This window comes from Brevundimonas aurantiaca (assembly GCF_904830995.1).
Lineage (GTDB): Bacteria > Pseudomonadota > Alphaproteobacteria > Caulobacterales > Caulobacteraceae > Brevundimonas > Brevundimonas aurantiaca.
Genome location: NZ_CAJGVD010000001.1, coordinates 274,469 through 328,958 on the forward strand (window position 1 = coordinate 274,469; position 54,490 = coordinate 328,958).

The 54,490-nt window shown below is 66.2% G+C and carries 59 protein-coding genes and 4 tRNA genes (2 of these 63 cut by a window edge); 46 read left to right on the forward strand and 17 right to left on the reverse strand.

What is annotated here, in order from left to right:
* On the forward strand, positions 1 to 600 hold the 3' portion of the coding sequence (locus tag JMT67_RS01425; RefSeq protein ID WP_201462497.1) for a prepilin peptidase. Its footprint begins 165 nt before the window's first position; only the last 600 of its 765 coding nucleotides appear in the window; its start codon lies beyond the left edge, outside the window; the stop codon is at positions 598 to 600.
* Here JMT67_RS01425 and JMT67_RS01430 read toward each other — a convergent pair.
* The 3 genes from JMT67_RS01430 to JMT67_RS01440 form a co-directional block, all read right to left on the reverse strand.
* Entirely contained in the window at positions 597 to 1,223 is a 627-nt protein-coding gene (locus tag JMT67_RS01430) for a TetR/AcrR family transcriptional regulator (protein ID WP_201462498.1), read from the reverse strand. The genes JMT67_RS01425 and JMT67_RS01430 overlap by 4 nt on opposite strands.
* Positions 1,224 to 1,363: 140 nt before the next feature.
* Positions 1,364 to 1,582, reverse strand: coding sequence for a hypothetical protein (locus tag JMT67_RS01435; protein ID WP_054765493.1), 219 nt, complete (start codon positions 1,580 to 1,582; stop codon positions 1,364 to 1,366).
* Positions 1,583 to 1,723: 141 nt separating this feature from the next.
* Positions 1,724 to 1,966 carry a DUF378 domain-containing protein gene (locus tag JMT67_RS01440; RefSeq protein WP_201462499.1) on the reverse strand — a complete coding sequence of 81 codons (243 nt, stop codon included), beginning with the start codon at positions 1,964 to 1,966 and terminating at the stop codon, positions 1,724 to 1,726.
* A gap of 203 nt (positions 1,967 to 2,169) precedes the next feature.
* On the opposite strand from JMT67_RS01440, the gene JMT67_RS16380 reads away from it, so the two are divergent.
* On the forward strand, positions 2,170 to 2,298 hold the full coding sequence (locus JMT67_RS16380) for a hypothetical protein (protein WP_257720131.1): 129 nt from the start codon (positions 2,170 to 2,172) through the stop codon (positions 2,296 to 2,298).
* Here JMT67_RS16380 and JMT67_RS01445 read toward each other — a convergent pair.
* A complete protein-coding gene (locus JMT67_RS01445; protein ID WP_201462500.1) occupies positions 2,295 to 2,543 on the reverse strand; it encodes a DUF6894 family protein in 249 nt (82 codons plus the stop codon). The genes JMT67_RS16380 and JMT67_RS01445 overlap by 4 nt on opposite strands.
* Positions 2,544 to 2,596: 53 nt before the next feature.
* On the opposite strand from JMT67_RS01445, the gene JMT67_RS01450 reads away from it, so the two are divergent.
* On the forward strand, positions 2,597 to 3,316 hold the full coding sequence (locus tag JMT67_RS01450) for a Crp/Fnr family transcriptional regulator (protein ID WP_201462501.1): 720 nt from the start codon (positions 2,597 to 2,599) through the stop codon (positions 3,314 to 3,316).
* A gap of 3 nt (positions 3,317 to 3,319) precedes the next feature.
* Here JMT67_RS01450 and JMT67_RS01455 read toward each other — a convergent pair whose 3' ends face one another.
* Positions 3,320 to 4,126 (reverse strand): SDR family NAD(P)-dependent oxidoreductase, encoded by an 807-nt coding sequence (locus JMT67_RS01455; protein ID WP_152949979.1) that lies wholly within the window; start codon positions 4,124 to 4,126, stop codon positions 3,320 to 3,322.
* Positions 4,127 to 4,248: 122 nt separating this feature from the next.
* Here JMT67_RS01455 and JMT67_RS01460 point away from each other — a divergent pair, with 122 nt between their 5' ends.
* Positions 4,249 to 4,818, forward strand: coding sequence for an SRPBCC family protein (locus JMT67_RS01460; RefSeq protein WP_201462502.1), 570 nt, complete (start codon positions 4,249 to 4,251; stop codon positions 4,816 to 4,818).
* 28 nt (positions 4,819 to 4,846) lie between these two features.
* The gene (locus JMT67_RS01465; protein WP_183215816.1) at positions 4,847 to 6,022 is read left to right on the forward strand and encodes a zinc-dependent alcohol dehydrogenase; all 1,176 of its coding nucleotides are present in this window, start codon (positions 4,847 to 4,849) and stop codon (positions 6,020 to 6,022) included.
* Between the two features lie 4 nt (positions 6,023 to 6,026).
* On the opposite strand, the gene JMT67_RS01470 is transcribed toward JMT67_RS01465, so the two are convergent.
* Complete coding sequence (locus JMT67_RS01470) at positions 6,027 to 6,719, reverse strand: Crp/Fnr family transcriptional regulator (protein ID WP_201462503.1); 693 nt, start codon at positions 6,717 to 6,719, stop codon at positions 6,027 to 6,029.
* Between the two features lie 287 nt (positions 6,720 to 7,006).
* On the opposite strand from JMT67_RS01470, the gene JMT67_RS01475 reads away from it, so the two are divergent.
* From JMT67_RS01475 to JMT67_RS01495, 5 genes are all read left to right on the forward strand, one after another.
* Entirely contained in the window at positions 7,007 to 7,264 is a 258-nt protein-coding gene (locus JMT67_RS01475) for a hypothetical protein (RefSeq protein WP_233455752.1), read from the forward strand.
* Between the two features lie 215 nt (positions 7,265 to 7,479).
* Positions 7,480 to 8,121 (forward strand): helix-turn-helix domain-containing protein, encoded by a 642-nt coding sequence (locus tag JMT67_RS01480; RefSeq protein ID WP_201462504.1) that lies wholly within the window; start codon positions 7,480 to 7,482, stop codon positions 8,119 to 8,121.
* A gap of 63 nt (positions 8,122 to 8,184) precedes the next feature.
* A complete protein-coding gene (locus JMT67_RS01485; protein ID WP_054765502.1) occupies positions 8,185 to 8,526 on the forward strand; it encodes a hypothetical protein in 342 nt (113 codons plus the stop codon).
* A 48-nt stretch (positions 8,527 to 8,574) separates the two neighbouring features.
* Complete coding sequence (locus JMT67_RS01490) at positions 8,575 to 9,021, forward strand: hypothetical protein (RefSeq protein ID WP_201462505.1); 447 nt, start codon at positions 8,575 to 8,577, stop codon at positions 9,019 to 9,021.
* On the forward strand, positions 8,987 to 9,244 hold the full coding sequence (locus tag JMT67_RS01495) for a helix-turn-helix domain-containing protein (RefSeq protein WP_201462506.1): 258 nt from the start codon (positions 8,987 to 8,989) through the stop codon (positions 9,242 to 9,244). The genes JMT67_RS01490 and JMT67_RS01495 overlap by 35 nt, the downstream gene beginning before the upstream one ends.
* 36 nt (positions 9,245 to 9,280) lie before the next feature.
* Here the strand turns inward: JMT67_RS01495 and JMT67_RS01500 are convergent.
* Positions 9,281 to 9,356: transfer RNA gene (locus JMT67_RS01500), tRNA-Lys, on the reverse strand.
* Between the two features lie 156 nt (positions 9,357 to 9,512).
* Here JMT67_RS01500 and JMT67_RS01505 point away from each other — a divergent pair.
* Entirely contained in the window at positions 9,513 to 10,925 is a 1,413-nt protein-coding gene (locus tag JMT67_RS01505; protein ID WP_201462507.1) for an amino acid permease, read from the forward strand.
* Entirely contained in the window at positions 10,925 to 11,278 is a 354-nt protein-coding gene (locus tag JMT67_RS01510; protein WP_201462508.1) for an Hpt domain-containing protein, read from the forward strand. The genes JMT67_RS01505 and JMT67_RS01510 overlap by 1 nt, the downstream gene beginning before the upstream one ends.
* On the opposite strand, the gene JMT67_RS01515 is transcribed toward JMT67_RS01510, so the two are convergent.
* Positions 11,275 to 11,607 carry a chorismate mutase gene (locus JMT67_RS01515; protein ID WP_152950036.1) on the reverse strand — a complete coding sequence of 111 codons (333 nt, stop codon included), beginning with the start codon at positions 11,605 to 11,607 and terminating at the stop codon, positions 11,275 to 11,277. The two genes, JMT67_RS01510 and JMT67_RS01515, sit on opposite strands and share 4 nt — an antisense overlap.
* A gap of 40 nt (positions 11,608 to 11,647) precedes the next feature.
* Positions 11,648 to 12,463, reverse strand: a complete 816-nt coding sequence (locus tag JMT67_RS01520; protein WP_182713816.1) for a ferredoxin--NADP reductase — start codon at positions 12,461 to 12,463, stop codon at positions 11,648 to 11,650.
* A 109-nt stretch (positions 12,464 to 12,572) separates the two neighbouring features.
* Here JMT67_RS01520 and JMT67_RS01525 point away from each other — a divergent pair, with 109 nt between their 5' ends.
* From JMT67_RS01525 to egtB, 6 genes are all read left to right on the forward strand, one after another.
* Positions 12,573 to 14,822 (forward strand): S9 family peptidase, encoded by a 2,250-nt coding sequence (locus tag JMT67_RS01525; protein WP_201462509.1) that lies wholly within the window; start codon positions 12,573 to 12,575, stop codon positions 14,820 to 14,822.
* Between the two features lie 182 nt (positions 14,823 to 15,004).
* The gene (locus tag JMT67_RS01530; RefSeq protein ID WP_407645741.1) at positions 15,005 to 16,318 is read left to right on the forward strand and encodes an amidase; all 1,314 of its coding nucleotides are present in this window, start codon (positions 15,005 to 15,007) and stop codon (positions 16,316 to 16,318) included.
* 32 nt (positions 16,319 to 16,350) lie between these two features.
* A complete protein-coding gene (locus JMT67_RS01535; protein ID WP_201462510.1) occupies positions 16,351 to 16,629 on the forward strand; it encodes a SemiSWEET family sugar transporter in 279 nt (92 codons plus the stop codon).
* A gap of 274 nt (positions 16,630 to 16,903) precedes the next feature.
* Entirely contained in the window at positions 16,904 to 17,209 is a 306-nt protein-coding gene (locus tag JMT67_RS01540; RefSeq protein ID WP_152950044.1) for an SCP2 sterol-binding domain-containing protein, read from the forward strand.
* A gap of 106 nt (positions 17,210 to 17,315) precedes the next feature.
* Entirely contained in the window at positions 17,316 to 18,542 is a 1,227-nt protein-coding gene (locus JMT67_RS01545) for an acyl-CoA dehydrogenase family protein (protein ID WP_201462511.1), read from the forward strand.
* A 114-nt stretch (positions 18,543 to 18,656) separates the two neighbouring features.
* Positions 18,657 to 20,816, forward strand: coding sequence for an ergothioneine biosynthesis protein EgtB (egtB, locus tag JMT67_RS01550; protein ID WP_201462512.1), 2,160 nt, complete (start codon positions 18,657 to 18,659; stop codon positions 20,814 to 20,816).
* Between the two features lie 220 nt (positions 20,817 to 21,036).
* Here the strand turns inward: egtB and JMT67_RS01555 are convergent, their stop codons facing one another.
* Positions 21,037 to 21,258, reverse strand: coding sequence for a con-10 family general stress protein (locus tag JMT67_RS01555; RefSeq protein WP_152950050.1), 222 nt, complete (start codon positions 21,256 to 21,258; stop codon positions 21,037 to 21,039).
* A 117-nt stretch (positions 21,259 to 21,375) separates the two neighbouring features.
* Positions 21,376 to 21,540 (reverse strand): hypothetical protein, encoded by a 165-nt coding sequence (locus JMT67_RS01560; RefSeq protein ID WP_182713809.1) that lies wholly within the window; start codon positions 21,538 to 21,540, stop codon positions 21,376 to 21,378.
* Between the two features lie 119 nt (positions 21,541 to 21,659).
* Here JMT67_RS01560 and JMT67_RS01565 point away from each other — a divergent pair, with 119 nt between their 5' ends.
* Both JMT67_RS01565 and JMT67_RS01570 read left to right on the forward strand, forming a co-directional pair.
* The gene (locus tag JMT67_RS01565) at positions 21,660 to 21,953 is read left to right on the forward strand and encodes a hypothetical protein (RefSeq protein WP_152950052.1); all 294 of its coding nucleotides are present in this window, start codon (positions 21,660 to 21,662) and stop codon (positions 21,951 to 21,953) included.
* Positions 21,954 to 22,169: 216 nt separating this feature from the next.
* A complete protein-coding gene (locus JMT67_RS01570) occupies positions 22,170 to 23,114 on the forward strand; it encodes a LysR substrate-binding domain-containing protein (protein ID WP_201462513.1) in 945 nt (314 codons plus the stop codon).
* Here the strand turns inward: JMT67_RS01570 and JMT67_RS01575 are convergent.
* Positions 23,111 to 23,812, reverse strand: a complete 702-nt coding sequence (locus tag JMT67_RS01575) for an MBL fold metallo-hydrolase (RefSeq protein ID WP_325100291.1) — start codon at positions 23,810 to 23,812, stop codon at positions 23,111 to 23,113. The genes JMT67_RS01570 and JMT67_RS01575 overlap by 4 nt on opposite strands.
* Positions 23,813 to 24,004: 192 nt before the next feature.
* On the opposite strand from JMT67_RS01575, the gene tig reads away from it, so the two are divergent.
* From tig to JMT67_RS01590, 3 genes are all read left to right on the forward strand, one after another.
* Positions 24,005 to 25,348: a trigger factor gene (gene tig, locus JMT67_RS01580; protein WP_201462514.1), complete on the forward strand. Its 1,344-nt coding sequence runs from the start codon at positions 24,005 to 24,007 to the stop codon at positions 25,346 to 25,348.
* A gap of 160 nt (positions 25,349 to 25,508) precedes the next feature.
* Positions 25,509 to 26,156: an ATP-dependent Clp protease proteolytic subunit gene (locus tag JMT67_RS01585; protein ID WP_054765520.1), complete on the forward strand. Its 648-nt coding sequence runs from the start codon at positions 25,509 to 25,511 to the stop codon at positions 26,154 to 26,156.
* 73 nt (positions 26,157 to 26,229) lie between these two features.
* Positions 26,230 to 26,550 carry a hypothetical protein gene (locus tag JMT67_RS01590; RefSeq protein WP_054765521.1) on the forward strand — a complete coding sequence of 107 codons (321 nt, stop codon included), beginning with the start codon at positions 26,230 to 26,232 and terminating at the stop codon, positions 26,548 to 26,550.
* Positions 26,551 to 26,556: 6 nt separating this feature from the next.
* On the opposite strand, the gene JMT67_RS01595 is transcribed toward JMT67_RS01590, so the two are convergent.
* Positions 26,557 to 27,207, reverse strand: a complete 651-nt coding sequence (locus tag JMT67_RS01595) for an HAD-IB family hydrolase (RefSeq protein WP_201462515.1) — start codon at positions 27,205 to 27,207, stop codon at positions 26,557 to 26,559.
* Positions 27,208 to 27,401: 194 nt separating this feature from the next.
* Here JMT67_RS01595 and clpX point away from each other — a divergent pair, with 194 nt between their 5' ends.
* From clpX to JMT67_RS01615, 4 genes are all read left to right on the forward strand, one after another.
* On the forward strand, positions 27,402 to 28,670 hold the full coding sequence (gene clpX, locus JMT67_RS01600; RefSeq protein ID WP_054765523.1) for an ATP-dependent Clp protease ATP-binding subunit ClpX: 1,269 nt from the start codon (positions 27,402 to 27,404) through the stop codon (positions 28,668 to 28,670).
* Between the two features lie 515 nt (positions 28,671 to 29,185).
* Positions 29,186 to 31,582: an endopeptidase La gene (gene lon, locus JMT67_RS01605; RefSeq protein ID WP_183215790.1), complete on the forward strand. Its 2,397-nt coding sequence runs from the start codon at positions 29,186 to 29,188 to the stop codon at positions 31,580 to 31,582.
* A 109-nt stretch (positions 31,583 to 31,691) separates the two neighbouring features.
* Complete coding sequence (locus JMT67_RS01610) at positions 31,692 to 31,967, forward strand: HU family DNA-binding protein (RefSeq protein ID WP_054766918.1); 276 nt, start codon at positions 31,692 to 31,694, stop codon at positions 31,965 to 31,967.
* A 34-nt stretch (positions 31,968 to 32,001) separates the two neighbouring features.
* Positions 32,002 to 32,077: transfer RNA gene (locus tag JMT67_RS01615), tRNA-Val, on the forward strand.
* 57 nt (positions 32,078 to 32,134) lie between these two features.
* Here JMT67_RS01615 and JMT67_RS01620 read toward each other — a convergent pair.
* The gene (locus JMT67_RS01620; protein ID WP_201462516.1) at positions 32,135 to 35,434 is read right to left on the reverse strand and encodes an autotransporter domain-containing protein; all 3,300 of its coding nucleotides are present in this window, start codon (positions 35,432 to 35,434) and stop codon (positions 32,135 to 32,137) included.
* 326 nt (positions 35,435 to 35,760) lie between these two features.
* On the opposite strand from JMT67_RS01620, the gene JMT67_RS01625 reads away from it, so the two are divergent.
* The gene (locus JMT67_RS01625) at positions 35,761 to 37,011 is read left to right on the forward strand and encodes a glycosyltransferase (RefSeq protein ID WP_183215786.1); all 1,251 of its coding nucleotides are present in this window, start codon (positions 35,761 to 35,763) and stop codon (positions 37,009 to 37,011) included.
* Between the two features lie 141 nt (positions 37,012 to 37,152).
* Here JMT67_RS01625 and JMT67_RS01630 read toward each other — a convergent pair.
* From JMT67_RS01630 to JMT67_RS01640, 3 genes are all read right to left on the reverse strand, one after another.
* Positions 37,153 to 37,229 (reverse strand) — tRNA-Asp (locus JMT67_RS01630).
* Between the two features lie 82 nt (positions 37,230 to 37,311).
* Positions 37,312 to 37,388, reverse strand: a tRNA-Asp gene (locus JMT67_RS01635).
* 95 nt (positions 37,389 to 37,483) lie between these two features.
* Positions 37,484 to 39,115 carry an AbgT family transporter gene (locus JMT67_RS01640; RefSeq protein WP_054765526.1) on the reverse strand — a complete coding sequence of 544 codons (1,632 nt, stop codon included), beginning with the start codon at positions 39,113 to 39,115 and terminating at the stop codon, positions 37,484 to 37,486.
* Positions 39,116 to 39,319: 204 nt separating this feature from the next.
* On the opposite strand from JMT67_RS01640, the gene JMT67_RS01645 reads away from it, so the two are divergent.
* The 18 genes from JMT67_RS01645 to nuoN all read left to right on the forward strand — a co-directional run.
* Positions 39,320 to 39,697 (forward strand): NADH-quinone oxidoreductase subunit A, encoded by a 378-nt coding sequence (locus JMT67_RS01645; protein WP_054765527.1) that lies wholly within the window; start codon positions 39,320 to 39,322, stop codon positions 39,695 to 39,697.
* Entirely contained in the window at positions 39,667 to 40,278 is a 612-nt protein-coding gene (locus tag JMT67_RS01650) for a NuoB/complex I 20 kDa subunit family protein (protein WP_152950061.1), read from the forward strand. Before JMT67_RS01645 ends, JMT67_RS01650 begins: the two co-directional genes overlap by 31 nt.
* A complete protein-coding gene (locus JMT67_RS01655) occupies positions 40,275 to 40,919 on the forward strand; it encodes an NADH-quinone oxidoreductase subunit C (protein WP_182713804.1) in 645 nt (214 codons plus the stop codon). Before JMT67_RS01650 ends, JMT67_RS01655 begins: the two co-directional genes overlap by 4 nt.
* Positions 40,920 to 40,984: 65 nt before the next feature.
* Complete coding sequence (locus tag JMT67_RS01660; RefSeq protein WP_054766920.1) at positions 40,985 to 42,199, forward strand: NADH-quinone oxidoreductase subunit D; 1,215 nt, start codon at positions 40,985 to 40,987, stop codon at positions 42,197 to 42,199.
* Positions 42,196 to 42,873 (forward strand): NADH-quinone oxidoreductase subunit NuoE, encoded by a 678-nt coding sequence (gene nuoE, locus JMT67_RS01665; RefSeq protein WP_201462517.1) that lies wholly within the window; start codon positions 42,196 to 42,198, stop codon positions 42,871 to 42,873. Before JMT67_RS01660 ends, nuoE begins: the two co-directional genes overlap by 4 nt.
* Positions 42,873 to 43,154: a hypothetical protein gene (locus JMT67_RS01670; RefSeq protein WP_183215779.1), complete on the forward strand. Its 282-nt coding sequence runs from the start codon at positions 42,873 to 42,875 to the stop codon at positions 43,152 to 43,154. The genes nuoE and JMT67_RS01670 overlap by 1 nt, the downstream gene beginning before the upstream one ends.
* Before the next feature lie 393 nt (positions 43,155 to 43,547).
* Complete coding sequence (nuoF, locus tag JMT67_RS01675; protein WP_054765532.1) at positions 43,548 to 44,861, forward strand: NADH-quinone oxidoreductase subunit NuoF; 1,314 nt, start codon at positions 43,548 to 43,550, stop codon at positions 44,859 to 44,861.
* A 2-nt stretch (positions 44,862 to 44,863) separates the two neighbouring features.
* Complete coding sequence (locus JMT67_RS01680; protein ID WP_152950063.1) at positions 44,864 to 45,355, forward strand: hypothetical protein; 492 nt, start codon at positions 44,864 to 44,866, stop codon at positions 45,353 to 45,355.
* Positions 45,355 to 47,400, forward strand: coding sequence for an NADH-quinone oxidoreductase subunit NuoG (gene nuoG / locus JMT67_RS01685; protein WP_201462518.1), 2,046 nt, complete (start codon positions 45,355 to 45,357; stop codon positions 47,398 to 47,400). Before JMT67_RS01680 ends, nuoG begins: the two co-directional genes overlap by 1 nt.
* A 3-nt stretch (positions 47,401 to 47,403) precedes the next feature.
* Positions 47,404 to 48,483: an NADH-quinone oxidoreductase subunit NuoH gene (gene nuoH / locus JMT67_RS01690; RefSeq protein ID WP_054765535.1), complete on the forward strand. Its 1,080-nt coding sequence runs from the start codon at positions 47,404 to 47,406 to the stop codon at positions 48,481 to 48,483.
* A complete protein-coding gene (locus tag JMT67_RS01695) occupies positions 48,484 to 48,717 on the forward strand; it encodes a hypothetical protein (RefSeq protein WP_183215773.1) in 234 nt (77 codons plus the stop codon).
* Entirely contained in the window at positions 48,714 to 48,947 is a 234-nt protein-coding gene (locus JMT67_RS01700; protein ID WP_183215770.1) for a hypothetical protein, read from the forward strand. Before JMT67_RS01695 ends, JMT67_RS01700 begins: the two co-directional genes overlap by 4 nt.
* Complete coding sequence (gene nuoI / locus JMT67_RS01705; protein ID WP_054765538.1) at positions 48,947 to 49,438, forward strand: NADH-quinone oxidoreductase subunit NuoI; 492 nt, start codon at positions 48,947 to 48,949, stop codon at positions 49,436 to 49,438. The genes JMT67_RS01700 and nuoI overlap by 1 nt, the downstream gene beginning before the upstream one ends.
* A 71-nt stretch (positions 49,439 to 49,509) precedes the next feature.
* Entirely contained in the window at positions 49,510 to 50,136 is a 627-nt protein-coding gene (locus JMT67_RS01710; protein ID WP_183215768.1) for an NADH-quinone oxidoreductase subunit J, read from the forward strand.
* The gene (gene nuoK / locus JMT67_RS01715) at positions 50,136 to 50,444 is read left to right on the forward strand and encodes an NADH-quinone oxidoreductase subunit NuoK (RefSeq protein WP_201462519.1); all 309 of its coding nucleotides are present in this window, start codon (positions 50,136 to 50,138) and stop codon (positions 50,442 to 50,444) included. Before JMT67_RS01710 ends, nuoK begins: the two co-directional genes overlap by 1 nt.
* Before the next feature lie 2 nt (positions 50,445 to 50,446).
* A complete protein-coding gene (nuoL, locus tag JMT67_RS01720) occupies positions 50,447 to 52,549 on the forward strand; it encodes an NADH-quinone oxidoreductase subunit L (protein ID WP_201462520.1) in 2,103 nt (700 codons plus the stop codon).
* Positions 52,550 to 52,553: 4 nt separating this feature from the next.
* Positions 52,554 to 54,038 (forward strand): NADH-quinone oxidoreductase subunit M, encoded by a 1,485-nt coding sequence (locus JMT67_RS01725; RefSeq protein WP_201462521.1) that lies wholly within the window; start codon positions 52,554 to 52,556, stop codon positions 54,036 to 54,038.
* 8 nt (positions 54,039 to 54,046) lie between these two features.
* Positions 54,047 to 54,490: the beginning of an NADH-quinone oxidoreductase subunit NuoN gene (nuoN, locus tag JMT67_RS01730; protein ID WP_201462522.1), read on the forward strand. The gene runs 999 nt beyond the window's last position; 444 of the gene's 1,443 nt are visible here — the first part of the coding sequence; the start codon lies at positions 54,047 to 54,049; its stop codon lies off the right edge, out of view.

Genomic DNA, 54,490 nt, shown 5'->3' on the forward strand with positions numbered 1-54,490 from the left:
CTGTTCAGTTGGGTCGTGTTGCGCGCCCGCTGCGCCCGGTGCGCCGCGCCCATTTCTCCACGGTATCCTTTGATCGAGCTGGCGGCGGCCGCAATCGGCGTCTGGACGGGTCTCTGGGCCGGCCTCAACGGCGGATCGATCCTGATGACGGCGGCGACCGCGATCCTGGGATGGCAGCTGCTGCTGATCGCGATCGTCGACGGCGAGAATTTCTGGCTTCCCGACGTCCTGACCGGACCGCTGGCGGCGACGGGACTGATCGCGGCGGCGCTGTCGGGGTGGAACCAGGCGATCGCCCATCTGATCGGCGCGATCGTCGGGTTCGGCGGGCTGTGGCTGGTCGCCTGGCTGTACAAGCGGGGCCGGGGCCGAGATGGGCTGGGGGGCGGCGATCCCTTCCTCTTTGCGGGCGCCGGGGCCTGGGTCGGATGGATCGGCCTGCCCAGCGTTCTTCTCTGGGCCTCGGCGGCGGGCCTCAGCCTGGTGTTCGGCCTGCTGGTGGTGCGCCGCTCGGTCAGCGCGACGGACAAGCTGCCGTTCGGCGTCTTTCTGGCCGTCGGCATCTGGCTGACCTGGCTCTATGGGCCGCTTGGGCTTTAGCGCCCGGTGGTCAGTTTGACGATGATGATCGCCGCCGTGTCCAGAATGGCCTCGGGCGTGTCGGCGCGGCGCAGCAGGTCGAAGCTGGCGGCGGTGGATTCGGCGATGGAGGCGATCTGGTAGGAGGCCAGTCGGGGATTGTAGTCCTTGGGATGGAGGCCCGCTGCATGGGCCTGGGCCACCCGCCGTTCGATCGCCAGATGCAGGCGGCGCAGGCGGCGCACGCGGCTTTCGACAAAGGCCGCCTCGCCGTTGTCGGCCAGCATGTGCTCGACCCTCAAAACCTGTCCGTGATCGCGCCAGACCGCCATCACGTCCAGAATGAAGGCGCGGCCGATGGCGAAGGCCCTGTCGCCGGGCCAGTCCGTCTGGAAATGCGCGGCCAAACCCTGGAAATCGGCCGCCGCCGCTTCACACAGCGCCAGAACCGGTTCCTCGACCGACTTGAAATAGGTGTAGAAATTCGAAGGCGAGACGCCGGCGACCGAAGCCACGTCCGCCACGCGAATCTCGCCGTAGTGACGCGCGTTGAGCAGCGTCCGCGTGGCGTCCAACAGGGCCTGGCGGGTCCGGCCGCCCCGCGCGCCGATCTTGTGCCCCAGCTTGTTGGTCGTGTCGCCCATATCCCCAATGGTCGAAAAGAGGTGCTATGCGGCGGCGGCCCGAAGGGCGGCGCCGACCGTGACGACACGGCCCGCATAATCGATACGGCGCAGCCTAGCCGACCGACTCGCAAAAGGCCAATGCCGGGAAGGTTTCGACCTCAGTCAAACGGCAGGATGAAGACGCCGTCGTATCCGGCGCCGGCGTCCTGGCGGGGCAGGGCCACAAATTCCCGCCCGGCGCTGGACAGCACCTCCCGCACCAGTTGATCGAAGGCGGCGGCGTCATCCCGTTCGGACTTCAAGATGGCGAAGCCCTCTTCAGTCGGTTCGACCCGGTACCCCGCGCCCTGCTTCAACTCTGTGAGCGACAAACCCATCGAACGCGCGGCTCCTCTATCCAGGATGCCTTCGCACAACCCTGATGTGTCGTAAACAACATGGGTTGGTTCGATACGGAAGAAGGGCCGTCCGACGGACGGCCCTTCGATGATCCAGGACAGAGATCCTTGAAGCGTGGATCAGCTGCGGATGGGCGCGCGCACGCCGGCTTCCGCTCGGGCCTCATCGGTCTTCAAGGCGGCCAGGAAGGGCATGATCTGCCAAAGGGCGGACAGGCCGACCAGCACATAGACGATGCGGGACAGGGCCGAGCCGTCGCCGAAGAGGGCGGCGACCAGATCGAAGTCGAAGGCGCCGACCAGACCCCAGTTGAGGCCGCCGACGATGACGAGGAGGAGGGTGACGAGGTTGAGGATTTTCATGAGCTTTCTCCGTGATTGTAAGGAAAGAAGCTTCGACCGGTCAGGCCGTTCCATCCTCGCCTTGTCCGCGTCGTCTCTGGCGGAAACCGGACAGACCGCAACCCTTGCGGTCGTCATTGTCCATTTGCCGACACGGGGCAACGCGGCCGCGCGGCGCCCATTGAGGCGGGGACGCCGACATTGGCAGTCCGGGATTCTCGCGCTTGCCGCCCTTCGACCCCACACCCCTCGTTCAGAACATAGAGAGCCTGTTTCGCCGGCTCCGCCTCGTGGGCGTTCTCGGCGGAGCGGCCGTTCTGGCGACCCTGTCCGCCCTGGCGATCCTGCGCTAATCGAGCGGCGGCGGAGGATCGTCCGGCGGGCCGGCCGCCACCCGGACTTCATAGATCGGCGATCCCCCGTCTTGGAACAGGACGAGCGTGAACGCCGTCTGGTGCACGCCTTTCAGCGCATGGTCGCGGATCAGGTCTCCCACAGCCAGCAACGCTTCGCATCGGGCCGCGTTGTCATCCCCAGCCATAAGCTGAAGACGCTCCTCCATGCCGGCGACGCCGATTTTCAGGCGGTATTTCCTCATGGAGCCTATACGTGAGAGGCGGGGCTTGGATGTCGCTTAGCTCAATTTGTTCAATGCTGGACGTTCTCGTCCAGAAGTTCGAACGTCGTGACGATCTGTCGCCGGCTCAGAGGCGGGCCATTCTTCGACTGCCCGTCGAGCGTCTCCAGGCGAGCGCTGGGGAAACGATCGTGCGCGAGGAGCGGCGTCAAACCTCGAGCCTGCTGCTGCTGTCCGGTTACGCCGGACGGGTCGCCTTTGTTGGAGACGGCGGGCGGCAGTTCACCCAGATCGGGCTGCCCGGCGACTTTCTGGACCTGCACAGCCTGGTTATGAAGCGGATGGAAAACGGCGTCATGGCCATTTCCGACTGCGAATTAGCGAACATCCCCCATTCCGCTCTTCGCCGACTGGCCTCGCGCGATCCCCATCTGGCGCGAATGTTCTGGCTGGAAACGGTGGTGGATGCGGCCATCCACCGGGTCTGGCTGGTCGGCATGGGACGCCAGGACGCCCAGGCGCGTATGGCCCACTTGTTCTGCGAGATATTCACCCGGCTGGAGCCGGTGGGGCGAACGGCCGAAGGGAGCTTTGACTTTCCCCTTAACCAGAATGATCTGGCCGATGTTCTGGGCCTGTCGTCCGTTCATGTGAACCGAACCCTGATGGCGCTGAGGGCGGCCGATCTCCTCGACGTGCGCGACGGCCGCGCCGTTATCAAGGATTGGGATGGTCTGAGCCGCGTCGCAGAGTTCGACCCCCAGTATCTGCGTCTCTGGAAGGAGGCGGTTTGAGCTTCAGGCGCCCGAGCCCGGCTCCGCCATCTTGCGGTGCCTTTCGGCCAGGACGGTCTGGGGGGTGATCGCCGCCATCGCCGCCTGGACCTTGTTGCCGAGACCCGCCACCACGTCGCCGTCGCCCCGCTTCATCGCCGCATAGCCCGCCTTTGCGACATCCTCCGGGTTGGCCTTGTCGCCCTGGGCGACCTTGGTGTCCATCATGTCGGCGCGCTCGAAGAATCGGGTATCGGTCGGGCCGGGCATCAGGACGGTGACCGACACCCCTGAGTCCTTCAGCTCATTGCGAAGGGCCAGGGAGAAGCTGTCCACGAAGGCCTTCGAACCATTGTAAACGGCCTGGAAACTGCCCGGCATCAGGCCGGCGATCGAGCCGGTGAACAGGATGCGGCCTTGGCCGCGCGCCCGCATGGTTCTGCCGATCAGATGGACCAGACGCACCGTCCCGGTGATGTTGGTGTTGATCACATGAAGGATCTCATCGAACGGCTGGTCCAGAAAGGCTCGGCCCAGCCCGTGACCGGCGTTGGCGGCCAGGGCGTCGATCGGACGCTCGCCGATCAGCGCTCTCAAGGACTGCACCCCCTCTTCAGAGGCCAGGTCGACCTGAAGGGCCTCGACATGGGCGCCCAATCCCTCAAGCGCCTGCATCGCCTCAGCCAATGGGGTGTCGGCGGCGATGACGAGGTCGTAGCCGTCCTGGGCGAACAGCTTGGCCAAGGCGTAGCCGATCCCCGATGAGGCCCCAGTGACCACGGCCAGCGGCCGAACGGTTTCTGCAGCGGTTTGATCCAGGGCGTCGGTCATTGATGAACTCCGGCTTTTCAGCCTGACCAACTCACGCCTGGGCCCAGTGTTCCGTCCAAGACTCGACGGAACAAAGCCGGCGCCGCTCGGTTCACCACGTTCAGCCGATCGGAGCTAAGTCCATGTCTTATAGTGACGTTTCAACCGACGCCGACGTCGGATCGACCGCCTTCCTTGAAGAGGATCGGCAAGAGGGCGACCATGACTCTTCAAGTCTGCGTGCGGCCCTGATCAACCGGCCGAGGCAGGAACTCTATGACTACTGGCGGGAGTTTCGAAACCTGCCCAGCTTCATGGAGAATGTGAAGGCCGTCGAAATTCTGGACGGGCGTCGCTCGCAATGGACCATAGCCGGCCCCGCCGGCGCCGACTTCGACCTGGTCTGCGAAATCACCGAGGATCGCCCGGGCGAGCGGATCACCTGGACCTCTTCCGAGGGCTCGGACGTCGATCACGAGGGCTGGGTCGACTTTAAGGACAACCCCTTCGGCCGCGGCACGGAGGTCCGGGTCTTCATCAGCTATGATCCGCCTGCGGGGGTGGTGGGCAAGGTGGTCGCCAAGGTGATGCAGCGCGAGCCGCGGGTTCAGGCCCGGCGCGAGCTTCGCCGCTTCAAACAGCTGATGGAGACGGGGGAGGTTTCGACCTCCAAGGCGCCCGAGGCGGCGCCCCGCGCCTCGCGCCACCTCTGATCCATTTCCCTCGAACCAAGGAGCCCAAATGCGCGCCCTCACATGGCACGGCAAACACAATGTCCAGGTGGATACGGTCCCTGACCCCCAGATCGTCAATCCCAGGGACGCCATCATCAAGATCACGGCGACCGCCATCTGCGGCTCGGACCTGCACCTCTACGACAGCATGATCCCCGGCATGTCCAACGGAGACATCCTGGGACATGAGTTCATGGGGGAGGTGGTGGAGGTCGGCCGAGGCAACACCAGCCTGAAGAAGGGCGATCGCGTCGTTGTTCCCTTCGTCATCGCCTGCGGCCAGTGCTTCTTCTGCGAACGGTCGATGCCGGCCGCCTGCGACAATTCCAATCCCGCCGACAAGGCCGACGCGACCGAGATCGCCTACGGCCATTCCGTCGCGGGCCTGTTCGGCTATTCGCACCTGACCGGCGGCTTCGCCGGGGGACAGGCCGAATATGCGCGCGTGCCCTATTCCGACTACGGCCCGATCAAGATTCCCGACGGGATCGACGACGAGAGGGTCCTGTTTCTGTCCGACATCTATCCGACCGGTTGGATGGCGGCGGAGAACGCCCAGATCCAGCCCGGCGACACCGTCGCGGTCTGGGGCTGTGGACCGGTCGGTCTGTTCGCCATCAAGAGCGCGATCCTTCAGGGCGCCGGCCGGGTGATCGCCATCGACCGTCACCCGAACCGATTGGCCCTCGCCAAGGCCAATGGCGCAGAGGTGCTGAACTATCACGAAGTCAAGGTGCGTGAGGCTCTGTTGGAGATGACGGCCGGCCTGGGCCCCGACAGCTGCATCGACGCCGTCGGCATGGAGAGCCACGGCTTCTCGCCAGACAATATCGTCGATGCGATCAAGCAGGAGACCCGACTGGGGACAGACCGACCCCACGTACTGCGCGAAACCATCATGGCGGTGCGCAAGGGCGGAACGGTGTCGGTTCCAGGCGTTTACGGCGGGGTGGCGGACAAATGGCCTGTTGGAGCCTTCATGGAGAAGGGGCTGACGCTGAAGACCGGCCAGACCCATGTTCAGCGCTATCTGCCGCAACTGCTGCAACTGGTGCTGGACGGCAAGATCGACACCACCGACCTGATCAGCCATCGCCTGCCGCTGGAACAGGCCCCTGAAGGCTACAAGAACTTCAAGGAAAACCAGAACGAATGGACCAAGGTGGTCCTGAAGCCGCACTGAGGCTTCAGCAGCCGCAGGCGAAGCGATGAAGGCGCGCGGGGTCGGTGACGATCATCCGACCCCGCGACAGCTTCAGCGCGCCGTCCCTCTCCAGGGCCTTCACGGCCGCATTGACGCTGGTGCGTTGGACGCCCATGGCCTGGGCCAGGATGGACTGGGTGGTGCGCAGTTCAGGGCCCGAAGTCTCGTACAGACGGCGAATCCAATTGGCCGTGCGGTGGGGCACCTGGTGGACGGCGTTGCAGGCCGCCTCGGCCTGCACCCGCGACAGACGGTCCAAGGCATGGCGGGCGAAAACGTGTTCGACCCAGGCCTGCCCCATCAGATCCGACAGTTCGGCGGCCGGCGCCTCGATCCAGTGGGTGTCGATCAGAGGCAGAAAACGCACGGGATAAAAGGCGGAGGCCAGCGAGGCTTCCCAACCGAACATCGCGCCTCGGCCATGAAGGCCGACGCAGGCCATGTTCTTGCGGTCGAAGGCCGCCAAGGCGCCGTCCAGCACAAAGCCCACCGCCGCACGCCCTTCCAGGCTTTCCCCGGCGCGGCCGCTCCGCATCTGACCCTTCTGTCGGACCAGATCCTGGACCTCGTCCGGCATCAGCCGCAGCACCGGGTGATCCCGCACGCCTTGCGGACGATGGTCTTCCGAAATCGGATCGCCCGAGGAGACCGCGAGGGCTGAAGCGGCGTCATACATGCACCCACCCTGCACGGCGCGTAAGGCCAAGGCATTCACATGGGTTAAGCGAGGGCGGCGATCACCGCGCCTTGTGCGTTTCTTTTTCCCGTTCGGACCGGACCGCCCGGCAAGGAGGTAGGGCGAACGCCGCCCAGCCTCGGATACGGGGGTCGAGGGGGGCGCGTTTCTTTCATTGGATCATCCGGCCGCCGTGTCTGAACCGAGCGGGGCATGGACGTCCCCGTGATCCGGCCGCGGAACCCGCCGCAGCGGCTGGCCTTTCCTTAGGAACAAGGAGCCGCACGATGACGATGAAGTTTTACCAGATAGACCTGGAGCAAGGCGGGGTGACGCGAACCGTGCGCGTTCCGTCCGAGACCGATGTCCAGGCGGCCGACGCGGCCGCGCCTCTGATGAAGGCGGGCGAGCGGATCATCGCCATTCGCCAGGTCGTCGATGACGGATTGCAGAAGGCCGACGCCCTGCCGCCGGTCTCCCAGGCGGAGTCGTTCGCCGAGATCACGCCGGGCGCGGCGGCAAAGGGGCCGCCTCCCACCAGCTGACGCCGCAGCCGGCGCCGGGTCGCGCTGAAGACTGACCTGGGTAAGCTGAGGCGTTGCGCTGAAGGAGGGTTGACGGCATTGTCGGGCGGCAGACGAGTGAACCATGGCCGACCAAACGATGAACATCGACGACGCCTCTCCGCAGTTGGGGCGAGACGATTTAGTGACGATGGTTCAGGCGGTTGTCGGCTAAGGTGTCCGAGACGACGACATCGGTGAACGTCGCCCAGCGCCTGACGCCTATGGAGGCGGCCTGTCTGCGCCGTGTGCGCGACGGTCTTCAGTCGAAGGAGATCGCGCTCGAATTGGGCCGCTCCGCCAAGACCATAGACAAGCATATCGAGAACGCCTGTCGCAAACTGGGCGTCAGCAGCCGCCGGCAAGCGGCGCGCCTCTATTTCGAACCTCTACGGGACGATTCCGTAGGGGCGTCATTCCCCCTGCCCACCGCTCCCGACGCCGTCTCTGATGACGGTCGGAAAGGAGGCTTGGATGCCGCACTCGGGATGTCATCTGCCGCCCGTCACATGGGAGGAGCTGGAGGCGATCTTCGAGGATTTGGCGGCGACGAACGAGGAACGCGAGACGGCTCTGCGGTTGCTGGATCTGACACGGACCCTTCAGCCCTATCTCTCGCCGCTCGATTTGATGCGCGAGATACTCTGCATCGCGCTCGTTCTCCCCAGCGAGAACGATCGGCCGCCAAGACGGCCGGCGTTGCCGAGCGAGTTCGTAAACTGGCGATGATCCCGATCTTCGCCGCCGTCGCACTCGCCGTTCTCGCCGCCATTCTCGGAGGCAGCGTGCAGCTTCAGCTCGCTGTGCAAGCGCTCGATCGTCTGCTGTCCGGCCGCTAGGTCTCTCTTTCCGCTGATCAACAGTTGAGGCGACGCCGACAGCTCGGCGTCGGGGAGCGGACAATGCAAAGACTTGAAATCGCGCAAACGATCGCGAACGCCCTGTTTCGGGCGGAGGACCAGGCCGACCAAGGTCTGATGGCGGCGAGCGCCCTCGTCAGCCTGATGGCGGAGACGCGGCTGGATCATCGCCTTTCGGCCGTCTTGGCCGCTCAGGCCGTTTCGGAGACCACCGAGGCCATTCGGGCTTTCGGCGAAGCGCGCGCCCGTCTGGTGGCGGCGCATGCGGCGCTGGAACAGGCCGCGCCGGCGCTCATTGGGCGCGAGACGCGACTGATGGGGCCGCTGACAGGCAAGCCTGAAACCGACCAGCCCAGGACCGCTCGTCTTCGGGCCGCCGCCTGATGGTGACGCCGGACTTGCAAGGTCGGACGGCGCGCGCCACGAAGACCTATGCAATCGCTACACACGCCGCTGCAAATCGGTCTGACCGTCGCCATGGCGGTCTGCCTTCTCGTCGCCCTCTGGAAGGGCGACGGGTCGGCGCGGCTGGCGGCCTTGGGCATGGTGGCGGGGTCGGTGCTCAGCGCCTTGGTGCAGGATCGCGCCAACCCCGACGCCGCCCAGTGGCTGATCATGGGGGTGGACGCGGCCTATCTGGGGCTGTTGGCGGCGATGGCTTGGCGCAGGCCCGCGCGCTGGCTGGTCTGGGCGGCGGCGTTCCAACTCGCCCAGGCGGTGACGCATCTCAGCTTTGCGCTCAATCCGGAGATTCTCGGCCGGGCCTATATCAGCACCTCCTATGTGCTGTTCGCGGGTCTGCTTTGCGCCCTGTTCGCCGGGCTTCTGCGATCGGAGGCCGCCCATGAGCATGACGGCCGAACCGATCGATGCGACTGACCGCTATGTAGGCGACCGCCTGTCGGAACTGCGCAGGGAGATGGGGTTGAATCTCTCCGAGCTGGCGAGGACCAGTGCGATTTCGATTGCGGAGCTGTCGGCCATCGAGGCGGGCAGGGGGAAGGTCTACAGCGCCACCCTCTGGCGTCTTTGCCGCGCCCTCCACGCCGACCTGGACGACGTCCTGCCGCCCCGCGACCTCACGGTCAGCGGTCGCGCCTGAAGGCGTCGGACAAGTCTTGATGGAGGAAGGCGACGATGGTGGGTGATCACAGGTTCGAACTGTGGACCCGCTGATTAAGAGTCAGCTGCTCTACCGACTGAGCTAATCACCCACACCGATCGTCGCGACTTCGGCGAAGACGAGCGCCTCGCCGAAGGGCGCTCCTACTACCCACCCGTTCCGGGCTTGGCAAGCGCTTTCGCAAACTTTCTTTGACGGGCATGGTCTCGGCCGAATCAGCCGCAAAGACGGTGGGGGAGTGAGCATCATGGCCTTTTGGAACCGGCGTCGTTCGATCGATGTCATGACGGCGCCGCACGACGGGCCGCGGCTGAAACCGACGCTCAGCTGGCCGCATCTGCTGGCCCTGGGCGTGGGCGCCATCGTCGGCACCGGCATTCTGACCCTGATCGGGGTCGGGGCGGGTCTGGCGGGGCCGGCGGTATTGATCAGCTTTGGCCTGGCGGGCCTGGTCTGCGTCTGCGCCGCCCTGGCCTATGCCGAGCTGTCGACCATCATGCCGACGGCGGGCAGCGCCTACACCTATTCCTACGCCGTCCTGGGGGAGATGATCGCCTGGGTCGTCGGCTGGAGCCTGATCTTGGAATATTCGCTGGTGGTCTCGGCCGTGGCGGTGGGCTGGTCGGGCTATGCGGTCGGCTTCCTGAGCGGCCTGGGCGTCGATCTGCCGACGGTCCTGACGGCGGGGCCGCACGCCGGGGGAATCATCAACCTGCCGGCCGTCGCCATCATCGGGGTGGTGACCGGCCTGCTGCTGCTGGGCACCAAGGAGAGCGCAACCCTGAACGCCGTCCTGGTGGTCATCAAGATCGCCGCCTTGGTCGTCTTCGTCGCCATCGCCCTGCCGGCCTTCAAGCCCGAGAACTTCACCCCCTTCATGCCCAACGGTTTCGGCGCCCCCTTCGTCCAGACGGGGGTCATGGCGGCGGCGGCCATCATCTTCTTCGCCTTCTACGGCTTCGACGCCATCTCCACGGCGGCGGAGGAGACCAAGAAGCCTGAGCGGGACCTGGCCATCGGCATCATCGGCTCCATGCTGGTCTGCACGGCCCTGTATCTGGTGGTCGCCGCCGCCGCCATCGGCGCCCGGCCGGTCTCCGACTTCGCCGACAGCCCCGAGCCCCTAGCCCTGATCCTGCGCCAGATGGGGCAGGGGACGGCGGCCCAGTGGATCGCGGCGGCGGCGGTGATCGCCCTTCCGACCGTGCTGCTGGCCTTCCTGTTCGGCCAGAGCCGCATCTTCCTGGGCATGGCGCGCGACGGCCTGTTGCCGCGTCGGCTGGCCAAGGTCTCGGCGCGCGGCGTTCCGGCGGTGGTGACGGTCTTTACGGCTGTGGTGGTGGCGATCCTGGCTGGGCTGTTGCCGCTGGACGAATTGGCTTCCCTGGCCAACGCCGGCACTCTGGCCGCCTTCTGCGCCGTGGGCGTCTGCCTGATCGTGCTGCGGATTCGCGAGCCGGGCCGACGCCGCGTGTTCAAGGCGCCCCTGTGGCCCCTGGTGGGCGCCGTCACCGTGATCGGCTGCGTCGTCTTCTTCCTCAGCCTGAAGCCGGTGACCCAGATCGGCTTCGTCGTCTGGAACCTGATCGGCGTGCTCATCTATCTGGCCTGGTCGTCCAGGAACTCCCGTCTGGCCAAGGGCGAGGAAGAGGCCGCCTGATGGCCCGTCGCGACCTGACCGGCGCCGTCGACTTCAGCGTGCTGGAGGGCATGACCGGCGGCGACCCGGCGATTTCGGAAGAGGTGCTGGGCCTGTTCGTCGAACAGGCCGCCCTCTGGTCTGTGCTTCTGAACCCCAGGGCCGACGGTTGGCGCGACGGAGTCCACACCATCCGGGGCGCGGCCGCAGGGATCGGCGCCGGCGACCTGGCGGCGATCTGCGCCCAGGCGGAAACGGTCGAACAGGCCCTGGCGGCGCCGGCGCTGGAGCGGGTGCGCGACGCCCTGGACGCCGCGCTGGCCGACGTCGCGGCCTATCGCCACGAGCTGATGCTGCGGGGGCTTAAGGCCTAGCTTCGAGTCCGGTCGTAGACCGCGAACTCGTGCGCGATGCACCGGTCGATCAGCAGCCGCCAGACCGGTTCGGCGATCTCGGGCGACAGGTGGTGCGCTTGCGCGGCCGTCAGCACCTTGGCCACCACGTCGTCGATCCGGGCCTGGTCGAAGACGGCGTCGCGGTCGGGCTTGATGCGGGCGGCCGCCTCCATGTAGCGCTGGCGTTCGGCCAGCAGGGCGACCAGGGCGCGGTCCAGGGCGTCGACGCCCTGGCGGACCTCGGCCATGGACTGGCATTCGGCGGGATCGACGCGAGGATCGACGGCGACAAGGGCAGGGTGGTGCATGGCGGTCGGGTTAGCCGGTCCGACCGCCCAAGCCAAGTCGTCAGCCGACGAAGGCCCGCTCCAGCACATAGTCGGCCGGTTCCGCGTTCGAGCCTTCCTTCAGGCCGTAGGTCTCCAGCAGTTCGCCGGCCTCCTTGATCATGGCCATGGAGCCGCACAGCATGACCCGGTCCTTGGCCGGATCGAAGCCTTCGGGCAGGCCCAGGTCGCGGAAGAAGTCGCCCGACTTGATCCGGTCGGTGATCCGGCCGGGCGTCTGGAATTCCTCGCGCGTGACCGTGGGATAATAGGTCAGCTGCGCCCTGGCCTCCTCGCCGATCAGCGGGTCGTCGTGGACCTCGCGGGTGAAGAAGTCGCGGTAAGCCAAGTCGGCGACGTTGCGCACCGTATGGATCACATAGACATGGCCGAAGCGGGAATAGGTCTCCGGATCGCGCGCCACGCTCAGCCAGGGCGCCAGACCCGTGCCGGTGCCGATCAGGAACAGCCGCTCGCCGCCGGTCAGGGCGTCCAGCACCAGGGTGCCGGTCGGCTTCTTGCCCATCAGCACGGTGTCCCCGGCCACGATCTTCTGCAGGCGCGAGGTCAGGGGGCCGTCGGCGACCTTGATCGAGAAGAACTCCAGCTCCTCGGCCCAGCAGGGGCTGGCGATGGAATAGGCGCGCAGGATCGGCTTTCCGCCGTCTTCGCCAGGCAGGCCGATCATCACGAACTCGCCCGAGCGGAATCGGAAGTCCTCGGGCCGTTTCACGCCGAAGCTGAACAGACTGTCGGTCCAGTGGCGAACCCACAGGACCTCAAGTTCGTTGAACGGACTGGCTTTCACAGGGGCGGGGGAGAGGGCGGCGTCGGTCATGGTGCGGCCTCTCTAGTCTGAGAACCGGTCGCAGGGAAGAAAAAGCGCTCCGGGCGGCGACCACTTTTCCTAGTGACGGCTTGCAGAAGCGTCGCTAGCGTCGCCGACCATGCGCACCCTTCTTCTCGCCTCGACCATCCTCCTCTCGGCCGGTTCAGCGGTCGCCCAGGAGACCCCCTCCAACATCCTGACGCCTGAACGGGTCTTCTCCAGCCCCAGCCTGAACGGCCCGGTGGCCAAGGGGGTCAGCCTGTCGCCCGACGGCCAGTTGGTGGCCTTTCTGCGCTCGCGCGAGGACAATGTGGACGTCCAGGACCTGTGGGCCGCGCCCACCGGCGAGGGCGAGCCCTACAAGCTGATCGACGCCCGCGCCCTGGTTCCCGACGCCGGCGAACTGTCCGAGGCCGAAAAGGCGCGGCGCGAGCGGATGCGGATCAGCGCCCGCGGCGTGGTCGAATACGCCTGGGACCAGCAGGGCCGCTACATCCTTGCGCCGCTGGAGGGCGACATCTTCCTGGCCAGCCGCGCCGACGGCAAGGTGCGCCGCCTGACCGAGACCGAGGCCGACGAGATCGACGCCAAGGTCTCGCCCAAGGGCAACTATGTCTCCTGGGTCCGCGACCAGAACCTGGTCATCTATGATCTGGCCACGGGCAAGGAGACGCCGATCACCGACGACGGCGCCGGCCTGATCACCTGGGCCACGGCCGAGTTCATCGCCCAGGAGGAGATGGATCGCGACACCGGCTACTGGTGGAGCCCCGACGAACGCTACATCGCCCTGACCCGCGTCGACGAAAGCCCGGTAGACGTCGTGCCGCGCTTCGAGATCACCGGCGGAGGCGCCACCATGGTCGAGCAGCGCTATCCCCGCGCCGGCCGCCCCAACGCCCTGGTCGAACTCTATGTCCGCGATCTTCAGAGCGGCGCGCGGGTCAAGGTGGATCTGGGCGCGAACACCGACATCTATCTGGCGCGGGTCGACTGGTCGCATGACGGCAAGACCCTGTATGTCCAGCGTCAGTCGCGCGACCAGAAGACGCTCGACCTGCTCAGCGTCGATCCGGCCACCGGCGCCTCGCGGGTCATCCTCAGCCAGAAGGCCGAGGCCTGGGTCGATCTGAACAACGACTTCCACGTCCTGCCGGACGGCCGTTTCATCTGGTCGAACGAGGACAGCGGCTGGCGGCACCTCTATCTGTACGACCGCAACGGCCGCCGCATCCGGGCGATCACGCACGGCGACTATCCGGTCAAACATCTGGACGGCGTCAACGAAAGGACCGGCGAGGTCTATTTCACCGCTTCGATGCGCGACGGCAAGGAACTGCCCATCGAACAGCAGATGTTCCGCGCCAGCCTGAACCGCACGGTCGATCCGGTGGCGGTGACCCCGGCCGGCGGCTGGTGGAACGTCTCGGTCAATGGGCCGGCGACCGCCTATGTCGGCAACTATTCCGATCCGAAAACCCCGCCCCAGTCGGCCCTGTACCGCATCGACGGCACGCGCATCCGCTGGATCGAGGAGAACCGGCTCGACGCCGATCACCCCTTCGCGCCCTACGTCTCGCGTCTGCGGGCGCCCGAGTTCGGCACGATGCAGAGTCATGGGGAAACCCTGGTCTGGCGCATGACCACCCCGCCCGACTTCGATCCGTCGAAGAAGTACCCGGTGGTGATGCAGGTCTACGGCGGTCCCGGCACCGGCGCGGGCGTGCAGAAGAGCTGGCAGCCCCTGACCAACCAGCTGCTGACCGAGGCCGGCTATATCGTCTTCCGCGTGGACAACCGCGGCGAGGGCGACCGGTCCCAGGCGTTTGAGACCAGCATCTATCGCCGCCTGGGCATTCCTGCGGTCGAGGATCAGGCTTTGGCCGCCAAATGGCTGAAAACCCTGCCTTATGTTGATGGCGACCACATTGCGGTCATGGGCTGGAGCTTCGGCGGTTTCCTCAGCCTGCTGACCCTGACCGATCCGGACGCCGGACTGGCCTCGGCGCTTGCCGGCGCCGCCCCGACCGAGTGGAGCCTGTACGACACCCACTACACCGAACGCTACATGTCCACGCCCCAGGACAATCCGGACGGCTACGCCGCCACCGACGTCCTGCCGCGCCTGGATCATCTGACGGGGCGCCTGCTGATCCTGCACGGCATGGCCGACGACAATGTCATCTTCGGCAACGCCACCCGCGTGATCGACGCCCTGCAGGCCAAGAGCACGCCGTTCGAGATGATGCTCTATCCGGGCCAAAGGCACGGCGTCCGCGGCGAGCCGAGGCAGCTTCAGCAATGGCGGACCTATCTCGACTTCCTGGATCGCACGATTGGAAAGCGAGCGGAACCGGCCGCCGACTGATCCTGTCCGCTGCGGTCGCGCTGTCCCTGGCGGGATGCGCGACCGGGGCTGATATGGTCGGGCAGGACGTTGCACCCGCCCGCCCCGCAGTCGTTGAGAACCGGCACCCCCAGTATGCCTATCCATCCGCGTTTTTGTTCATTTCGAATGGGAAGCGGGTTGATGAGTCTTATCGATCCGTCATCCGCTGGAGCGAAGGTCCGTGGTCAAGCACCGGGTCTTCGGACATCGCGGAAATGCCGATCCTATTGAAAGACAATATCGAGACAGCGGACATGCCGACGACGGCCGGGTCGCTGGCTTTGGCGGACAATGCGCCGGGTCGCGATGCGCCTCTCGTCGCCCGCTTGAGAGCAGCCGGGGCCGTCATCGTCGGCAAGACCAATCTGTCGGAATGGGCCAACATCCGTTCGTCGGACTCTATCAGCGGCTGGAGCGCGGTCGGCGGCCAGACCCTGAACCCCTATGACCCCGCCCGCACCCCCTGCGGCTCCTCGTCCGGCAGCGGCGCGGCCGTCGCCCTGGGCCTGACGCCGGCGGCTATCGGCACCGAGACCGACGGCTCGATCACCTGTCCGGCTTCGGTCAACGGCGTGGTCGGGTTCAAGCCGACCGTGGGCCTGGTCTCCCGCACCCATATTGTGCCGATCAGCCATTTCCAGGACACCGCCGGCCCCATGGCGGCGACCGTTCGCGACGCCGCGCGGGTGCTGACCGTCATCGCCGGTTCGGACCCTGCCGACGCCGCCACGGTCGAGGCCGACGCGCGCAAGACCGACTATGCCGCCGCCCTGGACGCTGGGTCGCTGCGCGGCGCGCGGATCGGGGTGATGCGTTTCCTCAAGGGCTATTCGCCCGAGACCCAGGCCGTGTTCGAACAAAACCTCCAGGCCCTGCGGGATGCGGGCGCCGTGCTGATCGACCTGCCGGAAGGCCCCGACGGCCGCACCCTGGGCGAGGCCGAGTTCAAGGTGCTGCTGTACGAACTGAAGCACGATCTGAACGCCTATCTGGCCTCCACCGACCCGACCCAGGTCAAGACGCGCACCCTGGCCGAGGTCATCGCCTTCAACGCCGCCGAGCCGCGCGAGACCGTGCTGTTCGGCCAGGACATCTTCGAACAGGCCCAGGCCCTGGGCGGACTGGACGACCCCGACTATGTCCAGGCCCGCGCCACCTCGCTGCGACTGGCGGGAGAGGAGGGCATCGACCGGCTGATGCGGGCTCACAGCCTGTCCGCCCTGGTCGCCCCCACCACCTCGCGCGCCTGGACCAACGACCCCAAGGACGACGACGACATGCAGGGCGCCGCCAGCCGTCTGGCCGCCGTCGCCGGCTATCCTCACCTGACGGTCCCTATGGGGTTTGATCGCAACATGCCCATAGGCCTCAGCTTTATAGGTGGAAAATGGGATGACGCGCGCATCCTTTCGCTCGGTTACGCCTTCGAACAGGCGACGCAGGCGCGGCGGCCGCCGCCTGTTTCCCGGCCCTGACATCGGGCGGTCGCGGCCGCAGGGAATGCGGCATGAGCGACCTGATCGCCAATATCGTCGGCTCGGCCGCAGCGGTCTGTTCCGTCACCAGTTTCGCACCCCAGGCGCTCAAGATCTGGAAGGAGAGGGACGCCTCCTCGGTTAGTCTGAAGACCTATTCCCTGACCGTGACCTGTTTCGCCCTGTGGGTGGTCTATGGGGTGATGACCCAGGCCTGGCCCGTCACCGTGGCCAATTCCTGCGCCCTGGTCATGGCGTCCTGGGTTCTGGTGATGAAATGGCGGTTCCGCGACGGTGATCCCGCAGCCTGACGGCCCGATTCTGCAGGTTTGATCCGGATCAAGGCGAGGCGGCGGAGGCGGCGCGAGGGTGGGGCTGAGGAGATTTCCCATGCCCCATGACGCCGTCCCCTTCGTCGCCGCCATCGTCGCGGCCTTCGTCTTCTTCATGGCCGCCCTTGGTCTGGCCAGTCTCTATTCGGGCTCTTCACCGGACAAGTGACGAGAGCTTTACCCGACGTGATCTTGGCGCCCCGCGCGATGCGGGCTACGGCAGGAGCCTCAACGTCCAAGGGAGACGCCCCCAATGCCTGATCTCGCCCAAGTCACCGAACACATCCGCGCCGCCGTCGGCGAAAACTCCGGCCTCGGCAAGACCGTGAAGCTCGACCTCGGCGACGAGGGCAAGATCTTCATCGACGGCGCCTCCGTGCCGAACACCGTCACCAACGAAGACAAGCCCGCCGACGCCACCGTCTCGATCAAGTGGGACGACTTCATGGCCCTGTCGGAAGGCAAGCTGGACCCGATGATGGCCTTCATGCAGGGCAAGCTGAAGATCGCCGGCGACATGATGATCGCCCAGAAGCTGGCTCCGCTGCTGAAGCGCTGATGGCTTGCTGATCAATACTTGACTGCGGCGCGGCGCACCTCGGGGGCCGCGCCGTTTTCGTCTTCAGCGTCCGTCAGAGGCGCGACCGAAAAAACGAGGAAACGACATGGATTTCAGACATTCCGACCGCGCCCTGGACTGGCACGCCCGCGTGCGCCGTTTTCTCGACGAACAGGTCATCCCGCGCGAGGCCGACTATTTCGCCCAGGTGCGCGAGAATCCGAACCGCCAGGCCCCGGTCATGGAGGCCATGAAGGCCGCCGCGCGCGAGGCGGGCCTGTGGAACATGTTCCTGCCGGGCGGCCATGACGGTGAGAATGGGGGCGCCGGCCTGACAAACCTGGAATACGCCCCCTTGGCCGAAATGATGGGCCGCCACCTGTGGACGGCCGAGGTGTTCAACTGCAACGCCCCCGACACCGGCAATATGGAGGTGCTCCATATGTACGGGAACGCGGCCCAGCAGGACCGTTGGCTGAAGCCGCTGATGGCCGGGGAGATCCGCTCCGCCTTTCTGATGACCGAGCCCGAGGTCGCCTCGTCCGACGCCACCAATATCCAGACCCGGATCGAGCGCGACGGCGATCACTATGTCATCAACGGCCGCAAATGGTGGTCGACCAACATGGCCCATCCGAACGTCGCCGTGACCATCGTCATGGGCAAGACCGATCCGGCCGCCGCTGCGCACGCCCAGCAGTCCCAGATCATCGTCCCCGTCGATACGCCCGGCTTCCGGGTCGAGCGGATGCTGTCGGTCTTCGGCTATGACGAAAAGCCCATCGGCCACGCCGAGGTGGTGCTGGAGAACGTCCGCGTGCCGGTCGAGAACCTGATCGCGGGCGAGGGCCGGGGATTCGAGATCGCTCAGGGGCGCCTCGGCCCGGGCCGTATCCACCACTGTATGCGCGTGATCGGCGCGGCCGAGCGGGCGCTGGAGCTGATGGTGACCCGCCTTCTGAACCGCACCGCCTTCAGAAAACAGCTGGCCGAACATTCGGTGTGGGAGCAGCGGGTCGCCGAGGCCCGCACCAATATCGAGATGTGTCGCCTGCTGGTGCTGAAGGCCGCCTGGATGATGGACGAGGCGGGGGCCAAGAACGCCCGCTCCGAGATCGCCCAGATCAAGGTCGCAGCCCCGCGCATGGCGCTTCAGGTCATTGACGACGCCATCCAGGCCTTCGGCGGCGCCGGCGTCTCGGCCGACACCCCCCTGGCCGAACTCTACGCCACGGTGCGCACCCTGCGGATCGCCGACGGCCCGGACGAGGTGCACAACCGCGCCATCGCCCGGCTGGAGTACGCCAAACACGGCGGCAGACCCTCGGCCTGAGAAACGGCGTCACGCCGTCCGCTTCCGAGGGAACCCCTGGCGGCGCCTGACGTTTTCCGGACTGGACGACGCGAGGCCAGCCGGGGCGTCGCAAGCGGGGACGGAACGGCTGAGATGAATGCGCGCTTGGAGCCCGATACGCGGGCGGCGTCCGACGTGACCCGTTTCAGGGCGATCCGGGGCGCCATGCCTGCCTTGGCGGAAGGCCTGTCGCCCGAGGATCTGGCGGCCCAGTCCATGCCGGACTGCAGCCCCGGCAAATGGCACCTGGCCCACACCAGCTGGTTCTTCGAGGCGATGATCCTGTCGGCCGACCCGGACTATGCTCCGGTCGATCCGCGCTTCCAGCAGCTGTTCAACTCCTACTACGAGGCCCTGGGCGAGCGGGTGCCCCGGCCCCAGCGCGGCCTGATGACCCGGCCCTCGGTGAACGAGGTCCTGGCCTATCGGCGCGAGATCGACCGCCGCATGGCCGCCTGGCTGGCCTCGGGGCCGTCCAGCGGCCATCAGCGCTATCTGTTCGAACTGGGCCTGCACCACGACCAGCAGCATCAGGAGCTGTTCCTGATGGACCTGCTGAACCTGATGGCCTGTTCGCCGCTGGACCCGGCCGCCTATGCGGTCGAGCCGCGACAGGCCCCGCCTGAGGCCGCGCGCGGCGGCGCCGTCGTCTTCGAGGGCGGCCTGGTCTCGATCGGTCATGGCGGCGCCGGCTTCGCCTTCGACAATGAGGGGCCGTCGCACCGGGTCTGGCTGGAACCCTTCGCCCTGGCCGCCGACCTGGTGACCAACGGCGACTGGCTGGGCTTCATCGCCGACGGCGGCTACGCCCGGCCCGAGCTGTGGCTGTCCGACGGCTGGGCCACAGTCAAGGCCGAGGCCTGGACCGCGCCCCTCTACTGGCGCCGCGACGGCGACGACTGGACGGTCCTGAGCCTGATCGGCCGCGCCCCGGTCGATCCGACCGCCCCGGTGCGGCATGTCAGCTTCTATGAGGCTGACGCCTACGCCCGCTGGGCCGGCAAGCGCCTGCCGTCCGAGGCGGAGTGGGAGCATGCCGCGACCACGGCGCCCGACGCCTTCTCAAACCTGTCGGGCGAGGTCTGGCAGTGGACGTCCAGCGCCTACGCCCCTTACCCCGGCTTCCAGCCGACGCCTGGCACGGCGGCTGAGTACAACGGCAAGTTCATGGCCAATCAGATGGTCTTGCGCGGCGGCGCCTTCGCCACGCCGCCCGGCCACGCCCGCGTCACCTATCGCAACTTCTTCTATCCCCAACAGAGGTGGGCCTTCATGGGTCTGAGACTGGCCGAAGACGCCCCGCGCGGGCGCACGAGTTTCATTGAGGACGCCCAGACGGCCGCCTTCCGGCGCGACCTGGTCCAGGGCCTGTCGCGCGACCAGAAGGCCGTGCCGCCCAAATGGTTCTATGACGCCGAAGGCTCGCGCCTGTTCGAAGAGATCACGGCCCTGCCGGAATATTATCCGACCCGTCAGGAGACGGCCCTGCTGCGCGACCGGGCCGCCGCCCTGACCGCCGACTTCGGCCCCGAGGCCGTCCTGGTCGAGTTCGGTTCGGGCGCCAGCGAAAAGACCCGCATCCTGCTGGACGCCGCGCCCGACCTCGGCGCCTATGTGCCGCTGGACATCAGCGAGACGGCCCTGCTGGACGCCGTCGCCCGCCTGTCCGCCGACTATCCGGCCCTGCGGGTCCAGCCGGTTCTGGGCGATTTCGAACATCTGTCGCCCTTGCCGGACGATTTGCCGCAGGGCCGGCGCATCGGTTTCTTCCCCGGCTCGACCATCGGCAATCTGGAGCCCGAGGAGGCGGTGCGGTTCCTGGCCTCGGCGCGTCGGATGCTGGGGGAGGGGGCGCTGTTCATCCTCGGCGTCGATCTGGTCAAAGACCCTGCGACCCTGGTCGCCGCCTATGACGACAGCCGGGGCGTCACCGCGGCCTTCAACCTGAACCTCCTGGTCCGCGCCAACGCCGAACTGGACGCCGATTTCGACCTGGACGCCTTCGCCCACCGCGCCGTCTGGAACCCGGATCACTCGCGCATGGAAATGCACCTTCAGGCGCTGCGTCAAACCGCCGCCCGCGTCGGCGACAGGGCCTTCACCTTCATGGCCGGAGAGACCCTCCACACCGAAAGCTCGCGCAAGTTCACGCCGGATTCGGTCGAGGCCCTGGCCAAGGAGTCCGGCTGGTGCATGGCCGGTTTCGAGGTTTCGCCCGAACCCCGCGTGGCCCTGGCCTTGCTGCGGGGGTGAGGGGGCCACTTCCTTTCTGTCTATACAGATAAGATCGTCATCCTCGGCCTTGTGCCGAGGATCCATAATCCCGGCGCCGGGCGTCGTGCCCCCTGCAAGACCGAGCCTATGGATCCTCGGCACAACGCCGAGGATGACGGCCATGGGGGCGAGTGCATGGAAAAGAAAAAGGGCGGCGCATCCTCGACGCGCCGCCCTGCAGACTCTCACTGAAGCCGTGTCACTCGGCTTCGTTCGAAGCCGCGTCCTTCTTCGGCCCGTGCGAGGCCTCGCCGCCCTTGCGTCCGGCCTGGGCGGCCAGGCTGCGGTCTTGGGAGAAGCTTCGTTTTTCGCTGGGGACGCTTGCGCCCCCCTTGCGTGCGATTTCGCGCTGACGTTCGGGATCCATGGAGGCGAAGCCTCGCTTGGAAACGCCGGAGGGTCGCGAGGTCTGGCCGTCCATCGGTGTTCCTTTCAGTGCTGCCGTTGCGCTTGCCGAAATGAACCCTGTGACTCCGTGACGGTTCCGTAGGTAACTTCGTTTTACCAGCCGTGATCTGAACGTCTTTGTGGTTTGACTTCAAACGGCTGCATAGGGGCGGGAATCGCCTTCGCCGCCGCCGCCGGGCTCCATCGGCGGCATTTCGTCCGGAGCGTCGGCCGGGTCGATCTCGGGTTGTGGCGTCGGCTCGGGCTGGATTTCCGGTTGCGGCGTTCCGGGTGGCGTTGGTTCGACATAGGTCATGACGGTCTCCTCTGGCTTGAGAACGCTGTGTGACCCGCAATGTTCACTGTCCGACCTCGATGGGCGGGGGGAACTCGATTGAGGCGCGCCGGTTCAGTGTCCGAACCCCGGAGATCCCCATGACCCAGACCCCTATCGCCCCCACGTCCCCCGACGACATCGCCCTGGAAGACGACACCCTGACTCAGCGTCTGGACCGTCAGGCTGACGCCATCCTGGCCGAAGGCGAAGCCCGCAGCTTCGAGGACACCACCTCGATCCGCCAAGCCCTGCGCGAAGACGCCGAATTGATCCGCAGCAAGGTGATCAGCCGCGTCGAGACGGCCCGCGAGGGCATTCGCGACGAACCGATGAAGACCACCCTCTACGCCCTGGGCATAGGGGTGATCATCGGCATGCTGATGCGTCGCTGATCTTCCTATCGGTTTGATCGACATCGGATGCCGCCGCCTGGGCGGATGGCTTTGCTTGTCGCAGCTGCGCGAGGATCACGCCGATCCATCCCCACGCGGGTTCCTTATGAGTGCGGTGCAGCTCTTCCATCTCTGATCCCCAAAGGCCGCCTTTTCTTGGGACTTGACGGGGAGACGAGCAAACGAGGATTGGGAGAGCATTCATAAGGAGGGCTCGTGGCTGACATTCTGTCGCGAATACCCGTCGACGCCTTGCGTGTCTTTGAGGCGGCGGCGCGTCGATTGAGTTTCACCCTCGCTGCGGCCGAACTCGGCATGTCGCAGGCTGCGGTGAGTTGGCGGATTCGCGACTTAGAACAACGCCTCGGCCTGGCTGTCTTCGCAAGGTCGGGACGCGGTGTTCGCCTCACTGTGGAGGGGGAACGCCTGGCGGCGGCCTCGAGCGAAGCCTTCAGTCTTCTGCGGTGCGCGGCCCTGTCGGCGATGGAAGACAACGCCGGCGTCCTCTCTATCACGACCCTTCATTCCCTCGCCGTCCAGTGGCTGGGCCCGCGCGTGGGTCAGTTTCAGTTGTCCAACGCGGATCTGGCCGTTCGCATCGACACAAGCAGCGGGCTGTCCGTCCTGGGCGACGGGGGGTTTGACGTCGCCTTACGGTGCGGTCGGGGGCGCTGGCCGGGGCTTGAGAGCCTCTATCTGATGCCCGCGATTTTGACGCCTCTCTGCACGCCTGCTCTGCGGGATCGCTTTGCGCTGCGCACGCCGGCGGACCTGAAACATGCGCCTCTGGTCGGCGAAGCTTCGGAGTGGGATGCGTGGCTGGCCGCCGCCGACGTCGCGACAGAAGACAAGGCCATTGCGCCGAAACTGGCGGCGAGCAGCCAAGCTCTGGAAGTCGCCTCGGCCCTGGGCGGGCATAGCGTCGCCCTGGGGTCGCCTCTTCTCTACGCATCGGAGATAAGAAGCGGACTGCTGGTCCAGCCGTTTCCCCAGATTGTTCCTCTGACCGACGGCTTCTGGCTGTGTTATCCCGCCAAAAATCGGTGTAGGGCCAAGATCGCTCGTTTCAGGGATTGGGTGCTGGCCCAGGCCAGCGCCGATCCCGATGTCGTCGCCGCTACGGAACGAGCGGGACGGACATTGGGCGAACCGCCTGACTAAGCCGGTCCCGTCGGCTCTCTCTGGATCGGCGCCTTCTGCAACGCCGCATCCGACACGAACGGATTGGTCCGCCGCTCCTCGCCGAAGGTCGAGATCGGTCCGTGGCCCGGCACGAAGGTCACGTCGTCGCCCAGGGGCCACAGCTTCTCCACCACGCTGCGGATCAGGGCGGGCGGATCGCTCATCGGGAAGTCGGTGCGGCCGACCGAGCCCTTGAACAGCACGTCGCCCACCTGGGCGAACCGGGCCGCCCGGTTGAAGAAGATCACATGGCCCGGCGTATGGCCCGGGCAGTGGCGCACTTCCCAGCTCGTCTCGCCCAGGCTGACGGTATCCCCATCCTCCAGCCAGCGATCGGGCGTAAAGGGTCGGGCCTCGGGCAGGCCGTACATCCGGCCGGTCTCCACGATCCGGTCTATCCAGAACTGGTCGGCCTTCTGCGGACCGGTGATCTGGACCCCGGTCTTTTCCCGCATTTCGGCCGCACCGCCGGCGTGGTCCAGATGGCCGTGGGTGATCCAGATCTGGTCCAGGGTCAGGCCGCGCCGCGTCACCTCGGCCAGGATCGCATCCACCGATCCGCCCGGATCGATTACGGCGGCCTTGTTGGTCGCCGTGCACCAGACCGTGGTGCAGTTCTGCTGAAGCGGGGTGACGGGCGTCACAAAGACGCCGATGGGGGAGGCGGGCTGGGTCATGGCGCCTTCTTAGCCGCCCCGGTGACGCGAAACCACCGCTGCGGGCCACGCCCGCGTTGACCTTTGGAGCCCTTCTCGACATAAGGGCGGGCTTCGAGGCGCCGCTCCAAACGGGGCGGCCTTCTTGCTTTATCCATTCCGCGCCGACCGTCCCGACGGTTCATGCGCCCCAGAGCGTCAGAAATCCCGACCATGCAAGTCGTCGAAAAGTCGAACGAAGGCCTCAGCCGCGTGATCGCGGTCACCATTCCCGTCGCGGAGCTGAACGAGAAGCTCGAAGCCCGCGTCAAGGAAGTCGCCCCGCAGATGAAGCTGAAGGGCTTCCGTCCGGGCAAGGTGCCGGTCGCCCACGTCAAGAAGACTTTCGGCCGCGACTTCATGGGCGAGATCATCAACGCCCAGCTGAACGAGACCAGCCAGAAGGCTCTGGACGAGGCCAAGATCCGTCCGGCCGCCCCGGCCGAGATGAAGCTGACCTCCGACATGGACAAGGTCATCGCCGGTCAGGAAGACCTGGCCTATGAGATGTCGCTGGAGATCATGCCGGACTTCACCCCGGTCGATCCCAAGACCCTGAAGCTGGAACGCCCCACCTATGAGGCGTCTGACGCCGATCTGGACGAGGCCCTGACCGAACTGGCCGGCCAGGCCAAGTCCTACGAGGACAAGAAGGGCAAGACCGTCAAGGCCGCCGAGGGCGACCAACTGACCATCGACTTCCTGGGCAAGCTGGACGGCGAGCCCTTCGACGGCGGCGCCGCCGAGGACGCGGACCTGGTGATCGGCTCGGGCCGCTTCATCCCCGGCTTCGAAGAGCAGCTGAAGGGCGCCAAGGTCGGCGAGGAAAAGACCATTGAGGTCACCTTCCCCGAGAACTATCAGGCCGCCCATCTGGCCGGCAAACTGGCCACCTTCGACATCAAGGTGAAGGCCATCAAATCCGAGGTCGAAGCCAAGGTGGACGACGAGTTCGCCAAGCGTATCGGTCTGGAATCGCTGGATCGCCTGAAAGAGCTTCTGAGCCAGAACCTGAACCAGCAGTACGCCGGCGCCGCCCGCTTCAAGCTGAAGCGCGCCCTGCTGGATCAGCTGGACGAGGCCCACGACTTCCCCCTGCCGCCCAAGATGGTCGAAGCCGAGTTCGACGGCATCTGGCAACAGGTCGAGGCCGACAAGGCCGCCGGCCGCCTGCCGGAAGAAGACGCCGCCAAGTCCGACGACGACCTGAAGGCCGAATACAAGAAGATCGCCGAGCGTCGCGTGCGCCTGGGCCTTGTCCTGGCCGAGATCGGCCGCGCCCACAATGTCCAGGTCACCGACCAGGAGCTGAACGCCGCCCTGCTGCAGGAAGCCCGCAACTATCCGGGCCAGGAGCAGGCCGTCCTGAACTTCTACCGCCAGAACCCCAATGCGGCCGCCCAGATGCGCGCCCCGATCTATGAGGAAAAGGTCGTCGACCTGATCGTCGGCCTGGCCGAAGTCACCGACAAGCCCATCAGCAAGGAAGAGCTGCTGAAGGAAGACGAAGAGGGCTGATCGTCTCCGTCATCAAAGGCGTTAAGGGCGGAGGTCGACGACCTCCGCCTTTTTCGTATCGAAGGGGGCGCCTTGTAAGGCGGCCTTCATAACGCGATATGCAGAACAACAAGGCGAGCGACTGCGAGTCGCGCGCTCCCTGCATTCTTGAGAAGGCTCAATGCGCGATCCGATCGAACTGATGAACATGAACCTCGTCCCCATGGTGGTCGAGCAGTCCAGCCGGGGCGAGCGCTCCTTCGACATCTTCTCGCGCCTGCTGCGCGAGCGGATCATCTTCCTGACGGGGCCGTTCGAGGACGGCATGGCCTCCTTGATTTGCGCCCAGCTGCTGTTCCTGGAGTCGGAGAACCCCAAGAAGGAGATCTCCATGTACATCAACAGCCCCGGCGGTCAGGTGACCTCGGCGCTGGCGATCTACGACACCATGCAATACATCAAGAGCCCGGTCTCGACCGTGGTCATGGGCATGGCGGCCTCGGCCGGCTCCCTGATCCTGACGGCCGGCGAGGCGGGCCAGCGGATCGCCCTGCCGAACGCCCGGGTCATGGTGCACCAGCCCTCCGGCGGCTTCCGCGGCCAGGCCTCGGACATCGAGCGCCACGCCGAGGACATCCGCTACACCAAGAAGCGGCTGAACGAGATCTACGTCCACCACACCGGCCGCACCTATGAAGAGGTGGAGCGCACCCTGGACCGCGACCACTTCATGTCGGCCGAAGAGGCCAAGGCCTGGGGCATCGTCGACCACGTCTATGACCGGCGCGAACAGGCCGACGCCGACGGCATAAAGACGCCCGGCGCCTGAGCCCCGTTTTCAGCTAGAATGAGGGGGCGCGTCCTGGCGGCGCGCCCCTTTCTTTTCGTCCATCGGAACCGAGATGCAGTTCACAAGAGACCCCTCAGGCACGATCGAGGTGGAGGGCGAGACCTACGCCTGGGAAATCCGTCGTCAGCCGCGCCCCGTCGGCGGTGCGGTGTGGGAGGGGATGGCCGTCTCCCTGCGCCATGTGGATTTCAAGCGCGAGGCCATCATCCAGTTTCCGCCGCCCTTGCGTCCCAACGGCCGGCCGGACGTGGAGAAGCAGCGGGTCAATGTCGATGCGGTGCGCAACGCCGTCACCGCCGCCATCGAGGCGGGCTGGGACCCGACCTCGCGCGGCAAGGCCATGGTCTTCGACGTGGACGCCGACGGCCGCTGAAGCCGTTCAGGGCCGCTGGGTGAAGACCCGGAACCCCGGCGACTGGGCGAGGGCCAGCATTTCCGCGTCGCCGGAGGTGTCGCCATAGGCGGCGGTCAGGACCAGATCCTCGCCATAAGCGGCCTTCAGCCGTCGCACCTTCTCCTCGCCCCGGCAGTTGGCGCCGTCGAAGGCGCCGGTCACACGGCCCTCGGCGTCGAAGGTCAGGGGGGTTCCCAGAAGGGCCTCGGCGCCCAGCCGCCGCGCGAAGGGCTCAACCGTCGTCTCGGGCGAGGCGGTCACGATCACGCGATGGGCGCCGCGCTCGCCCCACTCGTTCCAGACCTTCAGGGCGTCCGGCCGCATGAAGCGGCCCCAGACCAGGTCGGCGAACCGTTCCGCCTCGGCCTCCAGGCTTTGCCGGTCCATGCCGGCCAGGAATTCCTTGACCGAGGCGGCCTTGATCCGCCCCCGATCGCGATCCCGCCCATAGGCCGCCAGGGCCGGCGCCAGCTTGACCAGGCCCAGGGCCCAGCCGCCCGGACCGGCCTTCCAGCGCAGAAACTGCGTGAAACTGTCGCGAATCGTCAGGGTGCCGTCGAAGTCGAAGGCGACGAGCGGCTGTTCCGAATTGATCCGGGACTGGCGTAAATCCTGCACGCTTCCCATGTCAGACATTCGCCGTGATCCCCAACGACACTGATCCATCCCCTTTCCGTGACCTCGCCCCTCCGCCTTCGGGGTTGTCGTGGAACGTGGGATGGGTGATTGTCATTTTTTGAAGACCTTTGCGTCCAGAATGCTGGAATCAACGCGGAGGAAGCGCGTAGCTGGCCATTTCGGTCCGCTCCGCGGGAGTGAGATAAGGGTCTATGACCAAAGCAGCCGGCTCTGACGCCAAAAGCACCCTGTACTGCTCGTTCTGCGGAAAGAGCCAGCACGAAGTCCGCAAACTGATTGCGGGCCCGACCGTCTTCATCTGCGATGAATGTGTCGAACTGTGCATGGACATCATCCGTGAAGAGCACAAGATCGGCTTCAAGAAGACGAGCGACGGCGTCCCCACGCCCAAGGAGATTCGCGACGTCCTGGACGATTACGTCATCGGCCAGTCGCACGCCAAGAAGGTGCTGTCGGTCGCCGTCCACAACCATTACAAGCGTCTGAACCACGCGACGAAGAACAACGATGTCGAACTGGCCAAGTCGAACATCATGCTGATCGGGCCGACCGGTTCGGGCAAGACGCTGTTGGCCCAGACCCTGGCCCGCATCATCGACGTGCCCTTCACCATGGCCGACGCCACGACGCTGACCGAGGCCGGCTATGTGGGCGAGGACGTCGAGAACATCATCCTGAAGCTGCTCCAGGCGTCGGATTACAATGTCGAACGGGCCCAGCGCGGCATCGTCTACATCGACGAAATCGACAAGATCAGCCGCAAGTCGGACAATCCCTCGATCACCCGCGACGTCTCGGGCGAGGGCGTGCAGCAGGCCCTGCTGAAGATCATGGAAGGCACCGTCGCCTCCGTGCCTCCGCAAGGCGGCCGCAAACATCCGCAGCAGGAGTTCCTGCAGGTCGACACCGCCAACATCCTCTTCATCGTGGGCGGCGCCTTCGCCGGGCTGGAGAAGGTGATCTCGGCGCGCGGCGAGGGGGCCTCGATCGGCTTCGGCGCCAAGGTCAAGGAAATCGACGAGCGCCGCACCGGCGACATCCTCAAGGGGGTGGAGCCTGACGACCTGATGCGTTTCGGCCTGATCCCCGAGTTCATCGGCCGTCTGCCTGTCCTGGCGACGCTGGAGGATCTGGACGAAACGGCCCTGGTCACCATCCTGACCGAGCCCAAGAACGCCCTGGTCAAACAGTACAAGCGTCTGTTCGAGATGGAGAATGTCGAACTGACCTTCACCGACGACGCCCTGATCGCCGTCGCCAAGAAGGCCATCACCCGCAAGACCGGCGCGCGCGGCCTGCGTTCGATCCTGGAAGGCATTCTGCTGGAGACCATGTTCGAACTGCCGACCTTCGAAGGCGTCGAGGAGGTGGTGGTCAACGCCGAGGTCATCGACGGCAAGGCCCAGCCCCTGCTGATCTATTCCGAAGCCTCCAAGAAGAAGGCCGACGGCGCCGCCTGATCGAGCCGCCGCTGAACGTCACAAGGGCCGGAGCGACGCCGCTCCGGCCCTTTTCTTTTAAGACCCTCCCTCGCAAGCGGGGGAAGATGTCCCATTCCGAGCCCGCGTCGGCCGCGCATTTCTGCAACTCGCCCCGTTGAAAATCAGAGCTTTGTCGATCCCAGGCGCTGATCGACCCGTCGCGGCGCCGGGGCGGCTTATGCTGGCGGGATCAGCCGAGGCGGCGCAGAGGCGTGACGGAGGTGACTTTCAAATCGGACACATCGGACACATCGGACACTGTTTTTCAGCCGTCCGAAAACCGCGCGCCGACCGGCCGCAGACGCCGGCGGCGTGGGCTGAAAGACACGTGCATGTGGGCGGATGGGCGGCCACGCTTGAACCGCAGGTCTTTCAAACCACATACTCATTCGAACGCCGTCGGAATCGACGGGTCGTCACGCGCTGGTCGGGCCTCTTGCCCGGGCGACCGTGGCGGCGGGCCGGCGATCACCAATGGCCCAGGAGTACGCATCATGACTGACACCAAGATCCTGCCCGTCCTGCCGTTGAGAGACATCGTGGTCTTTCCGCACATGGTCGTGCCGCTCTTCGTGGGCCGCGAAAAATCGGTGAAGGCCCTCGACGAGATCATGAAGGGCGAAAAGCAGATCCTTCTGGCGACCCAGAAGAACAGCGTTGACGACGACCCGTCGCCCGACGCCATCTATCCCATCGGCGTCCTGGCCAGCGTCCTGCAGCTGCTGAAGCTGCCGGACGGCACGGTCAAGGTCCTAGTCGAGGGCAAGGGCCGCGCCCGCCTGACCCGCTTCACCGACCGCACCGACTATTTCGAGGCCGAGGCCGTCGAGATCGAGGACGAGCCGGGCGAGACCTCTCAGGCCGAGGCCATGCTGCGCGCCGTGGTCGAGCAGTTCGAAAACTATGTGAAGCTGAACAAGAAGGTGCCGCCCGAGGCCCTCAGCTCCATCCCCCAGATCACCGACGCCTCCAAACTGGCGGACTCGGTCGCGGCCCACCTGTCGGTCAAGATCATCGACAAACAGGGTCTGCTTGAAACCATCGACGTGCCCAAGCGGCTGGAGAAGGTCTATGGCCTGATGGAGGGGGAAATCTCCGTCCTGCAGGTCGAGAAGAAGATCCGCTCGCGCGTGAAGCGTCAGATGGAGAAGACCCAGCGCGAATATTATCTGAACGAGCAGATGAAGGCGATCCAGCGCGAGCTGGGCGAGACCGACGACGCGCGCGACGAAATCATGGACCTGGAGAAGCGCATCCGTAAGACGCGCCTGTCCAAGGAGGCCCGGACCAAGGCCGAGGCCGAGGTCAAGAAGCTGCGCAACATGTCGCCGATGTCGGCCGAATCGACGGTGGTGCGCAACTACCTCGACTGGCTGCTGTCCGTGCCGTGGGGCAAGGCCAAGCAGAAGCCGATCGACCTGGTGCGGGCGGAAGAGATCCTCGAGGAGGACCACTTCGGCCTGGAGAAGGTCAAGGAACGGATCATCGAATATCTGGCCGTCCAGGCCCGCACCGGCAGCCTGAAGGGGCCGATCCTGTGCCTCGTCGGTCCTCCCGGCGTCGGCAAGACCTCTCTGGCCAAGTCCATCGCCAAGGCCACGGGCCGTGAATATGTCCGCATGTCGCTGGGCGGCGTGCGCGACGAGAGCGAAATCCGCGGCCACCGCCGGACCTATATCGGCTCCATGCCCGGCAAGATCATCCAGTCGATGAAGAAGGCCAAGACCACCAACGCCTTCGTCCTGCTGGACGAGATCGACAAACTGGGCGCCGACTGGCGCGGCGATCCGTCCTCGGCCCTGCTGGAAGTGCTGGACCCGGCCCAGAACTCGACCTTCGGCGACCACTATCTGGAGGTGGACTACGACCTGTCCCAGGTCATGTTCGTGACCACCGCGAACAGCCTGAACATGCCGCAGCCGCTAATGGACCGGATGGAGATCATCCGGGTCTCCGGCTACACCGAAGACGAGAAGGTCGAGATCGCCAAGCGTCACGTCCTGCCCAAACAGATGAAGGATCACGGCCTGAAGGACGGCGAGCTGGTCGTTCCGGAAGAGACCATCCGCGACCTGATCCGCTACTATACCCGTGAGGCCGGGGTGCGGTCGCTGGAGCGGGCCCTGGGCGGTCTGGCCCGCAAGGCCGTTCGCGAAATGGCCAAGACTGGGGCCGCCTCGATCACCGTCGATGCGGAAAAACTGGCCGAATACGCCGGGGTGAAGAAGTTCCGCTACGGCGAGACGGATGAGGAGGATCAGGTCGGCATCGTCACCGGCCTGGCCTGGACCGAGTTCGGCGGCGACATCCTGACCATCGAGGCGATCAAGATGCCCGGTCGCGGCCGCATGACCGTGACCGGCAACCTCAAGGACGTGATGAAGGAGTCGATCTCGGCGGCGGCCTCCTATGTCCGTTCGCGGGCTCTGGACTTCGGCGTCAAGCCGCCGGTGTTCGAGAAAACCGACATCCACGTCCACGTGCCGGACGGCGCCACGCCCAAGGACGGTCCGTCCGCCGGCGTCGCCATGACCGTGGCCATGGTCTCGGTCCTGACGGGCGTGCCGATCCGCAAGGACATCGCCATGACCGGCGAGATCACCCTGCGCGGCCGCGTCACCGCCATCGGCGGCCTGAAGGAGAAGCTGCTCGCGGCCCTGCGTTCCGGGGTCAAGACGGTGCTGATCCCCCAGGAGAACGAAAAGGACCTCGCCGACGTGCCGGACAATGTGAAGTCAGGTCTGGAGATCGTGCCGATTTCCACAGCGGACGAGGCCCTGAAATGGGCCCTGGTCGGCGCCCTGACCCCGGTCGAATGGGACGAGACGGCTGAACCCCTGCCGACGCCCGTTCCCCCCGCGGAGGGCGCTACGGCGGCCGTCAGCCACTGAAACGCGACTTAAGTCGCACGCCGGAACGCCGCCGACAGCCCGTCGGCGGCGTTTTCGCTTTTGACGCGAGCGCCTATCGGACGTTTACTGACCGTTTGGAGGGATGACGATGACGAAAGCGGAACTCATCGGTCGCATGGCGACGGCGGCGAACATCAGTCGGGACCAGGCCAAGGCGGCGCTGGAGGCCTTCACCGACGGTGTTGTCGAGGCCCTGTCTCACGGTCACGACGTCAAGCTGATCGGCTTCGGCAGCTTCACCACGATCGAGCGCAAGGCGGGGGTGGCGCGCAATCCTCAAACCGGCCAGGCCATAGCGCGGGCCGCCTCCCGCACCGCCCGCTTCCGCGCCGGCGAAGGCCTGAAAAGCGCCTTGAACGCCTGACGCCCAGAGGGCATAAGCCCCGCTCTGGTTTCAAGGGCGGCTAGCTCAGCTGGAAGAGCATCTCGTTTACACCGAGAGGGTCGGCGGTTCGAGCCCGTCGCCGCCTACCAATCAAAAAGGCCGCCGGATCGCTCCGGCGGCCTTTCGCATTGGGTCTGAGGCTCCGATCAGAACCGGAAGCTGGCCCGCAGCAGCAGCGAATAGCGGACATAGTCCTCCAGCAGCTCGGCGTCGCCCGTCAGGGACAGCATGCCCAGCTCGTTGCCCAGGTTCATGCGGAAGCCCAGCAGCAGGCCGCCGCCCTCGACGGCGTCCGGCGACAGGATGAAGTCCGGCCCGCCGCTGGCGAAGCGGGCGATGGTCTCGCCGGCGTCGACCGACAGATTCTGGCGATAGCCGATCCGCAGTTCGGGACGGATCCAGCCGTCGCGACCGAAGCCGTAGCCGACGTTCATCGCCGCCACCGCCGAGAAGATGTGGCTGTCGCGGGAATCGATGTCCAGATCGAAGCCGTCGCCGCCGCCCTTTTCGGATCGGGCGTCTTCCGACAGGCGGAAGTATTCAGCGTAGATTTCGGGACGGACGTTCAGCCGGCCGTAGTTGCGCTCATAGGAGGCGCCCCCGGCGGCGGCGGCGGTCCAGCCGTGCCAGTCGGAGGTATTGTTCAGATAGACGCCGCCGGCGACCAGCGAGCGGTCGGCGCTGAAGCTGGCGTAGCCGCCGGCCGCCCGAGCCCAGGTGGTCCAGTACTGGCCCTGGGCGCGCCAATAGAGGCCCAGCTCCAGAAGATTGGCGGACAGGACCTCTTCGGCCTCCGCTTCCGGATCCTTGATGTCCGAGGAGGTGAAGGCCGCCGTCACGCCGAAAGCGCCCAGGCTAGAGCCCTTCTCGACGCCGCCGGCCACGCCGAATCCTTCAGAACGGAAGCCGTAGGAGTCGGTCTTGTCCTTGTCTGCGTAGAAGTTGATCTCCTGCAGCCAGGCGCTGGTCTCGCCGGGCGCGGCGGAGGCGTTGCGACCGGTCAGGGCGCGGGTCACCGCGTCCACCCCGGCCGACAGCGACATCAGCGGGCCGCCCGAATGGTCCGGCAGCATCTGCTCATAGGCGTCGATGAAGCCGTCGCGGCCCGTCTGGGACAGGAACAGGTTGCGAACCGTCTCATTGGCGCCCAGGGCGGCGTAGACGGCGTCATAGGCCGAGGCCTCGACCGGGATCAGCCCGGCCTCCTGGGCGGTGCGCCGCCGTGCGTCGATATAGAGGCTGTTGGCGCCCTGATCGACGCCCGCTTCGACGACGTAGAGATACGGCGAGTTCTCGGCGAGCAGCTGTTTGTCGATTTGACCGACGTTGAGCGTGCCGGCCTTGATGATGTCGAACCGTTCCGGCCCCTCCAGCAGGGAAGAGAAGCGCACGCCCAGCTGGGCGCCCGTGGCCAGGGTTGCGGCGCCGCTGACGTTGAAGCCGCCGGCGCGATCCGCCTTGGGGTCCAGGGTCGTGATCAGGACGCCGTCAGCCCCCACGTTCAGGCTGGAGATGTTGGTGGCGGTCGTCTGGGTCGCGTTCAGCGTGCCCTTGGAGACGTTGATGTCCAAGGCGCCGTCGCTGTCGGTTATCGCGCCCTGCACCACGGCGCCGCCGCTGATCGCCAGCCGGTCCGCGCCGGCGCCGAAGGCGATGTCCCCGACGACCGTGCCGTTCTCGACATTGAAGGTGTCGGCGCCCGAGCCGAGCTTGATTGCGCCCACGATCTGGGGCTCGCTGGCGTCCGGCACTCCGTCCTTGTCGGTGTCTGTCGCAGTGCTGTCGGCCGCGGCGGGAATACCGTACTGGCGCAGGGTGACGCCGCTGGTGTTGGCCGACAGGTCGATGGCCGTGACCGTGCCGGAGACGTCCGCCAGACTGCTGGAGCTGGCGGTCAGGGAGCCGGCGATCACGCCCGCATTGTTCAGCTGGGTCAGGGAGCCCGACTGATCGCGGATCACGGTCGCCGAACCGTCGTCGCCGCCGTAGGAGGCGATCATTGTTCCGGTGTTGGTCAGGCTGCCGACGTTCGCGCCGGCGCCGATCAGAACGCCCGTGGCGACCTCGGTTCCCTTGCCGGCCACGACGGCCTGGATGGTCCCGGTGTTGACCAAGGCGGGGGCGGAGACGCCGGAACCGACCTGGATGGCGGTGGCGTTGGCGTCGACGGCCGAGGCGGCGATCGAGCCTTCGTTGCGCACGCCGCCCGCAATCGTCACGGCCTGTCCGCCGTCCACGCCGAGTTGAAGCCCGCGTCCCTGAATGCCGGAATAGACGCCCGATCCGGTGATGGCGCCCCGGTTGATCAGGCCATAGGCGGCGTCGCCCGTTCCCACCGCGCCCAAGTTCACAGTGTTGGCGGTGGAGCCGATCAGCAGGGCCGGCGCGGCGCCCAGAGAGGTGAGGGCGGCCGTTGTCTCGCTGGCGTCGGGCACGCCGTCGCCGTCGCGGTCCAGATCATCGCGGTTCTTGACGCCGTCGCCGTCGTCGTCCTCGTCGCCGTTCTTGACGCCGTCCTTGTCGTCGTCGCCGTCGATGCCGGCGGCCGAATAGGCCAGGGCCTTGTCCAGCAGGACGCCGCCCGCGACATTGGCGCCGACGCGCACGGCCGGTCCGCCCTGAAGCAGGTCATCGGCGTCCAACTCATCCAGGAACAGGGTGGTGGCGTTGTCGAACGTTCCGGTGGAGGGGCGCGCCGGAGGCGGGGTGGTGTAGCGATAGCCGGTGGTGGCGATGGTGGAATGGATCTTCAGAGCGCCGCCCACGGCGCCTTCGACCGAGACCCCGGTCGCGCCCGCGCCGGTGGCCGAGATGGAGCCCGCTAGATCCACATTGCCCGAGACCGGAGCCGTGGTGCGGACGCCCGCCGTGTTGTCGCCGACGACCCGGATGGTGCCCAGGCTCTGAACCTTGCCGTTCACCGCCGATTCGACGCCGAGCCCGTAGGAATTATTGCCTTCGACCGTAATGGAGCCGCTGGATTCGACCAGGACGTTGCCGGTGAAGGGCGATGCCCCGGTCACCCGCACGCCATAGCGGCCGGTTCCCGTGGCGAAGGGGCCGTCCAGATCGCCGTCGCCGTCTGTGTCCTTGATGTCAGCCGTTTCCTGGCTGTCGGTGATGGAGATCGTCCCGCCGACCGTGACCGACCCGGTGTTGCCGCCGTTGACCAGGATGCCGGTGGCGCCGTCGGCGGCCTTGTCCATGGTGATGGAGCTGCCGCTGTCCAGATCGACCGTGTTGTTGGAATCAAGCGTCACGGCCGCGCCCGAGTTGACGGCGACCGAGCCGCCGCTGGCCAGACGGACGTTATCCGCCGCCGTTCCGGTGGCGTTCGCCGTGCGGATCGGGGTGGTCCGGGCGGTCGAGACGACGACCTCGGCCTGAGCGCCGCTTACGGCCATCAAGGGGGCGATCGCCACGGCGGTCGCGAGCAGAATACGCATTCGGAAGAAAACCCCTGGTGGTCACGCGATCACGATGCAGGCGACCCTTTAGCAGGGTCCGGGCCAGCCTTCCCCAACTTTATCGAATTTGAGGCGAATGCAAGGCCGCGCTCCATCTGCTGCGGCGCCGAAAGGGCGGGGTGGTCGGGCCAAGGTCCTGATTTTCAGTCGTGATGGGCGGGGTTCGGAGGGTTTTTCTCGCTCCCTATTGAGCTTTGCCGCAGCCGGGTCTAGGGGCGAAGATCATGGTCAACCGCCTCTGAGGATGAGGCATCCATTCCGCGCCTTTCGGCGTTTGCGAGCGCAGACCTGACGAGAACCCCCGAATGACCCTGACTGATCTCGACGTCCACGAAAGCGAACTTCGTCTGATTCCCGGACTGGACGTGGAGGTGGCGGACACCTTGAGGGCGTTGAAACAGGCGTCGCAGGACGAGCGGCCGCGGCTGTTGGACACCACCATGCTGTACGCGCCCCGGTCCGGCGGCGTGAAGCGATACCTGCTGTCGAAGAAGGCGTGGATCGAGGCCAATCGGCCGGGGGTCAGCCATTCCCTCATCGTGCCGGGCGCCCGACACAGGGCGCGGGCGGACGGGATCGTTCAGCTGCGCGCCACGCGACTGCCGTTCGGAGACGGCTATCGTTGGCCCAGTTCGGTCAAGCGCTGGAGCGCCTGGGTCGCGGCCATGAAGCCGTCGATCATTGAGGCGGGCGACCCCTATACGCCGGGACAGGGCGCCCTGGAGGCCGGCCAGAGGGTCGGCTGTCCCGTCGTCGGCTTCTGCCATTCGGACCCAGCCGGCCTGGCGGCGCTTCATTTCGGCGAGTGGGCCAAGAAGCCCGTCGAAAAGCGCTGGGCCCGTCTGTTCTCCCAGTTCGACCGCGTCGTCTCGCCCAGCCGCTTCATCGCGCGGCGGCTTGAGGAGGCGGGGGTGGACAATATCGTCATTCGTCCGCTGGGCGTCGAGGTCGACACCTTCCGGCCCGACCGCCGCGATCGGTCCTGGCTGCTGAAGGAACTGGGCCTCGGCCCGGACGCACGCCTTCTGTGTTTTGCCGGCCGTCCCGCCAAGGAGAAGAACGTCGATGTTCTGATCGAGGCGGTCCAAAAGCTGGGCGCCCCTTATCATCTGGTCCTGGTCGGCGCCGGTTCGGGCATGCCCGCCGAGGACCGGGTGATCTCCCTGCCTTATGAGAAGGACCCGCGGGCGGTGGCCAAGATCATCGCCAGCTGCGACGCCTTCGTTCACGCCAATGACAAGGAGCCCTTCGGTCTGATCGTGCTGGAGGCCATGGCCTGCGGTCGGCCCGTGGTGGGGGTAAACGCCGGGGGCGTGGCCGAGACGGTCGATTCGACCGTGGGCCAGCTGGCCGCCAGCGCCGAGGCCGACGACTACGCCCAGGCGATCGAGGCCTTGTTCGCCCGCGACATCGAGGCCATCGGCCGCGCCGCCCGCGAAAAGGCGGTCAGCCGGTTCGCCTGGAACCGCGTCTTTGAAGACCTGTGCATGGTCTATGGAGAGCTGACCGGAGAGGCCGCCTTCGTTCAGCCCGAGGCGGCGTTCGCCGTCCACTGATCCGAAGCGGGCGCCGCCCGTCTCCGGGGACGGTATTGCGGTCAGCGCCGATCATACCCCGGAAGGGGATGATGTTTTTCCAAGAAATAGGGGATTTGCGCGCTTGCGGGGCGGCGCGCCGCTTCCTCGTTACAGAAGAAGTGGCGCGAGTGACGGGGCTCGAACCCGCGACCTCCGGCGTGACAGGCCGGCACTCTAACCAACTGAGCTACACCCGCGTACCTGGGTCGAAACTTTAGAGTTGTTCCGAAAACTGTGTGGGAAGGCGGTGTGCGCCACTCCATCTATTTCTAGAGAGAGTGGCGCGAGTGACGGGGCTCGAACCCGCGACCTCCGGCGTGACAGGCCGGCACTCTAACCAACTGAGCTACACCCGCGTTTCCCGACCGAAGCGGCTGTGCGCCCCGGCGAGGGGCGTCGTTTAGGCGGGCTTACACAGCGCGTCAAGCGACCTTTTTCGATAAGACGGGCCTCAGCGCGACGGGGCTGTGGGCGAAGGGACCGCCGCCGGTTGGGGCGGGGTGTGCGGACCCGCCAGACCGCCTGCAGCAGGCTCCTGGGCGGCGACGGCGGGGGCGGGCGGTTCGTAATAGACGCCGACGCCCGGCCCAAGCGGCAGGTCCAGCGTGACCCAGGCCGCCACCATGATCAGGCCGGCGACCAGAAATGCCCCTGCATAGGGCAGCATGGTCGCCATCAGAGACCCCAGGCCGAAGCGCGGATCCCAGCGCTGGGCGAAGGTCAGGATCAGGGGGAAGTAGCTCATCAGCGGCGTGGCGATGTTGGTGACCGAATCGCCCATCCGATAGGCGGCGGTCGTCATCTCGGGCGAAATCCCCAACAGCATGAACATCGGCACCACGATCGGAGCCAGGGCGGACCATTTGGCCGAGGCCGAACCGATGAACAGGTCGAAGAAGCAGGAGACGAAGACCACGCAGATCAGCAGCAGGGGGGCGGGCAGGGCCAGGCTTTTCAGTTCGGCGGCGGCGTTGACCGCCAGGATCGGTCCCAGCCCCGACCAGTTGAACATGGCTACGAAATGGGCAGCGAAGAAGGCCAGCACGATATAGGGCGCCAGCTGGGCGATGCCGTCGCGCATCATGCGGACCAGGTCCCGATGCGACTGGATTGACCGCGAACCGGCGCCATAGGCGGCGCCGGTCAGGAAGAAGGTCACGGCGAAGAAGGCCACCAGCGAACGGTACAGGGGATTGAACCTCTGTTCGGGCTCCGCCGTCGGATCGACGAAGGGCGAGCCGGGCAGGAGGGTGATCAGGGCCCAGAGGGCGATCATCCCCATCAGGGCCAGTCCGGCCCAGGCCAGGCCGCGCTTCTCATCGGCGGTCAGGGGCTGTTTCTCGGAGGCGGCGGGGGCGGCGGCGTCCGCCGACGGCGCCCACGGCCCCAGGCGCGGCTCGATCACCCGGTCCGTCAGGAACCAGACGATGGGGGTGAAGACCAGGACGACCCCGATGATGAAGAACCAGTTGCCGGCGATGTTCACCGAATAGGAGGGGTCGATCAGGTGGGCCGCCGGCTCAGTGATCCCCAGGATCAAGGCGTCGCTGGCGCCGGGAAACAGATTGCCGGCATAGCCGCCCGACACGGCCGCGAAGCCGGCGGCCAGACCGGCCAGGGGGTGCCGGCCCGCCGCGGCGAAGATGACCGCCGCCAGGGGGATGACCACGACATAGGAGGCGTCCGACGCATGGTGGGAGACCATGCCCGTCACAACCACGATCGGGGTCAGGATCGCGCGCGGCGCATTCAGCAGGGCGCCGCGAATCGCCGTGGCGAACAGGCCCGCCCTTTCCGCCACCGAAGCCCCGTAGATTATGGTGACGACGATCCCCAACGGCGGGAAGTCCGCCAGGGTGCGCGGCATGCCGATGATCAGCCGCTCAAGGTTTTCGGGCGACAGCAGGCTCTGGGCCGCCAGCCGATCGCCCGTCACCGGATTCACCGCAGACCAGCCCAGGGCCGCGCCGATCATGCTGAGCAGAATCAGGCCGCCGACCAGCCAGAGGAAGAGAAAGACTGGATCGGGCAGACGATTTCCGATCCTCTCGACCGTGTTCAGAAGGCGCGCGGCTGGATTCATCGTCGGACTTTCGGGTGCGAAATCAGGCCGTCAGTAGGGCCGCGCGCCGCCGAAGACGGCAAGCGCCCCACCTGCGACATATAGCCCGAAAACCTGCGACCGATTCGCAACAAAAAACCCGTCGTCACAGGGGTTTGAACCGCGCCGACGTTGGGTCTAAGAAGCCCCGAATCCCGCCTCTCCCCGGCGGCCGAGGTTCTTTGAATGAACGCATTTCTGCTCGAATATCTGCCGGTGCTGATCTTCGCCGGCGTGGCCGCCTTCATCGGCGTGCTTTTCATCGCCCTGCCGCTGCTGCTGGCGCCGAAAAATCCGGACGCCGAGAAGCTGTCCGCCTATGAGTGCGGGTTCAACGCCTTTGACGACGCGCGGATGAAGTTCGACGTCCGCTTCTATCTGGTGTCCATCCTGTTCATCATCTTCGACCTGGAAGTGGCCTTCCTCTTCCCCTGGGCCGTGTCGATGTTCGACCTGTCGCAGGCGGGCATGATCTTCGCCTTCTGGTCGATGATGGTCTTCCTGGGCGTCCTGACCATCGGCTTCATCTATGAATGGAAGAAGGGAGCCCTGGAATGGGAGTGATCGCGCCTTCGTCGCCGCTTCCCGGCGCAATGGTTCCCGCCAACTCGGCCGCCCGGTCGACGGTCGAGGGCTATGACCCCAAGGTCCATGACAAGTTCTTCGAGGCGGTGAACACCGAACTGGGCGAGCGCGGCTTCCTGACCGCCTCGCTGGACGACGTGATCACCTGGGCCCGCACCGGCTCGCTGATGTGGATGACCTTCGGCCTGGCCTGCTGCGCCGTCGAGATGATCCAGATGTCGATGCCGCGCTTCGACGTCGAACGCTTCGGCATGGCCCCGCGCGGCAGCCCGCGTCACTCGGACCTGATGATCGTCGCCGGCACCCTGACCAACAAGATGGCCCCGGCCATCCGCAAGGTCTATGACCAGATGCCCGATCCCCGCTACGTCGTGTCGATGGGCAGCTGCGCCAACGGCGGCGGCTATTATCACTACAGCTACAGCGTCGTGCGCGGCTGCGACCGCGTGGTGCCGGTGGACGTCTATGTGCCCGGCTGCCCGCCGACGGCCGAGGCCCTGCTGTACGGCCTGCTGCAGCTGCAGAAGAAGATTCGCCGCACGGGGACCATCGACCGATGAGCTCGCTGGCCGTTCAAGCCCAGTTCGAGGCCGCCTTGACGCCGATGGGCGCCGAGCTGGTCGGGGCGCTCGCCGGCGACGGCTGGGGCGTCGAGGCCCAGGTCGCCTTTGGCGAACTGACCCTGGTCGCGCCGCGCGAACACATCGTCGAGGTGATGACCGCCCTGCGCGACCGGTTCGGGTTCCAGCAACTGCTGGACGTCTGCGGCGCCGACTACCCGGATCGCGAAGAGCGGTTCGAGGTGGTCTATCACCTGCTGTCCCTGACGCGGAACGCCCGCATCCGGGTCAAGGTCGCCACCGACGAGGTCCAGCCGGTCCCGACCGTCTGCCACGTCTATCCGTCCGCCGGCTGGTTCGAGCGTGAAGCCTACGACATGTACGGGATGATCTTCGCAGGCCATCCCGACATGCGGCGCCTGCTGACCGACTACGGGTTCGAGGGGCATCCGCTGCGCAAGGACTTCCCCATGACGGGCTATGTCGAGGTCCGTTACGACGAAGAGCAGAAGCGGGTCGTCTATGAACCCGTCAAGCTGACGCAGGAATTCCGCACGTTCGACTTCCTGTCGCCGTGGGAAGGCGCCGACTATCCGGCGCCCGTCCTGCCCGGCGACGAAAAGGCTGGAGTGAAGGGCTGATGGCTGACGGCGCCCGTATCCCTGCGTCCGCGAACAGCGGCGGCGGCGGAGATCCCTTCGAAGACATGCCGATGGATCACCGGACCGACCATGCCCGCGACATGGACGACCGCAAGTTCACCATCAACTTCGGCCCGCAGCACCCGGCCGCGCACGGCGTGCTGCGTCTGGTGCTGGAGCTGGACGGCGAGATCGTCGAGCGCGTCGATCCGCATATCGGCCTGCTGCATCGCGGCACCGAAAAGCTGATGGAGGCCCGCACCTATCTGCAGAACGTGCCCTATCTGGACCGGCTCGACTATGTGGCGCCGATGAACCAGGAGCACGCCTTCTGCCTGGCCATCGAGAAGCTGCTGGGCATCGAGGTTCCGTACCGGGCTCAGCTGATCCGCGTCCTCTATTCGGAGATCGGCCGGATCGGGAACCACCTGCTGAACGCGACCATGCAGGCCATGGACGTCGGCGCCCTGACGCCCCCGCTCTGGGGTCACGAAGAGCGCGAGAAGCTGATGGTCTTCTACGAGCGCGCCAGCGGGGCGCGTCTCCACGCCAACTACTTCCGCCCCGGCGGCGTCCATCAGGACCTGCCGATGGACCTGATCGACGACATCGGTCGCTGGTGCCTGGAGTTCCCCAAGGCCCTGGCCGACATCGAGAGCCTGGTCACCGAAAACCGCATCTTCAAGCAGCGCAACGTCGACATCGGCGTGGTGTCCAAGGAACAGGCCCTGGCCTGGGGCTTCTCGGGCGTGATGCTGCGCGGCTCGGACATCGCCTGGGACCTGCGCAAGTCGCAGCCCTACGAGTGCTACGCCGAGATGGAGTTCGACATTCCGGTCGGCAAGAACGGCGACTGCTGGGACCGCTACCTCTGCCGCATCGAGGAGATGAAGCAGTCGGTGCGCATCATGGAGCAGTGCATCCATAAGCTGCGCAACTGCCCCGGCGAGCCGGTGATGGTCGAGGACAACAAGATCGTGCCGCCGCGTCGCGGCGAGATGAAGCGGTCGATGGAATCCCTGATCCATCACTTCAAGCTGTACACCGAAGGCTTCAAGACGCCGGAAGGCGAGGTCTATGCGGCCGTCGAGGCGCCCAAGGGGGAGTTCGGCATCTATCTGGTGTCGGACGGCACCAACAAACCCTATCGCGTCAAGATCTCGGCGCCGGGCTTCCGTCACCTGCAGGCGATGGACTGGATGAACCGCGGCCACCAGCTGGCCGACGTCTCCGCCATCCTGGGCTCGCTCGACATCGTTTTCGGAGAAGTGGACCGATGAGCGTTCGTCGTCTCGCCAAGGAACAGCCGGCCTCGTTCGCCTTTTCGAAGGACACCCAGGCCAAGGCCGAATGGTGGATCAAGAAATATCCGGAAAACCGTCGCCAGTCGGCGGTGATCCCGATCCTGTGGCTGGTGCAGAAGCAGGAAGGCTGGGTCTCAGAACCCGCCATTCGCGCGGTCGGCGAACTGCTGGGCATGCCCTTCATCCGAGTGATGGAGGTCGCGACCTTCTACACCATGTTCATGCTGGAGCCGGTCGGCAAGACCGCCCTGATCCAGGTGTGCGGCACCACGCCGTGCATGCTGCGCGGCGCCAATCAGCTGATGAAGGTCTGCAAGGAGAAGATCGGTCCCAAGGACCATCTGTCCGCCGACGGCCGCTTCACCTGGCAGGAGGTCGAATGCCTGGGCGCCTGTTCCAACGCGCCCATGGCCCAGATCAACGACTACTATTACGAAGACCTGACGCCCGAGACCATGGCCCAGATCATCGACGACTTCGCGGCGGGCAAGGCGCCCAAGCCGGGCTCCTACATCGGTCGCCACAACGCAGCGCCGGCCGGCGGGGCCAAGACCCTGCTGGACCCGAAGCTGTATGACGGCTCGGCCGCCAAGCCGATCAAGAAACTGCCCAACAGCGATCCCGCGCCGGTCGAGAAGGCTCCGGCCTGATGCCTGCCCCTGACCTCGACAGCGACGAAGGCCGCGCCGCATACCGCAAGGAGCTGCGCCAGGTCGCGCGCCCCCTGCGCGCGGGCGGACTCGCGCTCGTGGTCGGCGCCGCCATGCTGATCCTGTTCACCCGGCAGGGCACGCCCGGCCTGGGCGACTGGGCCTATACGGCCTCCTACGTCATGCTGGGCCTGGGCTGGGCCTGCGTCATCGGCGCCGTCTACAGCCGCACCCGGCATCACCGACGCCGTATGCGCGAGCTGGAAGGCGCTTCGTCATGAGCGCGTCGATCTACTGTGGTTTCTTGAACTCGATGCAGCGTGCCGGGGGGCGCCATGTCGACGGATCAGAAGCGGGCAGGGCGCCGCGCGCCCAAGCGCGGCCGAGGCGGGTGGAGCCCCGCCGGGACAGGGCGATTGCTGGTCAACCTGGCCGGCGCGGCCAGTCTGTCGCTGAGCGCTGGGTCCGTATCGACGCAAACTCCGCCCACATCCCCTTCGGTCGTCCCCGCGACCGCTCCCTCTACGCCTTCACCCGGTCCTGCTGATGCTTCCGAACCGCGTAACAAACCCAGCCCTGAACCGCGTCAGCCGCCGCCCGGCCAGCGCGATCTCGGCCTCGAACGCCAGTCCGCTCTCGGTCCCCCCCGTCGGCGTAGACGCAGGAGCAGCCTGATGGTCGGCATTCTCGAAGACAAGGACCGCATCTTCACCAACCTGTACGGCTTCCATGATTGGACGCTGGACGGAGCCAAGAGCCGCGGCGCCTGGAACGCCACCAAGGACATGCTGGACCTTGGCCGCGACTGGATCATCAACAACGTCAAGGCGTCCGGCCTGCGCGGCCGTGGCGGCGCCGGCTTCTCGACCGGTCTGAAGTGGTCCTTCATGCCCAAGGAAGTGAAGGATCGCCCTCACTACCTGGTCGTCAACGCCGACGAATCCGAGCCCGCGACCTGCAAGGACCGCGAGATCATGCGCCACGATCCGCATCTGCTGATCGAAGGCTGCCTGATCGCCAGCTTCGCCATGCAGGCCCACGCCTGCTACATCTATCTGCGTGGCGAATATGTGCTCGAGCGCGAGCGGATGGAGGCGGCGGTCAAACAGGCCTATGAGGCCAGGCTGATCGGCAAGGACAACGTCCACGGCTGGGACTTCGACGTCTATATCCACCACGGCGGCGGCGCCTATATCTGCGGTGAAGAGACCGCCCTGCTGGAATCCCTCGAAGGCAAGAAGGGCCAGCCCCGTCTGAAGCCGCCGTTCCCTGCTGGCGCGGGCCTGTACGGCTGCCCGACCACGGTGAACAACGTCGAGTCGATCGCCGTCGTCGGCACCATCCTGCGCCGCGGCGCGGACTGGTTCGCCAGCTTCGGCCGTCCGAACAACACCGGCACCAAGCTGATGTCGCTGTCGGGCCATGTGAACACGCCCTGCGTCGTCGAAGAGACCATGTCGATCCCGCTGCGCCAGCTGATCGAAGAGCACGGCGGCGGCGTTCGCGGCGGCTGGGGCAATCTGAAGGCCATCATCCCCGGCGGCGCCTCCTGCCCGGTCATCACGCGCGAACAGGCGGAAACCGTGCTGATGGACTTCGACTCCATGCGCGAGGTTCGCTCGTCGTTGGGCACCGCCGGCGTGACCGTGATGGACGAGTCCACCGACATCGTGAAGGCGATCGCCCGCATCAGCTATTTCTTCAAGCACGAGAGCTGCGGCCAGTGCACGCCGTGCCGCGAGGGCACCGGCTGGATGTGGCGCGTGCTGGAGCGTATGGCCGTGGGCGAGGCTGATCCCTCGGAAATCGACCTGCTGCTGGACGTCGCCGGTCAGGTCGAGGGCCACACCATCTGCGCCCTGGGCGACGCGGCCGCCTGGCCGGTTCAGGGCCTGATCCGTCACTTCCGTCACGAGATCGAAGAGCGTATCGCCAACTACCGCAGCCGCCGCGCGAACTTCGCCGGCCACGCGATCGCGGCGGAGTAGGGATGCGCCGCTTGTCCGCCATCGTGATCGGAGCCTTGGCTCTCGCCGCTTGCGGCGAGCGCGAGGCTGCGCCCACGCCTGCGGAAAAGGTCGCGGCCGCGGCCAAGCCGTCCGACGCCGTGAAGACAGCGCCGGCGGTGCTGACCCCGGCCGATCTGCGTCGGGTCTGTCGCGCGGGCCTCGCCGCCATTCACGGGCAGCAGCCCGGCGCCGTCGCCATCGACGGCGTGGAGGGCGAGGTGGTCCACGCCTCGTGGCGCGCCCCGGTCGACGGCGGCCGGATGCGCGCCGACTGCCGCGTCGAGAAAGACCTGATCGTGTGGAAACCGCTCGATCTGCCCGATCCAACCTTCGTGCGCTGGATGAACCAGTCGGACGATCCGGTGGTCCGCTACGTCATGGACGGCGAGACGATCACCATCACCCAGACCCTCCCGGATGGGACGACGGAACAGGCCGAATTGGCCGTTCCTGCTGAAGAAGAGGCCCGCTGATGCCAGTCGCCAAGGTCAACGGCGTCGAAGTTGAATTCGAGCCCGGCATGACCGTGCTCCAGGTCGCCGAGCGCGCGGGGCAGGAAATCCCGCGCTTCTGCTACCATGAACGCCTGTCCATCGCCGGCAACTGCCGTATGTGCCTGGTCGAGGTGAAGCCCGGACCGCCCAAGCCCCAGGCTTCGTGCGCGCTTCCGGCCGCCGACGGCCAGGAGATCTTCACCGACACCCCGATGGTGAAGAAGGCCCGCGAAGGCGTGATGGAGTTCCTGCTCATCAACCACCCGCTGGACTGCCCGATCTGCGACCAGGGCGGCGAGTGCGACCTGCAGGACCAGTCCATGGCCTATGGCCGCGATGGTTCTCGCTACGCCGAGAACAAGCGCGCGGTCGAAGAAAAGAACATGGGGCCGACGATCAAGACCTTCATGACGCGGTGCATCCAGTGCACCCGTTGCGTTCGCTTCATCACCGAGGTCGCCGGCGTGCCAGACATCGGCATGATCTCGCGCGGCGAGGACGCCGAGATCACCACCTATCTCGAGAAGTCGGTCGCCTCGGAACTGTCGGGCAATGTCAACGACCTGTGCCCGGTCGGCGCCCTGACCCACCGGCCCTGGCAGTACCACTATCGTCCGTGGGAACTGAAGAAGACCGAGACCATCGACGTCATGGACGGCCTGGGCTCGAACATTCGCGCCGATTACCGCGGCTCCGAGGTCATGCGGGTCCTGCCGCGCGTGAACGAGGGGATCAACGAGGAGTGGCTGTCGGACAAGAGCCGCTATGTCGTCGACGGCCTGACCGCGCGCCGCCTGGACCGCCCGTGGATCCGCGAGAACGGCAAGCTGCGCGCCGCCACCTGGAACGAGGCGCTGGACGCCGTCGCCGCCCGGCTGAAGGCCGCCTCGGCCGACCGCATCGGCGTCATCGCCGGCGACCTGCAGGACGCCGAGTCGATGAAGGCGACCCTGGACCTGTTCCGCGCCCTGGGCTCCAAGAACACCGACTGCCGCCAGGACGGCGCCGCCCTGGGCTATGGCCCGCGCGAGGGCTGGCTGTTCAACTCCGGCCTGGAAGGCATTGAAAAGGCGGACGCCATCCTGATCGTGGGCGCCAACCCGCGCGTCGAGGCGCCCCTGCTGAACGCCCGTCTGCGCAAGAGCTGGATCAAGGGCGGGGTCGAGATCGGCGTCATCGGCGAACAGGCCGATCTGACCTTCGACTACGCCTATCTGGGCGCCGGGTCGAAGACCCTGGCCAAGCTGCCCAAGTCGGCGATGGACTTCCTGGCCAAGGCCGAGCGGCCGGCGATCATCGTCGGCTCCGGCGCTCTGGGCGGGGAGGGCGGCGCCGCCGTCCTGAACGCCCTGGGCGCCCTGGCCAAGAAGGTCGGGGTCGTGACCGACAGCTGGAACGGCTTCAACGTCCTGCACCACGCCGCCGCGCGCGTGGCCGGCCTGGACATGGGCTTCGTGCCGGCCGAGGGCGGCCTGACGGCAGCGGACATGCTGAAGCCGGGCGCGCTGGACGTTCTGTTCCTGCTGGGCGCCGACGAAGTCGATCCGACCGGTTCGAACGCCTTCCGCGTCTATCTGGGCAGCCACGGCGATCGGGGCGCGCACGGCGCCGACGTCATCCTGCCGGGCGCGGCCTATACCGAGAAGTCGGGCCTGTATGTGAACACCGAAGGCCGGGTGCAGATGGCTGAACGCGTCGTCTTCCCCAAGGGCGAGGCCAAGGAAGACTGGGCGATCATCCGCGCCCTGTCCGCCCGCGTCGACCAGACCCTGCCGTACGACACCCTGGACCAGCTGCGCGCCAGGATGATGGCCGATCATCCGACCTTCGGCCGGATCGACTATCTCCCGACGCCGGCCGCCTTTGACCCCTCGAAACTGGGCGTCAAGGGAGACCTGGGCGACCGGGCCTTCACCTCGATCGTCGCCGATCCCTATCTTTCCAACCCGATCGCGCGCGCCAGTGCGACCATGGCCGAACTGTCCGCCCTGCGGATCGCCCCGGTCGCGATGGCGGCGGAGTAAGTCATGGACGCTGCTACCTCCTTTTGGGCCACGCCCGGCGGCTGGACGCTGATCACCCTCGGTCAGATCCTGCTGATCACCGTCGGCGTCCTGGTCGCCGTCGCCTTCCTGCTGCTGGCCGACCGCAAGGTCTGGGCCTCGGTGCAGATGCGCAAAGGGCCGAACGTCGTCGGTCCCTTCGGCCTGCTGCAGTCCTTCGCGGACATGATCAAATTCGTGCTGAAGGAGGTGGTCATCCCCTCCGGCGCGGACAAGGCGGTCTTCATCCTGGCGCCGATCATCACCGTCGTCCTGGCCTTCATGGCTTGGGCGGTGATCCCCTTCGCGCCGGGCTGGGTGGTGTCGGACCTGAACGTCGGCATCCTGTATATCTTCGCCGTGTCCTCGCTGGGCGTGTACGGCATCATCATGGGCGGCTGGGCTTCGAACTCGAAGTATCCGTTCCTGGGATCGCTGCGTTCGGCGGCCCAGATGGTGTCCTATGAGGTCTCGCTGGGCTTGATCATCATCAATGTGATCCTGCTGGCCGGCACCATGAACCTGTCGCAGATCGTGGAAGGCCAGAGCGGCTATTTCTGGAACTGGTACGCCTTCGGCGGCGGGCAGGGCACCTGGCCCCTGATCGTGATCCTGTTCCCCATGTCGATCGTCTTCTTCGTCTCGGCCCTGGCGGAAACCAACCGCCCGCCGTTCGACCTGCCCGAAGCGGAGTCGGAACTGGTGGCCGGCTATCAGGTCGAATACAGCTCGACCACCTATCTGCTCTTCATGATGGGCGAGTACGTCAACATCGTCTTCATGTCGGCGATGATGACCATCCTCTTCTTCGGCGGCTGGAACCCCGGCTTCCTGTCGCAGGAGACGCTGGACGACCTGCCGGCCTGGATCGCCTATACGATCTATCTGCTGACCTTCGTCACCAAGACGGTCTTCTGGTTCCTGGCCATCGCCCTGGTGAAGGCCTTCGTGCCTCGCTTCCGCTATGATCAGCTGATGCGGCTGGGCTGGAAGATCTTCCTGCCCGCCTCTCTGGTCGCCGTGGTGGTCACTGCCGCCTGGCGCGTCTTCGCGGTGGGGGCCTAGATGGTCTCGCGCGCCGTCATCCTGGCCATGGCCGCGTCGGGGGGGCTCGCCGCCTGCACCTTCGCGCCCATTCCCGCACCGGCGCCGACCGATCCCGCCGCGTCGCTGGAGCGGCGCGAGGACGGAGCGCGCCGTGACGGCGAGACGGTCAATCTGTGCCGGATGATGAACCGCGACGATCCCCGCTATAAGACGATGGACTGCAAGGACGTGCTGCGGAGGGTCGGAGCATGACCCGTCTGATCCTCCCGCTGCTGGTCCTCGCGCCCGTGATGACGGCCTGCGCGCCCGACACCCGGATGCCTGAATCCGGCTATCAGTGGCAGCAACGCCAGGAGCGGATCGAGCGCGAATGGCGCGCCGCCCAAAGCCAGGTTCCAGCCCAGACCCCGACCAAGACCCAGGCCGTCGCCCCGGCCCAGACTTCAACCAACGGCGCCCCGGCGCCAGAGGATCGCTCGTGATGTTCACCCGTATCGCCCAGGCCGCCAAGGGCGCGATGATGCTCGACGCCATCGGCGCCATCGGCCTGACCCTCAAATACATGGCCCGCCCCAAGGCGACCGTGAACTATCCGTTCGAGCGGAACCCGCAATCGCCTCGCTTCCGCGGCGAACACGCCCTGCGCCGCTATCCGAACGGTGAAGAGCGCTGCATCGCCTGCAAACTGTGCGAGGCCATCTGCCCGGCCCAGGCCATCACCATCGAGGCCGAGCCCCGCGCCGACGGCAGCCGCCGCACGACCCGCTACGACATCGACATGGTCAAATGCATCTACTGCGGGCTGTGCCAGGAGGCCTGCCCGGTGGACGCCATCGTCGAGGGCCCGAACTCGGAGTTCACCGTCGAAACGCGCGAGGAGCTGCTGTACGACAAGGCCCGGCTGCTGGACAACGGCGACCGCTGGGAACGCCATATCGCTAAGAATCTGGAACTCGACGCGCCTTACCGCTAAGGCGCTCACGCTAACGGGTCGGCGATTCCCAAACGGGGTCACGACCGAGACGAAAGGGGCCTCGTCCCGACATGCTGCAAGGCATAGCCTTCTATCTGCTGGCGGCGACCGCCGTGGTGTCAGGCCTTCTGGTCGTGACCGCGCGCAATCCCGTGCACAGCGTTCTCTTCCTGATCCTGGCCTTCTTCTCCTCGGCGGGTCTGTTCGTCCTTCTCGGCGCCGAGTTCCTGGCGATGCTGCTGGTCGTCGTCTACGTCGGGGCTGTGGCGGTGCTGTTCCTGTTCGTCGTCATGATGCTGGACGTCGACTTCCTGAAACTTCGGGGCGGCTACGCCCGCTATCTGCCGATCGGGGCCATCGTCGCGGCGGTGCTGCTGTTCGAGATGATCCTGGTGTCCATCGCCGTGGTTCAGGGCGGAGCGACCGCCGGCCTGACGGCGCCGGGCGCGCCGAGCGCCGACATGACCAATGTCGAGGCGATCGGCCGGGTGCTCTATACGGACTATGTCTACTTCTTCCAGGCGGCGGGGATCGTGCTGCTGATCGCCATGATCGGCGCCATCACCCTGACCCTGCGCCACAAGCCGCATATCAAGCGCCAGAACATTTCGGACCAGGTCAACCGCTCCGCCGCCAAGGCGATGGAGGTCAAGTCGGTGCAGACCGGGCAGGGCGTCTCGCCCGAGGAGCTTCTCTGATGGACATCGGTCTCATCCATTATCTCAGCGTGGCGGCGATCCTGTTCACCATCGGGGTCTTCGGCATCTTCGTGAACCGCAAGAACGTCATCATCATCCTGATGTCGATCGAGCTGATCCTGCTGGCCGTGAACATCAACTTCGTCGCCTTCTCGGCCTACCTCAATGAGGTGTCGGGGCAGATCATGGCCATGTTCGTCCTGACCGTGGCCGCGGCCGAGGCCGCCGTCGGCCTGGCCATTCTGGTGACCTTCTTCCGTAACCGCGGCGACATCGCCGTCGATGACGCCTCCGTGATGAAGGGCTGAGCGTGAACCTCCACACCCTGATCATTCTCGGGATCTTCGCCCCGCTGCTGGGCGCGACCATCGCCGGCCTGTTCGGCCGTCGGATCGGCAACATCCCGTCGCAGACCGTCACGACCGGCCTGCTGTTCTTCTCGTGCGCCGTCGCCTGGACGGTGTTCGGCCAGTGGACATGGGGCCATCTGGAGCCCTTCACCATCCGCCTGGCGCCCTTCATCAATGTGGGGGACTTCCAGTCGGCCTGGTCGATCCGCATCGACGCCCTGTCGGCGACCATGCTGATCGTGGTCACCAGCGTCTCTTCGCTGGTTCACCTCTACTCCTGGGGCTATATGGCCGAGGACGACAGCCGGCCGCGCTTCTTCGCCTATCTGTCCCTGTTCACCTTCATGATGCTGGCGCTGGTGACGGCCGCCGACTTCATGCAGATCTTCTTCGGCTGGGAAGGCGTGGGTCTGGCCTCCTATCTGCTGATCGGCTTCTGGTACAAGAAGCCGACCGCCAGCGCCGCCGCCATCAAGGCCTTCGTCGTCAACCGGGTCGGCGACTTCGGCTTCGTGCTGGGGATCGTGACCGTCTTCTGGATGTACGGCACGATCGAGTTCGCCGAACTGTTCCCGCTGGTCGCCTCCAAGGCGGGTACGACCTGGGAGTTCCTGGGCGTCCAGTGGTCCGCGCTGGATCTGGCCGGCTTCCTGCTGTTCATCGGCGCCATGGGCAAGTCGGCCCAGTTCTTCCTGCACACCTGGCTGCCGGACGCGATGGAAGGCCCGACGCCGGTGTCCGCCCTGATTCACGCGGCCACCATGGTGACCGCCGGCGTCTATATGGTCTGCCTGCTGTCGCCGATCTATGAGCACGCCCCCGGCGCCGCCCAGATCATCGCCATCATCGGCGCGATCACGGCCCTGTTCGCCGCTACGGTCGGCCTGACCCAGAACGACATCAAGCGGGTCATCGCCTATTCGACCTGTTCGCAGCTGGGCTATATGTTCTTCGCGGCGGGCGTCGGCGCCTATCAGGCGGCCATGTTCCACCTGTTCACCCATGCCTTCTTCAAGGCCCTGCTGTTCCTGGGCGCCGGTTCGGTGATCCACGGCATGCACCACGAGCAGGACATGCGGAAAATGGGCGGTCTGTGGAAGCTGCTGCCGATCACCTATGCCGTCATGACCATCGGCACCATCGCCATCACCGGCCTGGGCATCCCCGGCGTCGGCGGCTTCGCCGGCTTCTATTCGAAGGACTCGATCATCGAGAGCGCCTACGCCTCGGCCGCCAGCGGCCATAGCGCGGTCGGCCTGTTCGCCTTCTTCGTCGGCATCATCGCCGCCGGTCTGACGGCCTACTATTCGTGGCGCCTGGTCTTCATGACCTTCCACAACAGACCTGTGTGGAAGGAAGAGGGCGACGCCCATCATGCGGACGACCATGCCTCGCACGCCCAGCTGGAAACCCATTCCGAGCCGGCGGCCGAAGCGCACGCCCATGACGCGCATGACGATCACGCCCACGACGACCACGGCCACCACGGCCCGCTGCAGCCGCACGAGAGCCCTTGGGTCATGCTGGTTCCGCTGATCCTGCTGTCGGTCGGCGCCGTGGCGGCGGGCTTCGTCTTCGCGCCGCACTTCATCGGCCACCACGAGCATGAGTTCTGGCGTGGCGCCATCTTCACCGGCGAGCACAATCATGTGCTGCACGAAAGCCACGAGGTTCCGACCTGGGTGAAGTGGTCGCCCCTGATCCTGACCCTGATTGGCACGGCCTTCGCCTACTGGATCTATGTGGCGCGCGAGGGCATGGGCCGTCGCATGGCCGAGCGGGACGGCGCGATCTACCGCTTCCTCTACAACAAGTGGTACTTCGACGAGTTGTACGACTTCGTCTTCGTGCGCGGCTTCCGCGCCCTGGGCGACGCCTTCTGGAAGATCTTCGACGTGAAGATCATCGACGGCTTCGGTCCCAACGGCGCCGCCTGGGCCTCGCTGAAATCGGCCGGCTGGCTGTCCAAGTTCCAGTCCGGATTCCTCTACTACTATGCCTTCGTGATGCTGCTCGGGGTGGCTGGTCTGCTCACCTTCGCCATCCTCGCGTGGGGAGCCTGATCCCGTGCCCTACATCCTGAGCCTCGTTACCTTCCTGCCGCTGGTCGGCGCCCTGGCGATCTATCTCGCCCGGCTGGCCTCCAAGTCCCAGGACGCCGCCGCCCCGGCCGCGCGCTGGATCGCTCTGCTGACGACCCTGGTCGTCCTGGGCGTCTCGGTCGTGCTGGTCGCCGGTTTCGACCCGTCGAACACCGCCTATCAGTTCGTCGAAATGGTCCCCTGGTTCGCCGGGGCCAGCTATCATCTGGGCGTCGACGGGGTATCGGTGCTGTTCGTCCTGCTGACGGCCTTCCTGATGCCGATCTGCATCCTGGCCAGCTGGAAGTCGATCGAGACGCGCGTCGTCGAATATATGATCGCCTTCCTGATCCTGGAGACCCTGGTCATCGGCGTCTTCACGGCCCTGGACCTGTATCTCTTCTACATCTTCTTCGAAGGCACCCTGGTGCCGATGTTCCTGATCATCGGTATCTGGGGCGGCGCCAACCGGATCTACGCGGCCTACAAGTTCTTCCTCTACACCCTGCTGGGGTCCGTGCTGATGTTGCTGGCCATGCTGTGGATGTCGCACACCGCCGGCACCACCAGCATTCCCGAGCTTAAGCAGTACGCCTTCAGCCCGGCCGTTCAGCCCCTGCTGTGGCTGGCCTTCTTCGCCTCCTTCGCGGTGAAGATGCCGATGTGGCCGGTCCACACCTGGCTGCCTGACGCTCACGTGCAGGCGCCGACGGCGGGCTCGGTCATCCTGGCCGGCATCCTGCTGAAGCTGGGCGGTTACGGCTTCATCCTGTTCAACGTGCCCATGTTCCCGGTCGCGTCCGAGATGTTCCGCCCCCTGGTCTTCACCCTGTCGGTGATCGCCATCGTCTACACCTCGCTGGTCGCCTGGCGTCAGACCGACATCAAGAAGCTGATCGCCTATTCGTCGGTCGCCCACATGGGCTTCGTGACCCTGGGCATCTTCTCGGGCAACGATCAGGGCATGCAGGGCGCCGTCTTCCAGATGATCAGCCACGGCCTGATCTCGGGCGCGCTCTTCCTCTGCGTCGGCGTGGTCTATGACCGGATGCACACGCGGGAGATCGCCTTCTATGGCGGCCTGACCTCGCGCATGCCCTGGTTCGCCGCCATCTTCCTGATGTTCACCATGGCAAATGTCGGCCTGCCGGGCACCTCGGGCTTCATCGGCGAAGTCCTGACCATGACGGGCGCCTATCAGGCCTCGACCTGGGCGGCCCTGGTGGCGGCCTCGGGCGTCATCTTCTCGGCGGTCTACGCCCTGACCCTGTATCGTTCGGTCATGTTCGGCGAGATCACCAATCCGAAGCTGATGACCATCGCCGACATCGACAAGCGTGAGCTTGCGCTGTTCGTGCCGCTGATCGTCGGCACCCTGTGGCTGGGCGTCCATCCGGCCGCCGTCCTCGATTACACCGGGCCCGCCGTCGAGGCCCTGACCAGCGCCTATCGCGCCGCGATCGGCGGGTGAGACCAAGCATGCCTGATCTGTCCTCCGCCCTGCACCTCGCCGCCTCGGAGCTGACCCTTGCGGTCGGCGCCCTGGTCCTGCTGATGGTCGGCGCCTTCATCGGCGACAAGAGCGCCCGGCTGGTGTCCATCCTGTCGGTCCTGCTGCTGATCGCCGCCGCCGCCATCGCCGTCATGGGACCGTGGGGCGTCGCCTTCAACGGCGCCTATGTGGCCGACCCGCTGGCCATCTACGGCAAGAGCGTCATCTATCTGTCCGCCGCCGTGGCCGTCGTGCTGGGCGACGGCTGGATGAAGCGCACCCGCATCGCCAAGTTCGAATATCCGGTCCTGATCGTCCTCGCGGCGGTCGGCATGGGGATGATGGCCTCCTCGGGCGATCTGATCTCCATGTATGTCGGCATCGAGCTGCACTCGCTGGCCTTGTACGTCCTGGCCGCCTTCCACCGCGAC

Coding starts and splice junctions, on each gene's coding strand:
- JMT67_RS01430 (WP_201462498.1), bottom strand. CDS start 1,223: ATGGGCGACACGACCAACAAGCTGGGGCACAAGATCGGCGCGCGGGGC.
- JMT67_RS01435 (WP_054765493.1), bottom strand. CDS start 1,582: ATGGGTTTGTCGCTCACAGAGTTGAAGCAGGGCGCGGGGTACCGGGTC.
- JMT67_RS01440 (WP_201462499.1), bottom strand. CDS start 1,966: ATGAAAATCCTCAACCTCGTCACCCTCCTCCTCGTCATCGTCGGCGGC.
- JMT67_RS01445 (WP_201462500.1), bottom strand. CDS start 2,543: ATGAGGAAATACCGCCTGAAAATCGGCGTCGCCGGCATGGAGGAGCGT.
- JMT67_RS01450 (WP_201462501.1), top strand. CDS start 2,597: ATGCTGGACGTTCTCGTCCAGAAGTTCGAACGTCGTGACGATCTGTCG.
- JMT67_RS01455 (WP_152949979.1), bottom strand. CDS start 4,126: ATGACCGACGCCCTGGATCAAACCGCTGCAGAAACCGTTCGGCCGCTG.
- JMT67_RS01460 (WP_201462502.1), top strand. CDS start 4,249: ATGTCTTATAGTGACGTTTCAACCGACGCCGACGTCGGATCGACCGCC.
- JMT67_RS01465 (WP_183215816.1), top strand. CDS start 4,847: ATGCGCGCCCTCACATGGCACGGCAAACACAATGTCCAGGTGGATACG.
- JMT67_RS01470 (WP_201462503.1), bottom strand. CDS start 6,719: ATGTATGACGCCGCTTCAGCCCTCGCGGTCTCCTCGGGCGATCCGATT.
- JMT67_RS01475 (WP_233455752.1), top strand. CDS start 7,007: ATGACGATGAAGTTTTACCAGATAGACCTGGAGCAAGGCGGGGTGACG.
- JMT67_RS01485 (WP_054765502.1), top strand. CDS start 8,185: ATGCAAAGACTTGAAATCGCGCAAACGATCGCGAACGCCCTGTTTCGG.
- JMT67_RS01490 (WP_201462505.1), top strand. CDS start 8,575: ATGCAATCGCTACACACGCCGCTGCAAATCGGTCTGACCGTCGCCATG.
- JMT67_RS01495 (WP_201462506.1), top strand. CDS start 8,987: ATGAGCATGACGGCCGAACCGATCGATGCGACTGACCGCTATGTAGGC.
- JMT67_RS01505 (WP_201462507.1), top strand. CDS start 9,513: ATGGCCTTTTGGAACCGGCGTCGTTCGATCGATGTCATGACGGCGCCG.
- JMT67_RS01510 (WP_201462508.1), top strand. CDS start 10,925: ATGGCCCGTCGCGACCTGACCGGCGCCGTCGACTTCAGCGTGCTGGAG.
- JMT67_RS01515 (WP_152950036.1), bottom strand. CDS start 11,607: ATGCACCACCCTGCCCTTGTCGCCGTCGATCCTCGCGTCGATCCCGCC.
- JMT67_RS01520 (WP_182713816.1), bottom strand. CDS start 12,463: ATGACCGACGCCGCCCTCTCCCCCGCCCCTGTGAAAGCCAGTCCGTTC.
- JMT67_RS01525 (WP_201462509.1), top strand. CDS start 12,573: ATGCGCACCCTTCTTCTCGCCTCGACCATCCTCCTCTCGGCCGGTTCA.
- JMT67_RS01535 (WP_201462510.1), top strand. CDS start 16,351: ATGAGCGACCTGATCGCCAATATCGTCGGCTCGGCCGCAGCGGTCTGT.
- JMT67_RS01540 (WP_152950044.1), top strand. CDS start 16,904: ATGCCTGATCTCGCCCAAGTCACCGAACACATCCGCGCCGCCGTCGGC.
- JMT67_RS01545 (WP_201462511.1), top strand. CDS start 17,316: ATGGATTTCAGACATTCCGACCGCGCCCTGGACTGGCACGCCCGCGTG.
- egtB (WP_201462512.1), top strand. CDS start 18,657: ATGAATGCGCGCTTGGAGCCCGATACGCGGGCGGCGTCCGACGTGACC.
- JMT67_RS01555 (WP_152950050.1), bottom strand. CDS start 21,258: ATGGACGGCCAGACCTCGCGACCCTCCGGCGTTTCCAAGCGAGGCTTC.
- JMT67_RS01560 (WP_182713809.1), bottom strand. CDS start 21,540: ATGACCTATGTCGAACCAACGCCACCCGGAACGCCGCAACCGGAAATC.
- JMT67_RS01565 (WP_152950052.1), top strand. CDS start 21,660: ATGACCCAGACCCCTATCGCCCCCACGTCCCCCGACGACATCGCCCTG.
- JMT67_RS01575 (WP_325100291.1), bottom strand. CDS start 23,812: ATGACCCAGCCCGCCTCCCCCATCGGCGTCTTTGTGACGCCCGTCACC.
- tig (WP_201462514.1), top strand. CDS start 24,005: ATGCAAGTCGTCGAAAAGTCGAACGAAGGCCTCAGCCGCGTGATCGCG.
- JMT67_RS01585 (WP_054765520.1), top strand. CDS start 25,509: ATGCGCGATCCGATCGAACTGATGAACATGAACCTCGTCCCCATGGTG.
- JMT67_RS01590 (WP_054765521.1), top strand. CDS start 26,230: ATGCAGTTCACAAGAGACCCCTCAGGCACGATCGAGGTGGAGGGCGAG.
- JMT67_RS01595 (WP_201462515.1), bottom strand. CDS start 27,207: ATGTCTGACATGGGAAGCGTGCAGGATTTACGCCAGTCCCGGATCAAT.
- clpX (WP_054765523.1), top strand. CDS start 27,402: ATGACCAAAGCAGCCGGCTCTGACGCCAAAAGCACCCTGTACTGCTCG.
- lon (WP_183215790.1), top strand. CDS start 29,186: ATGACTGACACCAAGATCCTGCCCGTCCTGCCGTTGAGAGACATCGTG.
- JMT67_RS01610 (WP_054766918.1), top strand. CDS start 31,692: ATGACGAAAGCGGAACTCATCGGTCGCATGGCGACGGCGGCGAACATC.
- JMT67_RS01620 (WP_201462516.1), bottom strand. CDS start 35,434: ATGCGTATTCTGCTCGCGACCGCCGTGGCGATCGCCCCCTTGATGGCC.
- JMT67_RS01625 (WP_183215786.1), top strand. CDS start 35,761: ATGACCCTGACTGATCTCGACGTCCACGAAAGCGAACTTCGTCTGATT.
- JMT67_RS01640 (WP_054765526.1), bottom strand. CDS start 39,115: ATGAATCCAGCCGCGCGCCTTCTGAACACGGTCGAGAGGATCGGAAAT.
- JMT67_RS01645 (WP_054765527.1), top strand. CDS start 39,320: ATGAACGCATTTCTGCTCGAATATCTGCCGGTGCTGATCTTCGCCGGC.
- JMT67_RS01650 (WP_152950061.1), top strand. CDS start 39,667: ATGGAAGAAGGGAGCCCTGGAATGGGAGTGATCGCGCCTTCGTCGCCG.
- JMT67_RS01655 (WP_182713804.1), top strand. CDS start 40,275: ATGAGCTCGCTGGCCGTTCAAGCCCAGTTCGAGGCCGCCTTGACGCCG.
- JMT67_RS01660 (WP_054766920.1), top strand. CDS start 40,985: ATGCCGATGGATCACCGGACCGACCATGCCCGCGACATGGACGACCGC.
- nuoE (WP_201462517.1), top strand. CDS start 42,196: ATGAGCGTTCGTCGTCTCGCCAAGGAACAGCCGGCCTCGTTCGCCTTT.
- JMT67_RS01670 (WP_183215779.1), top strand. CDS start 42,873: ATGCCTGCCCCTGACCTCGACAGCGACGAAGGCCGCGCCGCATACCGC.
- nuoF (WP_054765532.1), top strand. CDS start 43,548: ATGGTCGGCATTCTCGAAGACAAGGACCGCATCTTCACCAACCTGTAC.
- JMT67_RS01680 (WP_152950063.1), top strand. CDS start 44,864: ATGCGCCGCTTGTCCGCCATCGTGATCGGAGCCTTGGCTCTCGCCGCT.
- nuoG (WP_201462518.1), top strand. CDS start 45,355: ATGCCAGTCGCCAAGGTCAACGGCGTCGAAGTTGAATTCGAGCCCGGC.
- nuoH (WP_054765535.1), top strand. CDS start 47,404: ATGGACGCTGCTACCTCCTTTTGGGCCACGCCCGGCGGCTGGACGCTG.
- JMT67_RS01695 (WP_183215773.1), top strand. CDS start 48,484: ATGGTCTCGCGCGCCGTCATCCTGGCCATGGCCGCGTCGGGGGGGCTC.
- JMT67_RS01700 (WP_183215770.1), top strand. CDS start 48,714: ATGACCCGTCTGATCCTCCCGCTGCTGGTCCTCGCGCCCGTGATGACG.
- nuoI (WP_054765538.1), top strand. CDS start 48,947: ATGTTCACCCGTATCGCCCAGGCCGCCAAGGGCGCGATGATGCTCGAC.
- JMT67_RS01710 (WP_183215768.1), top strand. CDS start 49,510: ATGCTGCAAGGCATAGCCTTCTATCTGCTGGCGGCGACCGCCGTGGTG.
- nuoK (WP_201462519.1), top strand. CDS start 50,136: ATGGACATCGGTCTCATCCATTATCTCAGCGTGGCGGCGATCCTGTTC.